Genomic DNA, 57,250 nt, shown 5'->3' with positions numbered 1-57,250 from the left:
CGGCCTCCCGCCGCGCTAGACTGTGCGCCTGGCCACACGGGCCATCGGACAGAAGCCATGTTCGCGCGACTGGGCAAGTTGGGCACGCAGGGAGTTGTGACGGCCACCGTCGGTCTCGTCGCCATCCTGCTTGCGATCGGCTGGGTCACCCGCGAAACCGATGCGGACCGTCCCTACCTGACGATCGCCGGCTCGAGTTTCATCTTCAATTATCGCGAAGCCGAGGCCTTCTATGGCTTCACCGCGGTCGTGCAGCGCCCGGTGAAGACCTATTCGCGCATCGAGGCGGTGTTCGAGGATCCTGGCGGCGGTCCGCCGATCCGGGTCAGCGCGAAGCTGACCGCGCGCACGACCCGCTACGGCCTGCGCACGCCTCCCTTGCGGGGGATCGTCAAGGGTCGCCCCTACCGCGTCGACGTGCGCCTGGTGCAGAACGGCGACGGGGCCGTGCTGTTCGAGGACAGCTTCACGGTCACCTCGCAGATGTCCGACGCGGTGATGCCGCCCGCGCCACTCACCGTCGGGCCGGGCTATACGCGCAATCCTGATCTGCCGGATGGGTGGAAAGCATCCCAAGCCGACAAGACTGACGCGGCCCGCCGTTAGGCCCGCCATTCACGGCGCTGCCTTGTCCATCCGCGCGCCTTGGGGTATAGGCACGGCGTCCGCGCAGACACCCTTGGAGGCAGCGCGGAGTTGAGCGGTCCCTCGCAGGTCCGCTTTTCGTCGTTTCAGGCACACCGTCTGATCGACCACCTCACAGCACGAAGGACAAAGCCATGAGCGAGACCTTTACGGTCAAGGCCGAGGCGCGCGAGAAGGTCGGCAAGGGGGCCGCCAGACATCTTCGCCGCAACGGTATGATCCCCGCAGTCATCTACGGCGACAAGCAGGACCCGCTGCCGATCGCCATCCCCTACAAGGAAACCTTCCTGGCGCTTCACGCCGGCGGTTTCATGACCCATGTTGCGACCATCGAGGTCGACGGCCAGAAGATTTCGGTCCTGCCGAAGGACTATCAGCTGGAGCCGGTCCGCGACTTCCTGATGCATGTCGACTTCCTGCGCGTCTCCGAGAAGACCCGCGTGACGGTCAACATCCCCGTGCATTTCGAGAACGAGGAAGCATCCCCGGGTCTCAAGCGCGGCGGTGTCATCAACGTCGTCCGCCACGAGGTCGAGGTCCATGCCCCGGCCAGCGCGATTCCGGAGTACTTCACGCTCGACCTGACCGGTCTGGAAATCGGCGACTCGATCCACGCCTCGGCACTCACCCTGCCGAAGAACGTCGAAGTGACGATCACCGACCGCGACTTCACCATCGCGACGATCGCCGCCCCGGCCGCCCTGCGGTCCGAGGATGACGAGGCCACCGAGGTCGAGGCCGATGCGGTCGAGGCCACCGAGGTCAGCGAAGACGGGTCCGGCGAGGACAAGTAAGTCCCAGCCTCGGCTCAACGCCGAACGAAACAGAAAGGAGCCGGGCGATGTTGCTGATCGCAGGATTGGGCAATCCCGGCTCCCGTTATGCCGGCAATCGCCACAATATCGGGTTCATGGCGCTCGACGAGATCGCCCGCGACCCTGCCTTCTCCCCCTGGTCGAAGAAGTTCTCGGCGGAGATTTCCGAGGGCCAGATCGGCGGTGAGAAGGTCGTCCTGATCAAACCCCAGACCTTCATGAACGAATCCGGCCGCTCGGTCGGCGACGCCGCACGCTTCTTCAAGCTGGAGCCGTCGCAGATCGTCGTCATCCACGACGAACTCGACCTGCCGCCCGGCAAGCTGCGGGTGAAGACGGGCGGCGGCAATGGCGGCCATAACGGCCTGCGCTCCATTGACGCCCATCTCGGCACCAAGGACTACCGCCGCGTGCGCATGGGCATCGGCCATCCGGGCAACAAGGACGCCGTCTCCCCTTATGTCCTCGGCGATTTCGCCAAGGTCGACCGCGAATGGCTGGAGCCGTTCATCGAAGCCGTCGCACGCCATGTCGACAGTCTCGCCAAGGGCGAGGACGCGGTCTTCATGAACAAGGTCAGCCTTTCCACGAGCTCGAACGAGCCATCGGGCGCCAAGGGTGCGGCCAGCGCGAGCAAGCCGGCGGGCCCGCCCAAGGGGCGCAGCCATATTCGTCAGGCGCGCGGCGCGCCGCCGCAAGTGAAGGTGCCGGACAAGGGCCCAATGGCCGACATGCTGAAGCGGCTCTTCGGCAAGGACTGACCGTCGCCGCCTTCCTGGATGGCGCCAGAGTTGACCCCTCGCCGCGAAGGCTGCAAACAGCCCCCAAGATCGGCGCGATACGCGTCAGACACGACCATCTTCGAAGGACCACCCCATGGGTTTCAGATGCGGGATCGTCGGCCTGCCGAATGTCGGCAAGTCGACGCTGTTCAACGCTCTCACCAAGACTGCCGCCGCGGCCGCAGCCAATTATCCGTTCTGCACGACCGAGCCGAACACCGGCGACGTGCCGGTTCCCGATCCGCGGCTGAAGGACATCGCCGGCATCGCCAAGTCGGCGAACATCCTGCCGACGCGGATTACCTTCGTCGACATCGCCGGACTGGTGCGTGGCGCCTCCAAGGGCGAAGGCCTCGGCAACCAGTTCCTCGCCAACATCCGCGAAGTAGACGCCATCGTTCACGTGCTGCGCTGCTTCGAGGATGACGACGTCGTCCATGTCGAGGGTCGTGTCGATCCCGTCGCCGATGCCGAGACGGTCGAGACCGAGTTGATGCTCTCCGACCTCGAGAGCCTGGAGCGCCGCATCGTAGCGACCCGCAAGAAGGCGACCGGCAAGGACAAGGAAGCGATCCAGGCCCTCCCCGTGATGGAAGCGGCGCTGGCGAAGCTGCAGAACGGCGAGCCGGTCCGCGTCCTCCTGGCCGGGATGGATGCCGAGGAGCGCAGCGAACTGAAGACGCTGAACCTCCTGACCTCCAAGCCCGTCCTCTATGTCTGCAACGTCGCCGAAGACGATGCGGCGAGCGGCAACGCCCATTCGGAAGCCGTCGCGGCGATGGCGCAGAAGCAGGGCGCCAAGAGCGTCGTCATCTCGGCCGCCATCGAGGCGGAGATCGCGCAGTTGCCCGCCGAGGAAGTCGGCGACTATCTGGAGGCGATGGGCCTGACCGAGCCCGGCCTCGACCGGCTGATCCAGGCCGGCTACTCGCTGCTCGACCTGATCACCTACTTCACGGCAGGCCCGAAGGAGACCCGCGCCTGGACGGTGCGGCGTGGCGCCAAGGCACCGCAGGCTGCCGGCGTGATCCACACCGATTTCGAGAAGGGCTTCATCCGGGCCCAGACCATCGCCTTCGACGACTTCGTCTCGCTCGGCGGCGAGGTCGCGGCCAAGGAAGCGGGCAAGGCCCGCGACGAAGGCAAGGAATACGTCGTCCAGGACGGCGACATCCTGATGTTCAAGTTCAACAACTGAGCTTGCGGGGGCCGGCGCAGATCTGCGTCGCCCCCGCGAAATTCGGCGAAAGGAGGGAGAGCCTTTTCGCCGCTGGGGAGGCCTGATGCGCACATACGAGGACTTCACGGAAGGGCTCGAGATCGATCTCGGCCCCTACCCCGTGACCCGGGACGAGGTGATCGAGTTCGCCCGCGAATTCGACCCGCAGCCCTTCCATCTCGATGAAGAGGCGGCGAAGGACACGCTTCTCGGCGGTCTGTCTGCTTCAGGCTGGCATAGCTGCGCCATGATGATGCGCATGATGGCTGACGCCTACATTCTCGATTCCTCGTCGCAGGGCTCGCCCGGCGTCGATTACGTCCGCTGGAAGCGGCCGGTCCGGCCGGGCGACGTTCTTCACGGTACCGCCCGCGTCCTGTCGCGCCGCCTGTCCTCCAAGCGTCCGACCCTCGGCATCCTCAAGATCACGACGGATCTGCGCAACCAGACCGGCGAGACGGTTCTGGAAAGCGCCTACACCCTGCTCGTTCTGACGCGGGAAGGCCTTGCCGCATGACCTTCTGGGACAGTCTGATCGTCGGCGAAGCCCGTGAGATGGGCGCGCACATCTTCCTCGCCGAAGACATCAAGCGCTTTGCGGCCAAATACGACCCGCAGGCCTTCCACCTCGATGAACACGCAGCGAAGGCTTCCGTTCTCGGCGGCCTGTGCGCATCCGGCTGGCACACCGCTGGCGTCTGCATGCGCCTGAACGTCGAAAGCCAGGTTGCGCTCGCCCGAGCATGGGTCGCCGCCGGCAACCAGCCGCCGCGCATGGGCCCCTCCCCCGGTGTGAAGAACCTTGCCTGGCCGAAGCCGGTCTATGCTGGAGATACGGTGACCTTCACCCAGACGCTGACGGGCAAGCGGGCATCTGCCAGCCGCAAGGGCTGGGGCGTCCTCGAGTTCACGACGCAAGGCGTCAATCAGCACGGCGACACCGTGTTCTCGTTCGACGGCGCTGCCTTCTGCGGAACCGACTGAGCGTCGTCGCCCGTCGCGATCCGGCGCAGAGCCTCGATCATCGCGCCTAACCGGGGCTACGGGCGGCAGCCTCAGCCGCTTCGTTCCGGTTGCCGGAGCGTGGCCCCTGCCCCCATACTTTCGACCTAAACCAATCAAAAATCTGCGATTACGCGCGCCGCTTTACGTTATGTTAGATGGCAACGGACATTGATGGGTGGATCAGTTCGTCAGCGGCACCCATCCATCATGTTCGACGCATCATCCGCCAAGCCTGCCCGGGAAGAGCCGCAAGGCCACGCCGCCGATCGTCTGCGCGGCGTGCAGCTGACGAGCATCCTCAAGACCACCCCGGTCATGATGTTCGGCAATGTGATGAACGCGATCATCATTCTCGGCATGTCATCCGGCGAGGCGTTTTCTCCCTGGGCGCTGATCTGGCTCCTAGGGCTGTCCTACATCGTTCTGGTCTCGATCCGTGCCTGGTCGCGCTTCCAGCGGCGTGCACCACTGGTCTCGGCGTCGAGCCGCGCCACCGCGCATGCTGTGCGGAACGCTTTCATCCTCGGCGCCTGGTGGGGTCTGGCGATCCTGACCTTCTACCCCTCCTCCGATGGTGATGCGAAGAGCGTCATCGCCGTGATCGCCATGGGAATGATATGCGGCGGCGGCTTTGCGCTGTCCGCGCTGAAGCGAGCCTTACAGGCCTTCATCGTCCCGCTGTTCGTCGGATCGGCGGTCGCACTCGGCGTCTCGCAAGGGACGAACGACTATTTCCTCCTGGCTCTGCTCCTGGGTTTCACCTTCATCGTCTATCGCGCGAGTTGCGCGCGCGGCGAGCTGTTGCAGGAGAATTTCGAAGGCCATCAGAAGCTCGCCGAACAATCCTCGATCATCGAGCTCCTCCTGCGCGAATTCGAGGAAGGCACCAGCGACTGGATCTGGCAGACGGATCACGCCGGACAATTGGTGCGCGGCGGCGACCGGTTCTCGCAGATCTTCGGTCGGGGGACAGACCGTCTGATATCGAACAGCGACCAGACATTCGCAGGACAAAGCCTCGATCTGTCGCCCATCGCCCAGCCGATGCTCGAACGCACCCCGTTCCGCGAGGCGATCATCGAGGTGCCCGGCCCGCAGGGGTCGGCCTGGATCGCCATGACGGGCAAGCCGATCTTCGGCCATGATGGCGCGTTCACCGGCTATCGCGGGGTGGCGTCGGATATCACCGCGACCACGCATGCCGAGCGCCGGATCGCCTATCTCGCCCATCACGACAGCCTGACCGGCCTGGCCAACCGCAGCCGGTTTGCCGAAGAGATCGACCGCATCTGCGCGTCCCCGCCGCCACACGGCCCGACCTCCAGCCTGCTCTATCTCGACCTCGACAATTTCAAGCTGATCAACGATCGCAACGGTCACCTCACCGGCGACCAGCTCCTGCGGCAGGTCGCGGCCCGTCTGCTGCGTATCGTGGAGCCGGGCGACATGGTTGCGCGGATCGGCGGCGACGAGTTCGCCATCGTCGCCCATTCGGCGCCCAATATGGCCTCGGCCGACCGTCTGGCGGCAGCCATTCTGGCGTGCTTCGCGACGCCCTTCAGCCTGGGCGCCGAATTGGCCAATGTGGGCTGCTCGGTCGGCATCGCCTTTCCGGGGCTCGATGGCGCCAATCCCGACGACCTCCTGCGCAATGCCGACCTGGCACTCTACGAGGCCAAGGCAGCCGGCAAGAACACGTTTTGCTTCTTCGAAAGCGAGATGGCACAGCGCCTGCGGGATCGGCACCGCCTCGAATACGATCTTCGATGCGCCGTCGAACGCAACGAACTGGTTCTCAACTATCAGCCGATCGTCGACAGCCGCACCCGCCAGACGCTCGGCTTCGAGGCTCTTGTCCGGTGGGAGCATCCCCTGCACGGGCGCGTCCAGCCCGACCATTTCATCCCGCTCGCCGAACAGACCGGCGCGATCTGCGGGATCGGCGCCTGGGTCCTGCGCGAAGCATGCCGCAACGCGGTCTCATGGGGCGATCATCTGACCGTGGCGGTCAATGTCTCGGTCGACCAGTTCCGGCACGGCACGATCATGGCGGATGTGGAAGACGCGCTCGCCAGTTCCGGACTTGCCGCCCAGCGGCTCGAACTGGAGATCACCGAGAGCCTGTTCATCGACGATCCCGAGACGGTCGTGGCCGTGCTGCATCGGCTGCGGGCGCTCGGCGTAAGGATCGCGCTCGACGATTTCGGAACCGGCTATTCCAGCCTCTCCTATCTGCGCAAATTCCCATTCGACAAGCTGAAGATCGACCGGTCCTTCGTCAACGCGATCAAGGACGATCGGATTGCCCACGGAATCCTGGAAACGATCCTGGCGCTCGGCCGCGTGCTCGATCTCAGCGTGACGGCGGAAGGTGTCGAAGATGCCGAACAGATCGACATCCTCACCCGGATGACCTGCAACCAGTTCCAGGGCTATTATTTCAGCCGTCCGATGGAGGCCGCCGATCTCGGCGCCTACCTCCTGCGCGATTTCTGCGCCACGGCCGAGGCGAGCCGGGCATCCTGCGCGGCTCTGGCGACCGCCTGACCGTCAAATCAGCCTGCCATCGCCGTCCGCGCCGTCAGTCGCCTTCGAATGCGATCAGCGTGCGCACTTCCACGCCGAGCGCTTCGAGCCGCTTGCGTCCGCCCAGATCGGGCAGATCGATGACGAAGCAGGCCGCGACGATCTCGGCGCCCAGTTCCCGCAGCAGCTTGACCGCGCCTTCCGCCGTCCCTCCCGTCGCGATCAGATCGTCGGTGAGCAGCACGCGCTGGCCCGGACGGACTGCGTCGCGATGCATCTCCATTTCGTCCACGCCGTATTCCAGGCTGTAAGCCACGCGGATCGTGTCGTGCGGCAGCTTGCCCTTCTTCCGGATCGGCACAAAGCCGGCGGAGAGCTGGTGGGCGAGCGCACCGCCGAGGATGAAGCCACGCGCTTCGATGCCGGCCACCAGATCGACCTGCTCGTCCCGATGACCATCGACCAGCGCATCGACGGCGCCGCGGAATGCATCCGCGTCGGCCAGAAGCGTCGTGATGTCGCGGAACTGGATGCCGGGCTTGGGATAGTCCGGGATGGTCCGGATCGCCGCGGTGAAGTCGAAGCCCTTGGCCATCGAAGCTGCCTTGCTCGTGCTCACGCGCCGTCCTCTCGTCCAATAGTCTGGATCACGTCGAATCCCTCAAACTGCGGATGCCCGTCATAGAGCGGGCGCGTACCGCCGGCCTTGCCGTGGGCGGCACGGAACGCCTCGGATCGCGTCCAGGCTTCGAACGCAGCATGATCGCGCCAGACGGTGTGCGAGGCATAGAGCGTGTGCTCTTCGCCGGCCGGCCCCTTCAGCATATGGAACTCGACGAAGCCCGGCACGTCCTGCAGCCGGGATTCCCGGTTGAGCCAGAGTGCCTCGAACTCCTGTTCGGCGCCCGGCAGCACCCTGAAGCGGTTCATCGCGATATACATGCAACGCGTCTCCTCGGCTGAAGTGGATCATGCGAACGGGTCGGCAGGCCATATGCTGCCCTTGCACCGGCGCAGGAAAAAGGGGGCCGTAGCCCCCTCGATTCCGTCATCGTTCACGTCGTCGTCGACGACGATCAGTGCGGCGTACCCGCCCATACCCGGCGCTTCACCAGGAACAGCATCGCGGCGAAGATGATCAGGAAGACCATCACGATGAGGCCGGTTGCCTTGCGCTCGACCATGTGCGGCTCGGCGGCCCACATCATGAAGGCGGTCACGTCGCGCGAATACTGATCGACGGTCTGGGGCGCCCCATCCGGATACTCGATCAGGTCGTCCGACAGCGGCGGCGGCATCGCCAGAGCGGGGCCCGAGATGAAGTACGGGTTGTAGTAGGTCCCCGGCTGGATCGTGATATCGGCCGGCGCCTCTTCGCCGTATCCGGTCAGGAGGGCATGGATGTAATCCGGGCCGCCTTCGGCATACTGGGTGAAGATGTCGAAGACGAAGGTCGGGAAACCCCGCTCGACGGCGCGCGCCTTGGCGAGCAGCGAGAAGTCTGGCGGATGCGCACCGCCATTGGCCGCGGCGGCGGCTGCCGGGTTAGGGAACGGCGCCGGGAAGTAATCCGACGGGATACCGGGCCGCTCGAACATCTCGCCGGAATCATCCGGGCCGTCCTGGACGGTGTATTCGGCGGCGAAGGCCTTCACCTGGGCTTCGCTGTAGCCGAGATCGGTCAGCGTGCGCATCGCCACGAGGTTCATCCCGTGACAGGAAGCGCAGACTTCCTTGTACACCTTCAGACCGCGCTGCAACTGGCCGAGGTCGTAATGACCGAACGGGCCGGCAAAGCTCCAGCTCATCTCTTCCGGCTTGCGAAGCGGGTAATGCGGCGTTTCGCCGTGCCCCTCTTCGGCTGCCGCACCCTCGGCTGCCGTGCCTTCGACCTCGGCCTGGGCCTCGACCGCTTCCGGCTGTGCGTCCTGAGCCATCGCCACCGACATCGGAGCGGTGAAGACGCCGGCCGCGAGCAGGGCTGACAATAGTCTAATCATGGAATGTTCTCTCCGAAGCCGTCCGAGCTCAGCCTTTGGTCTCTGGTGAAGCAGTCGCGCCGGCCGGCCGACCGCTGCCGCCATGCTTGGCCAGCACGGCCTCCGTGATCGAGTTCGGCAGCTTCTTCGGCTTCTCCACGAGACCGAGGATCGGCAGGATGATCAGGAAGTGCGCGAAGTAGTAGATCGTGCCGATGAGGGCGAGCGTCGGGTAGATGCCCTCCGCCGGCTTCGCACCGAGCCAGCCCAGGAATACGCAGTCGAAGGCGAAGACCCAGAACAGCACCCGGTAGATCGGACGATAGGCAGCCGAGCGCACACGCGAGGTATCGAGCCACGGCAGGAAGAACAGGACGATGATCGATCCGAACATCACCAGCACGCCGCCGAGTTTGGAGTCGATCGGGCCGATGTTGAAGGTGATGGCGCGCAGCATCGCGTAGAACGGCAGGAAGTACCATTCCGGAACGATGTGAGCCGGCGTCTGAAGCGGGTTCGCCTCGATGTAGTTGTCGGGATGGCCGAGGAAGTTCGGCAGGTAGAAGACGAAATAGGCGAAGATCGCGAGGAACACGACCATCGCGAAGCCGTCCTTGACCGTAGCGTGCGGCGTGAACGGAACCGTGTCCTTCGACGACTTGACCTCGACGCCGGTCGGGTTGGTCTGGCCGGTCACATGCAGCGCCCAGACGTGCAGGATGACGACGCCGGCGATCATGAAGGGCAGCAGGTAATGCAGCGAAAAGAAGCGGTTCAGCGTGGCGTTGTCCACCGAGAAACCGCCAAGCAGCAGCTGCTGGATCGGCTCGCCGATCAGCGGGAAGGCGGTGAAGAAGCCGGTGATCACCGTGGCGCCCCAGAAGGACATCTGGCCCCAGGGCAGGACGTAACCCATGAAGGCGGTCGCCATCATCAGGAGGAAGATGATCACGCCGAGGATCCAGAGCACCTCGCGCGGCTGCTTGTACGAGCCGTAATAGAGGCCGCGGAAGATGTGCAGATACACCGCGATGAAGAAGAACGACGCGCCGGTGGCGTGCATGTAGCGCAGCAGCCAGCCCCAGTTGACGTCACGCATGATCTTCTCGACCGACTCGAAGGCGATGCCCGAGGAGGCCGCATAGTGCATGGCCAGCACGACGCCGGTGAGGATCTGCGAGACCAGGAAGATCGCGAGGATGCCGCCGAAGGTGTAGGCGTAGTTCAGATTGCGCGGCGTCGGATATGCCACGAAGGAATCGTAGACGAGGCGCGACAGCGGCAGACGGGCGTCCAGCCACTGCATGACACCGCTCGACGGCACGTAGGAAGAATGACTGCTCATTATGGGTAACCTTCTCCCGGATCAGCCGATGCGGACAGTGGTGTCGGACGTGAACGTATAGGGCGGGATGTCCATGTTCGTCGGCGCCGGCCCCTGCCGGATGCGGCCGGCGGTGTCGTAGGACGATCCGTGGCACGGGCAGAACCAGCCGTCGAACGGGCCGGAATTGCCGAGCGGGATGCAGCCCAGATGCGTGCAGACACCGACCATCACCAGCCAGGCTTCCTTGCCCTCGGTCGCACGGTTCTCGTCGGTCGCCGGCGCGTCACCCGAAAGGTTCGCGTTCCGGGCGATCGGATCCTTCAGCTCTTCGAGCGGAACCGCGCGGGCTTCCTCGATCTCGGCTTCCGTGCGCTGACGGATAAAGATCGGCTTGCCGCGCCACTTGGCGGTGATCGACTGGCCCACCTCGACCTGGCTGACATCGACGTCGATCTCAGCGAGAGCGAGCGTCGCGGCATCGGGGTTCATCTGGTCGATGAACGGCCAGGCCAACGCCGCCGCGCCGACTGCGCCGACCGCACCAGTGGCGATGTAGAGGAAATCCCGACGGCTGGGTTCGGTGGTTTCGTTGAGGCTCACGGCGGCTGCCACTCCTTGACTGATCGTGCGCGGATCGCCCCGCTTGTTGCGGATTCGACCCCGTGCGGCAAGAGGAGACATGACGCAATATCGCCACGCTCCTGACAGGATTACGATTTCGGGCGTTTCTATGCGCGAACCTTGGCGCTTGTCCAGACTGGAAGGGCTCCAAGGTCCAAGTGTCGCTGTGCGATCACAAGCCTCAGGGCAGCCGGGTGGGTGCCGGCGGACCAGTCATGGCCCTCATGCGGGGGCGCGATCGGGCTCCTGGGGAACCGGTTCGGTCCTCGTGGCGTCGCCCGCATAGAGGAAGCCGCCGGACTGGCGTGCCCACAGGCTGGCATACAGTCCCCCGCCGGCGATCAGCTCGGCATGGGTCCCCTCCTCCACGATCCGCCCTTCGTCGAGCACGATCAGCCGGTCCATGGCAGCCAGCGTCGACAGGCGGTGGGCAATGGCGATCACGGTCTTGCCCTGCATCATGGCGGACAGATTGTCCTGGATGGCAGCCTCCACCTCCGAATCGAGCGCCGAGGTCGCCTCGTCGAGAACGAGGATCGGGGCGTCCTTCAGGAGGACGCGGGCAATGGCGATCCGCTGGCGCTGACCACCCGACAGCTTGATGCCCCGCTCGCCCACATGGGCATCGTAGCCGCTGCGGCCCTTCGGGTCGCGCAGGCCGGGAATGAACTCCTCGGCGCTGGCGCGCTCGGCCGCGGACAGGATGTCGCCATCGTCGGCGCCGGGCCGGCCATAGGCGATGTTGTCGCGGATCGAGCGGTGCAGCAGCGACGTGTCCTGCGTCACTACGCCGACCGCACCGCGCAGCGAGGCCTGGGTCACGGCGGCGATGTCCTGCCCGTCGACCAGAATGCGGCCGCCCTCGAGGTCGTAGAGCCGCAGCAGCAGGTTGACGAGCGTCGTCTTGCCGGCCCCGGAGCGGCCGACGAGCCCGACCTTCTCGCCGGCCCGGATCGTGAGCGACAGATCCTCGATGATCCCGCCACCCCTGCCATAGTGGAAGGTCACGTCTTCGTAGCGGATCTCGCCGCGCGTCGCGGTCAGCGGCTGTGCGTCCGCCCGGTCGACCAGCGCAGGCTGCGCGGTCACGGTGGCGACGGCGTCCTGGATCGTGCCGTAATTGCGCACCAGACCGTTGATGTTGAACATCATCCAGCCCGACATCTGGTTGAGGCGCAGAACCAGGCCGAGTGCGATCGCAACTCCGCCGGTGGTGACGCTCCCCGCCTGCCAGCCGAGGATAGCGACGGCGCCGACCCCGGTCATCATCAGGCCGTTGAGGACGGCGACCGCGGTGCGCACGCCGGTCAGCGCCCGGGTCATGCGCCGCACAGCCTCGACGAGATAGCCGAAGCCGTCCTTCACGAAGGCATCCTCGCGCCGGGACGAGTCGAACAGCTTCACCGAGAGAATATTGGTGAAGCTGTCGACGACGCGGCCGGAAACGACGGAGCGAGCCTCGGCCGCCGCCCGGCCGTTCTCGCGGATCTTCGGCAGGAGATTGCGGATGATCCAGACATAGCCGAGCGTCCACAGGCCCAGCACCATCGCCATCCGCCAGTCGATGGCGCCGAGGATGCTGACGGTCAGGATGATGAAGGTGACGAAGGACCAGAAGGTCTGGAGGATCGTCGTGATGAAGTCGCCCGTGGCCTGCCCGACCTGCTGGACCTTCTGCGACAGCCGGCCGGCGAAGTCGTTCTGGAAGAAGGTGTAGGTCTGCTCCATCAGCCGGCGATAGCTCTGCCAGCGGATGCGATTGTAGAAGCTCGGCGAGATCACCTGCTCTTCCAGCACCGAGGAGGCGAACAGCACCAGCGCGCGGCCGATCAGCGTCAGGAAGGTGAGGATCGCGACCAGCCAGAAATTCTCCGCCAGGAACGTCGCCGGCGTGGACCGCTCCATGGCGTCGATCAACCAGCCGACGCCGGTATAGAGCGCTGCTTCGATGCCCCCGGTCAGCCCGCCCGTGATCAGCAGGGCTCCAAGCGGCCATTTCGCCTGACGGGCGAAGTGCCAGATGAAGCGGTTGGTCTCCGACGGCAGCGGGGCGAGATGGCCGGTGCGATTGAGCCGCGCATCCTCGCGGTCCTCGCCCTGATCCTCGAAGGGATCGAGCAGCGTCTCGAAACGCCGGAGAAAGCGGTCCATCATTCGGCGGCCCTTATGGTCGAGGCCGCATCCGCGTCGGGATCACCGAGCAGGAAGCCGCCCGTCTGGCGGGTCCACAATTGCGCATAGAGGCCGCCCCGGTCGAGCAGTTCGGAATGGGTGCCCTCATCCACGATGCGGCCCTGGTCGAGGACGATCAGCCGGTCGAGGGCCGCGATGGTCGAGAGGCGATGGGCGACAGCGATGACGGTCTTGCCTTCCATCAAACGGTAGAGATTGCCGGCAATCGCCGCCTCGACCTCGGAGTCCAGCGCCGAGGTGGCTTCGTCGAGCAGCAGGATCGGCGCGTCCTTCAGCATGACGCGGGCAATGGCGATGCGCTGGCGCTGCCCGCCCGAAAGCTTGACGCCCCGCTCGCCGACCTCCGCGTCGAGCCCGCTGCGTCCCTCGATGTCCCGCAGCTCGGCGATGAAGTCGGCCGCCTCGGCGCGTTCGATGGCGCGCAGAAGATCGGCCTCGCTGGCGTCGGGCCGTCCGTAGAGGATGTTGTCGCGGATCGAACGGTGCAGCAGCGAGGTGTCCTGCGTGACCATGCCGATCTGGCTGCGCAGCGATTCCTGCTTCACCGTCGCGATATCCTGCCCGTCGATCAGAACGCGGCCGGATTCCACGTCGTGAAAGCGCAGGAGAAGATTGAGGATGGTGGACTTGCCCGCCCCCGAACGCCCGACAAGGCCGACCTTCTCGCCCGGCCGCACGGTCAGCTCGAAATCCTGCAACACGCCGTCGCCGCGGCCATAGTGGAAGGCGACGTTCTCGAAGGCGATCTCGCCGCGGTCGACGACCAGCGCGGGCGCAGTCTTGCGGTCGGTAATGGCGTGCGGGATCGTGAAGGTAGACATGCCGTCGCGGATCGTGCCGATGTTCTCGAACAGCGCCGAAACCTCCCACATGATCCATTGCGACATGCCGTTGATCCGCAGAACGAGGCCGATCGCCGCAGCGATGGCGCCGACGCTGACCAGTTCGCCGAGCCACAGCCAGATCGACAGGGCGCCGACGGCGAAGAGCAGCAGCGAGTTCAGCGCGTAGAGCGAGACATAGAAGAGGTTCACCAGCCGCATCTGACCGTAGACCGTGCCGAGAAAGCCGCGCATGGAGCGCTGTGCGTAGTCGGCTTCGCGCCGGGTGTGGGCGAACAGCTTGACGGTCGCGACATTGGCATAGGCGTCGACCACGCGGCCGGTCATCTCGGCGCGGGCATCGGCCTGGCTCTGCGAGACCCGGTCGAGGCGCGGGATGAAGTACCACAGGATCAGCGCGTAGATCGCGACCCAGGCGGCGAAGGGCAAAGCCAGCTTCCAGTCGGCCGCCGCCACGAGGACGACGATGCCGGTGAAATAGACGACCACATAGAGGAAGACGTCGATCGACTTCATCACCGTCTCGCGCACGGCGAGCGCGGTCTGCATCAGCTTGGTGGAGATCCGTCCGGCGAATTCGTCCTGATAGAAGCCCATGGAATGGCCGAGCATCCAGCGATGCACCATCCAGCGGAAACGCATGGGAAAATTGCCGGCGAGGCCCTGAAAGGTGACGAGCCCTTCGAGAAAGACGAGGCCCGGCAGCAGCACCAGCACCACGGCCGCCATCAGCGCCAGGGTCAGGCCGTTCTCGGCCATGAAGGTTTCGCGCGAGACGCCCGAGAACCAGTCGACGATCTGGCCGAGGAAACCGAACAGCGAGACCTCGACGATCGAGATCAGTGAGGTCAGGATCGCGGTCGCGACGAGCAGCGGCCAGACGGGCTTGGCGTAGAACCAGACGAAACGGAACAGGCCGCCCTGCGGCGGCGTGGTCAGATCTCGCGGCGGGAACGGCTCCACCATCCTCTCGAACAACGAGAACATCAAAAAGGCTTTCCAATCGGTGTGTCGGGGCGGTTCCGGCCGCTCCGGAAACACCCGAACGGCGGCGGAGCAGCGCTCCCGGATCCCGCCGACCGTGCCGCGGGACATATGACTGCATACTGTGTCGTCGTTGCGAAGGATGGCGCGCTCGCCCCTGTCAGGAGCATCGCCGACATATTCGGGATATAGGAAGCCTGGCTGCGGAATCACGGGGCCGGACAGCGCAGGCGAGTGACAGCATCGTGAAACCAGACAGCACCGACAAGCCATCCTTGAGCGAGCCGCAGATCTCGCTGGCGCTGTACCAGCCCGACATCGCCGGGAACACCGGCACGATCCTGCGGCTGGGCGCCTGTCTGGGACTGCCGGTGGAGATCATCGAACCGGCCGGCTTCGACCTGTCGGACCGGGCGCTGAAGCGTGCGGGGATGGACTACCTCGCCATGTCGCAGTTGATCCGGCACGTCGATTTCGCCGCGTTCGACGCGGCGCGCCGCGAGGCCGGACGGCGGATCGTGCTGTTCACGACCCGCAGTTCCAAAATCTATACGGACTTCGTCTTCGCGCCGGGCGACGTCGTGATGTTCGGTCGCGAGAGTGCCGGTGTCCCTGACGCCATCCATGCGGTGGCCGACGCGCGAGTGACGATCCCGATGGATGGCGGCGGACGGTCGCTCAATCTGGCCGTCGCCGCCGGAATGGCGGCCGGTGAAGTTCTCCGACAGTTACGCTGGCAACAATAACTCAAGTCGGAATCGTCATCGTTAGCGTCCGATTAAGCAAATCCAAGCAATATGAGGAACCGACCTGCGAAAGGCACGTTGCCTGTCCAACGTTGGAAATTTGCTCTCTTCTACCTGAAAGGCCAATGAAATGAGTGAACTGGCCAGAACGCTTTCGAACAGACGGCGCCAGTCGGAGATCGCGCGTTTTCTTCAGAACACGCCGAGCTTCTCGGCGCCGACAGGGCTGCCACAGTCGATCCGCGAACAACTCGAGCGTCTGCAGGTTGCCGAAGCCAAGATGCCGCAGCCGGGCAGCAATCCGCGCTGATCGCGAAGCCGCGCCGTTCCAGGCGCGGCACTGTCGCTGATTCCTGATCGGCGAAGATAAACCGGCCTGCGTCGACGATGTTCCGCGGCCTTTCATCGCTCAACTCGCGCGATTTTTTCCCTCCCCCTTTTTCCGATGCCCCCATTCGTCCGCAGCGTCGTGTCGCCGGCTTGCAGGATGCGGTTTCTGCCGGATCTCTCGCCCGCAACGCTTGGCGGAACGACGATGGCTACCCACATCGCCGATGTCGGACAGGCAGTACGCCTGAACCATCACCGGGCTTGCTGCCCTCGAATTTCGGGTTGAGACCGCATTGCCGATCGTCTGGGATATTGCCTACCTCGTTGCCGGTGCCGTCCTGCTGTTCGGTGGCGGTGAATTCCTGGTTCGCGGCAGCGTCGCCATCGCCACCCGTTACGGAATCTCGAAACTCGTCGTCGGCCTGGTCATCGTGGGCTTCGGCACGTCGGCGCCGGAACTGCTGGTTTCCGTGCAGGCAGCGCTCGCCGGTTCGCCGGACATCTCGGTCGGCAACGTCGTCGGCTCCAACATCGCCAATGTCCTGCTGATCGTCGGCGCCGCCGGTCTCATTGCGCCCGTGGCCAACAGCGATCCGGCGATCCGGCGCGACCTGATCATGATGGTTGCGGCCTCGCTCATCGCCGTGGCACTGTTCCTGACCGGCAATATCGGCCGACTGGCCGGCGCCGGCCTCCTCGCCGCTCTCGCCGTCTACCTCTTCACCACCTATGCGCTGGAGCAAAGGCGGCGGCGGCTTGCGAAAGGATCGGACCGCGACAACGCAGACAGGGATGACGACGAAAAGGGTCTGGCGCTCCTGCCGGCGCTGCTCCGCGTGGTCGCCGGCATCGTGATGCTGGTGGTCGGGGCCCGGCTGATGGTCACGGGCGCGGTCGGCATCGCGCGCGACTTCGGCGTATCGGAAGCGGTGATCGGCGTGACGGTCGTCGCCATCGGAACGTCCCTGCCCGAACTGGCGACGGCGCTGATCGCCGGATGGAAGCGGCAGTCGCAGGTGGTTCTCGCCAACGTCGTCGGCTCGAACATCTTCAACATCCTGAGTATTCTCGGCGCAACCGCAGTGATTGCACCCATCGCGGTGTCCGGCCGCTTTGCCATCTGGGACGGGCCGATCATGGCCGCGATCGCGGTGGCCATGCTGGCCTATCTCTTCGCATTCCGCACCATCGGACGGCCGATGGCGGCGGTCATGCTCGTCGCCTATGCCGGCTACATCGCGGTTCAGGCCGGGCTCTGAAACGCCGCAGCCTGAGACGGCGCTGCGATCGGCCGTGCTTTCGCGGTCAGTCGGCGCTGGGCAAGCGGCGCATGGTGAATTCGATGTCGCCCTCCGGCAGGGCGCGCCAGCTTTCCACCGACGTCCAATAGGCCGCCTTGGGGTAACGATCGAGCCATTCGCGCGCCTTGGTGCGCGCGGCATCGCGCGGCAGGATGAAGGTCTCGCGCACGAAGCTGTCGCCTGCCGATCCCGCCATTCTGCTGGCGTCGCGGCCGACGCCGCGGGAGCCGCGCGTCCGTTTGAGCTGGCGGGAAAGACCGCCAAGTGGCGGCGGTGTCAACCGGGACATGCTGGTCGTCTCTCGAACTTCCGATCGTCAGGACCCACAAGATAGCGGGCAGCGAACGCTTTTGCGAATCGCGCGATACCGGCACAACGGAGATCATCCGCCTCGTCACGAGGTTGGCATTTTGCGGTTCGGCTCCAGATGTCGTGCCTGTAAGACCGGCGGCGCAACGGTCCGAGAGACCGGTGCAAGCGCCAGACAGTCAGTGCGGGACGTCCCGCCAGCATCGAAAAGAGTGCGTCGCATGGAACGGCCGAATTTGCCCGAGGGGCTTCCCGAAGACATCGAAACCAAGAAGGCGACCGCCCAGGCCTGGTTCGAGGCCCTGCGCGACCGCATCTGCAAGGTATTCGAGGAGATCGAGGACGGTTTCGGCGAGGAGACCGGACTGGAGCCCGGCCGGTTCGAACAGACCGAATGGTCGCGCGAGAACGAAGGCGGTGGCGGCCTGATGTCGATGATGCACGGCCGCGTCTTCGAGAAGGTCGGCGTCCATACCTCGACGGTGCATGGCGAGTTCTCGCCCGAGTTCCGCAAGCAGATCCCCGGTGCCGAGGAGGATCCGACCTTCTGGGCCTCCGGCATCTCGCTGATCGCCCATATGCGCAATCCCAACGTCCCCGCCGTCCACATGAACACCCGCATGGTGGTGACGACCCGGCAGTGGTTCGGCGGCGGCGCCGACCTCACCCCGACGCTCGACCGGCGCAGGACCGACGACGACCGCGACACGCTCGCCTTCCACAAGGCCCTGCAGTTCGTGTGCGACCGCCATTCGGGCGTCGCCGACTACGCCAAGTTCAAGGAATGGTGCGACACCTATTTCTATCTGCCACATCGCAACGAGGCGCGCGGCGTCGGCGGCATCTTCTATGACTGGCTGCACTCGTCGGACGAGGCCGGCGGCTGGGACGCCGATTTCGCCTTCACCCGCGATGTCGGCAAGGCGTTTCTCGTCGTCTATCCGCACATCGTCCGGCAGAACGTCGTGCAGCCGTTCACCGAGGCCGATCGTGAGGAGCAGCTCATTCGCCGCGGCCGCTACGTGGAGTACAATCTGCTCTACGACCGGGGCACGCTGTTCGGCCTGAAGACCGGCGGCAACGTCAATTCGATCCTGTCGTCGATGCCGCCGGTGGTGAAATGGCCCTGAGGGGCGGCGAAACTTTCCGTCGACCTTGAACCATTTAAAAGATCGGACGTTTTTCCTGCTCTAGTCGTGACGGATCAGGGAGGATCCCATGTATGAGCTGGATTGTTCAGGCGTAATTCCCGGGTGCCGGCGCGTCATCCGCGCCGAATCCGAGGCGGAAGTCATCCGCAGGGCCATCGTTCAGGCCCGCCAGTTCGGCCTCGAGCACATCTCGCCGGCAATGCTGGATGCGATGCGGACCCGCACCCGCGAAGAGGCGAGTATCCGTCGATCGACGATCGCGGCATAGAAAAAGCAGGCGCGAGGCCCGCTTTTTTTGTGTCGGTACGACGTCGCGGACCGTGTCAGACCCGTTCGAGCAGGCTCTCGCGCCCGAGGACGAAGCCGCTGCTCGCCCACAGCTTGCGCAGCCGGTCGAGGGTCTTGCCCATCTCCGGCCCCGGCGCGATGCCGGCCGATTTCAGATCCTCGCCGCTGACCGGAAAGGCTGGTGGCGCGAAAGTGGCGACGATTTCCAGCTGGCTGGTTAGCCTGGCGATGGCGTCGAGCGTCTCGCGCGAGGATTCCGCCTTGCCGCGCGCCGATGCGACGGCCAGCCGCAGCCGGTCGGCGATGGCGGCCCGATCACCGAAATACAGCCGTGTGCGAAAGGCGGAGTCGCTCTCTTCCGGCTTTGCCGGTTCGGCAATGGCGAAGCCGACGATGCGATCGCGGTCGGCGTTGGACAGCTTCAACCGTTCCGCCATCTGGGTCAGGCGCGCCGGGTCCGGCGGCACGATGGCCGCGAGCCGCAGCATCGGATCTGGTGCCCAGCCGAAGGCTCCCTCGCTCTCCACCAGCGAATGGATCGCGTCGATCCCCCAACGCTCGCTCTCCGGCAGAATGCGGGTCAGGACGCCTGTCTGGCGCATCCACAGCAGCGCGCGCGACGGGTCCGGTGCCGCGAGAAGCTTCTTCAGCTCGGTCCAGACCCGCTCGACCGACAGTCCGTCGAGCCCCTCCTTCAGGCGCGTCGCAGCCCGAATGCCGGCGGCATCCGGCCGGCCCTTCCCGTACCAGGCGAAGAAGCGGAAGAAGCGCAGGATGCGCAGATAATCCTCGCGGATGCGGGTCTCCGAATCGCCGATGAAGCGCAGCGTCTGGCTGCCGAGATCCTCGATGCCGCCGACGAGGTCGACGATGCTGCCGTCGGCACGCGCATAGAGCGCGTTGATCGTGAAGTCGCGGCGCTCGGCATCGGCTTTCCAGTCGCGACCGAAATGCACGACTGCGTGGCGACCGTCGGTCTCGATGTCGCGGCGAAGGGTCGTGACCTCGTAGGCATGGTCGGGCGTCACGACGGTCACGGTGCCGTGCTCGATCCCCGTCGGCACCGCGCGGAAGCCGGCCGCCTCCACGCGCCGGACCGTCTCGTCGGGCAGCGTCGTGGTGGCGATGTCGATGTCGCTCACCGGATGGCCGAGCACGGAGTTGCGGACGGCGCCGCCGACGATCCGCGCCTCCTCGCCATCGGCCGACAGGGTTGCCAGCAGCGTCTGCAGCGCCGGCGTCGTCAGCCAGTCTGCGTCGATCGTCGTGGCGGTCATGCGTAAAGTCCTTCGTACAATGTGCGGATGATGCCCGCGGTGACGCCCCAGATGAAGCGTTCGCCGAAGGGCATCACATAGTAACGCCGCTCGATGCCCTGCCAGATGCGGCTTTCCTCGCGGTGGTTCGCTTCGCTCATCAGGAAGCCGAGCGGCACCTCGAAAACGTCCTGCACCTCGTCGGGATTGGCGACGAGGCTGAAACCCGGCCGCACGATCGCGACGACGGGGGTGATGCGGAAGCCTGTCGTGGTCAGGTAGCGCGGCAGCCGGCCAACCGGTTCCACATGGTGCGGATCGAGCGCGATCTCCTCGACGCTTTCCCGGATCGCCGCGGCTTCCGGCGATGCGTCCTCCGGATCGACGGAGCCTCCCGGAAAGGCGATCTGGCCCGAATGCTTGCGCAGATGCGCGGTGCGGGTGGTCAGGATCACCGTCGCCCCCTCGCCCCGGTCGACGATCGGCACCAGCACGGCGGCGTCCCGCGCCCGGTCGCGCTCCATCAGCTGCACGAGATCGGGGTTCAGCAGATGATCGCCATATTCGCGCGTCGGCGCGGCATCGCCTGCCCAGCCCCGCGCGGCGATCCGCGCCCGCAGATCGGTTGCGGTGAAGTCGGTATAGCGCTCGGCAGGCGCGTCATCGGCGACGCCCCGTCCGTTCGGGTCTGCGGCCAGCACGGTCAGGACCCGGCCTGCGAAGCGGCTATGTCGAAGGTCGCGCCGCCGGAGCGGACGAACTGGCGTTCGCCATCGGTCTCGACATGGTCGGCCAGATCGAAGGCCAGCGCCCGGGTCAGTCGCGCCTCCAGCCGGCCGCGCACCGTGACATAGGGGCGAAACTCACCATTCGGGCCGGTGCTCAGGCGCAGGGGATTCTCCGGCCCTGCGGCGCAGACGTCGCCGACATCCGTGCGGAACGTCAGAAGCGGTTCACCGTCATGGATCTCGCGATTCATCTCCACGGCCTGGAAATGCGCGTCCTCGACGGTGATGCCGAGCTTTTCCACAGGGGTAACGAGATAGGTGCGCCCGTCGGCATCCTTGCGCAGAACGGTGGAGAACAGCCGCACCAGGGCCGGGCGGCCGATCGGCGAGCCATTGTAGCTCCAGTGGCCATCGGCGTGGATCACCATGTCGATGTCGCCGCAGAACTCCGGCTCCCAGCGTTCCACCGGCGGGGCGCCCTTGCCTGCACGCTCGGCACGGGCGACAAGAGCCGCGAGGCTGGCGCCGGCATCGCTCGGCACGGTTCCTGTTGCGTCGTCCTGCATGTCGCTGGGCTGGTGCGGCAATGGGTCCTCCGATCGGGATTCGTCTTATTTTGGCCGGCCTTCGCAGTCACGAAATAGTTGCTCCTCGCCAGCTTGCCAGGAGTCCCGGTGGCCGATTTGATGAGTGAAAGCGGCCGTGCGACGGCCATCGCACATCGACGCTGATCTGGCCATTTCCCTTCGATACCTGACGGAGACCGTCCCGATGACGATGATGAAGCCCGAGGAGGAGACCCTCAGCGAGGACGCCATCGTGGGGCTGGCGGAGACGGCACTGACCGACATTGCACGGGTTCGCGAATCCGTCGGACGGGTCATCTTCGGCCAGGAAAGCGTCGTCGAGCAAAGCCTCATCGCGATCCTCTCCGGCGGGCATGCCCTCCTCGTCGGCGTTCCGGGCCTTGCCAAGACCAAGCTGGTCGACACGCTCGGGCTGTCGCTGGGCCTCGATGCCCGCCGCATCCAGTTCACCCCCGACCTGATGCCGTCCGACATCGTCGGCACCGAGGTGATGGACCAGGACGAAACCGGCCGCCGGTCGTTCCGCTATGTGAAGGGCCCGGTCTTCGCCCAGCTTCTGATGGCCGACGAGATCAACCGCGCCTCGCCGCGCACCCAGTCCGCGCTGCTGCAGTCGATGCAGGAATACCACGTGACCGTTGCCGGCGAGCGGCACGATCTGCCCAAGCCCTTCCATGTGCTGGCGACCCAGAACCCGCTGGAGCAGGAAGGCACCTATCCACTGCCCGAAGCCCAGCTCGACCGCTTCCTGATGCAGGTCGACGTGTTCTATCCCGATCTGGAATCGGAGCGCCGGATCCTGCTGGAGACCACGGGGGGCGCCGATCAGGTCGCCGAGCCGGTGATGACGTCGGACCGCCTGCGCGAGATCCAGACGCTGGTGCGGCGCATGCCGGTCGCCGAGAACGTCGTCGACGCGATCCTCCGGCTGGTACGATCAGCCCGGCCGGGCAATGGCCACAAGGAGGCCGACGCCCATATCGCATGGGGCCCCGGCCCGCGTGCCAGCCAGGCGCTGATGACCTGCGTGCGCGCCCGCGCCCTCTATGATGGGCGCTTCGCGCCGTCGGTGGACGACGTGATGGCGCTGGCCGAGCCGATCCTGCAGCATCGTATGGCGCTGAACTTCTCGGCCCGCGCCGAAGGCATGAATGTCCGCGACGTCATCGGCGCGCTGAAGCGCGACGCGGCGTAGGGGCAGGGTCCAGCATGCCGATCGGCACCACCGTCGACCTCACCGCCGCTCCGGACGCGCTGGCCCGTTCGCGGCAGCGCGCCGCCCTGATGCCCGACCTTCTGGTCGAGGCGCGGCGCGTGGTATCGACGGTCATCGCCGGCTGGCACGGCCGGCGGCGGCGCGGCGTCGGCGAAAATTTCTGGCAGTTCCGGCCCTTCGTCGAGGGCGAGCCGGTCTCGCGCATCGACTGGCGCCGCTCGGCCCGCGACGATCATGTCTATCTGCGCGACCGCGAGTGGGAAGCCGCTCAGACCGTCTGGCTGTGGGCCGACCCGTCGCCGTCCATGCGCTTCATGTCGAGTGCCGCCCAGGTCTCGAAGGAATCGCGCGCGCTGGTCATCGTCCTGGCCCTCGCCGAGATCCTGTCGCGCTCGGGCGAGCGCATCGGCTATCCGGGCGTCGTCGATCCGATCTCGGCGCGCAATGCCGCCGAGCGCATCGCCGGCGCGCTGTTGTCCCGGCGGCCCGACGATCCCTTCCCGCCGGACGACCGCCTCAAGCGCTTCACCGAACTGGTCATCGTCAGCGATCTCCTCGATCCGGTCGACGAGGTGGTGGCGCGCATCGACCAGCTCGGCCGGCGCGGTATTCGCGGCCACATCGTGATGATCTCCGATCCGGCGGAGGAGATGTTTCCCTATGCCGGCCGGACCGAATTCCGCGATCCCGAGACCGGCGCGACGCTGACGGCCGGACGTGCCGAGACCCTGCGCGAGGAATACGCCACCGTCTACCGGGCGCGCCGCGAGCACATCGCCGAGCATTGCCGCCGGCTGGGCTGGAGCTTCATCCCCCACCGCAACGACCATCTGGCCTCCGAAGCGCTGGTCGCCGTCCACGGACGGCTGAGCGGCGCACCGCAGGCCGTCGCCCCGCGCGCAGCGGGAGCCTCGGCATGATCGGCGGGCTCGCCCTTTCCTTCGGCGCGCCGCTGGTGCTGTTCGGGCTTCTGGCCCTGCCGGCGATCTGGTGGCTTCTCAAGCTGACGCCGCCGCGGCCGCAGATGGAGACCTTTCCGCCGCTGCGCATCCTGGAACGGGTGCTGAAGCGCGAGGAGACGCCGTCGAAGAGTCCGTGGTGGCTGACGCTGCTGCGCCTGCTGCTTGCCGCGCTGATCATCTTCGCCCTCGCCGCCCCGACCCTCAATCCGCGCGAGGGCCAGTTGACCGGCACCGGACCGCTGGCGCTGCTCGTCGACAATGGCTGGGCCAGCGGTGGCGATTTCGACCTGCGGCGGACGGCTGCCGAAGGGCTGATCCGTGAAGCTGGCGAGGCCGGGCGCCCGGTCTCCCTCGCCTTCACGGCCGAGGGGCAGTCCGACGACGCGACGCCCGTCGAAGCCAACGCTGCGCTGGAGCGCCTCGCCGCCGCAGCGCCGCGCCCCATTCCCACCGACCGGGCAGCCGCAGCCGAGCGCATCGCGACCGCGCTTGCGGGCAACCGCGTCGGCTCGCTGGCCTTCGTCGCCGACGGTCTCGATGCGGAGGGAACCGACGCCGCCAGCCGCAGCCTTGCCGCCCTAGCCCCGTCGCAGGCCATCGTCTATGCGCCGGACGTCGGAGGCCTCGTCGGGCTCACTGGTGCCGACAATTCGACGGAAGCGCTGGTCGTGCAGGCCGTCCGTCCCGGCGCGGCAGCCGAACCGCGCAGCTTTGCCGTTCGCGCGATCGACGCGCAGGAGCGCGAGATCGGTCGCACGTCCCTCGATTTCGCCGCCGGATCGGCCAGTGCCGAAGCCCGCTTCGCGATCCCCGTGGAACTGCGCAACGACATCGCCCGGCTCGAGGTCGAAGGCGCCGAGACCGCCGGCGCCGTCCGGCTGGTCGACGACAGCTTCCGGCGCCGCCGCGTCGCGCTGGTGTCGGGCGAATCCTCCGACCTCGCCCAGCCGCTGCTGTCGCCGCTCTACTACATCACCCGGGCGCTCGAGCCTTTCGCCGATCTCGTGCGACCGCAGAGCGCCAATCTCTCCGAGTCCATCCCTGCGCTGATCGCCCGGCGGCCTTCGGTCATCGTCCTCGCCGATATCGGCATCCTGCCCGACAATGCCCGCGAGGCGCTGCAGGGCTTCGTCGAGGGTGGCGGCTATCTCCTGCGCTTTGCCGGCCCACGCCTCGCCGCCGCGCCGGGCGACGACACCTTGGTACCGGTGCGCCTGCGCACCGGCGAACGCCAGCTCGGCGGCGCCATGTCCTGGTCCGAGCCTCAGAAGATCGCGCCGATGCCCGACGGCGAACCCTTTGCCGGGATCGCCGTCCCGGAAGACGTCACCGTGACCCGCCAGATCCTCGCAGAACCGGCAGCGGACCTGTCCGAACGGACATGGGCGAGCCTTGCCGACGGCACGCCGCTCGTCACCGCCGAGACGGTGGGTGCCGGCACCATCGTCCTCTTCCACGTCACCGCCGAGGCGACCTGGTCGAACCTGCCGATCTCCGGTGCCTTCGTGGAAATGCTGCGGCGGATCGTGACGCTGTCGCGGGCCGGCGCCGGCCCCAGCGAGGACCGCACCGCCGCCGACAGCCTGCCGCCCTATCGCGTGCTCGACGGTCAGGGTCGCCTCACCAGCCCCGGCGCCGACGTCCAGCCGCTGCAGCCCGTCGCCGATGGCGACCAGCCGGTGACACGCGAAAATCCGCCGGGCCTCTATGGTAGCGAGGAAGGCTATCTCGCCCACAACCTCCTGCCGGCCGACGCCGAATTGCAGCCCCTGCCTGCGCTGGATCTCGGTGTGCCGGTCGAGGCGCGCGGCTATGGCGGCGAGAATGCCGTCGATCTGGCGCCCTGGTTGTTTGCCGCCGCCCTCGTGCTCTTCGCGCTCGACGCGCTGGCCCTGCTATGGCTGAACGGTGCCGCGACGCGCATCGGAAGCAGCTTTTCGCGCGGCCGTGCCGGCGCGCTCCCGGCGATCCTCGCGATTGCCGCGATCGGACTTGTCGTCACGGTCCCGGACGCCCACGCACAGGAGCCGGCACCGACGCCATCCGCCGAGCAGGTCGCGGACGACGACGTCGATGTCGAGCGGGCGATCCGGGCGACGGAAACGACGCATCTCGCCTATGTGCTCACCGGCGACGAAGCGACCGACGAGATTTCGCGCCAGGGTCTGTCCGGCCTGTCGCAGTTCATCACCGCCAAGACGGCGCTGGAGCCGGGCGAGCCGATGGGCGTCGACATCGCCACCGACGAACTCGCCTTCTTCCCGATCATCTACTGGCCGATCGACGCCGGCGCGCCGATGCCGAGCGAAACCGCGATCGGCCGCATGGATGCCTACATGAAGCAGGGCGGCACGGTGCTGTTCGATGTGGCCGACGATCCGATCTCCGGCCTGTCCGGTGGCAATGTCTCGGCCGGCCAGCGCCGGCTGCGCGAGATCCTCGCCGATCTCGACGTGCCGCCGCTCGATCCGGTGCCGACCGACCACGTCCTGACCAAGGCGTTCTACATGCTGGACGACTTTCCCGGCCGCCACACCGGCTCGCAGCTCTGGGTGGAATCGCTGGTGCGCGACGGCGAAGGCGGCGCGCGGCCGGCGCGCGGCGGTGACGGCGTCTCCTCGATCATGATCACGTCGAACGATTTCGCCAGCGCCTGGGCGGTGGACAGCCAGGGCCTGTTCCTGTTTCCGACGGATTCCGCCGATCCCGCCCAGCGCGAATATGCCTATCGGGCGGGCGTGAACATCGTGATGTACGTGCTGACCGGCAACTACAAGGCCGATCAGGTGCATGTGCCGGCGCTCCTGGAAAGGCTGGGCCAATGAACTGGTCGGTCGATTTCGCGCCGTTCTTTTCCTGGACGGTGATCGCCCTCCTCGCGGTTCCGGCGGTGCTGCTCGCGCTGGCGCTCGTGGTCGCGCGCATCCGCGGCGCACTGGTGCGCATCCTCGCCATTGCGGCGCTGCTCCTGGCGATCATGAACCCCGTGGTGCTGCAGGAAGAGCGCGACCCGCTGAAAAGCGTCGTCGCCCTCGTGGTCGACCGCAGCCAGAGCCAGACCATCGGCGAGCGCAACGCCCAGGCCGACGCCACGGAAGCGGCGCTGAAGGAGAGCCTCGCCCGCTATCCCGAATTCGAGGTGCGCACCGTCGAGGCCCGCTCCGGCGCCTCGCCCACCGACGGCGCCACCACGGCCCTGTTCGGCGCTCTCTCCGGCGCACTCAAGGATGTCGCGCCGGCCCGCGTCGCCGGCGCCATCATGGTGACGGACGGCCAGATCCACGACATTCCGGCCGAAGCCCAGGCGCTCGGCTTCGACGCGCCGGTGCATGGTCTGATCACCGGTCAGCCGGACGAATTCGACCGCCGGATCGAGATCACCACCAGCCCGCGCTTCGGTCTGGTCGACGAGGACCAGAGGCTGCGCTACCGCGTCCTCGAAGACGGCCCGGCCGCTTCGGACCGGCCGGTCGAGGTGCAGGTCTTCCTGAATGGCGACCTGATCTCCCGCGAGAGCGTGCGCCCCGGCGGCGATGGGGAGTTCGTCTTCCAGCTGCCGCGCGCCGGCAAGAACATCCTCGAACTCGTCGCGGCGCGGGACCCGAACGAGATCACCCCGGTCAACAACCGGGCGATCGCTGTGGTCGACGGCATTCGCGAGAATCTGCGCGTGCTGCTCGTCTCTGGCGAACCCCATGCCGGCGAACGGACCTGGCGCAATCTCCTGAAATCCGACGCCGCCGTCGATCTGGTGCATTTCACCATCCTGCGGCCGCCGGAAAAGCAGGACGGCACGCCGATCGACCAGCTGTCGCTGATCGCCTTCCCGACGCGCGAGCTCTTCGTCGAGAAGATCGACGATTTCGACCTGATCATCTTCGACCGCTATCAGGAGCGCGGCGTGCTGCCGTCGCTCTATTTCGACTACATCGCCCAGTATGTGCAGAATGGCGGCGCAATGCTGATCGCTTCCGGCCCGGAATATGCCAGCCAGGAGAGCGTCGCCCGCACCCCGCTGCAATCGATCCTGCCGGCCCTGCCCACGGGCGACATCGAACAGAGCGCCTTCCGGCCGCAGATCTCCGAGATCGGCCGCAAGCATCCGGTCACACGCAACCTGCCCGGCTCGGCCAGCGAGCCGCCGGATTGGAGCCGCTGGTTCCGGTCGATCGACGTCAGCGAGCCCGAGGGCGAAACCGTGATGGACGGGCCGGACGGCAAGCCACTTCTGGTGCTGGACCGGGTCGGCGAAGGTCGCATCGCGCTTCTCCTGTCCGACCAGGAATGGCTTTGGTCGCGCGGCTTCGAAGGCGGCGGCCCGCATGTCGCGCTGTTCCGCCGTCTTGCCCATTGGCTGATGAAGGAACCGGAACTGGAGGAAGAGGCACTGGACGCCGAGGCCCGCGGTTCCGACCTCGTCGTGACGCGCCAGACCATCGGCGACGCCCCCGGCCCGGCGACCGTCCTGACGCCATCGGGCGAAGCGGTCACCCTGCCGCTGAACGAGGTGGGCGCCGGCCGCTACGAAGGCGTGCTGGAGACCGAAGAACTCGGCCTGTTCCAGGCGGCCAATGACGATCTGCGGGCGCTGGCCAATGTCGGTCCGGTCAATCCGCGAGAATATCGCGAAGCCATCTCCACCGGCGACAAGCTGCAGCCGCTTTCGGACGCCACCCGCGGCAGCGTGCGCCGGGTGGCCGACGATGACGGCGGATTGTCCGTCCCGCGGGTCGTGCCGGTCAGCGGCCGCGCAAATGCCGACGGCCGCGACTGGATCGGCCTGAAGACCACCGACGAGACGGTGCTGCGCGGCGTCGACCGCACGCCCCTCTTCGCCGGCTTCCTCGGCCTTGCCGTGCTGCTCATGGCGCTGTCGGCCACCTGGTATCGCGAGGGCCGGTAGCCCCGCGCCTCTGTCGAGAGCCTTGCCTAACGCATCGGCACCTCTAGTGTGAGGAACACGTCAACACGCCGAACATGCTGGAGCCGCCATGTGGTCTCGCCTGCTTGCCACGGTCTTCGCGGTGCTTCTGCTGCAAGCCCCGGCCACCGCTGACGTCAAGGACCGGGTCGCGGCCCTCGCGCCATCCGGGCTGGTGTTCGTGCTGGACGAAGACGGCAACGAGCTGCTCGCCCAGAACGCCGACAAGCCCTTCGTCCCTGCGTCGGTCGCCAAACTCGTCACGGCGTGGCTGGCGATGGAGGTGCTCGGCGGCGACTACCGCTTCAAGACGCAGTTCTATCTCGGCGACAACAGGGTCCTGTATGTGCGCGGCGGCGGCGACCCGTTCCTGGTCTCCGAGGAACTCGCCGTGCTCGCGCCGAAGCTCCTCGAGGAAACCGGCACGGAGCCCTTCACCGGTATCGTCGTCGATGCGAGCTACTATCCCGCTGAGCTTAGCATTCCGGGGATCGTGGCCACCGACGAAGCCTACGACGCGCTGAATTCGGCCCTCGCCGTCAACTTCAACACGATCAACGCCCGTCGCAACGGCCAGACTGTCCGGTCCGCCGAGGAGCAGACGCCGATCACGCCGCTCGCCATCAGCCAGTTCCGCGCGCGCGGCCCCAACGGCCGCAGCCGGATCAGCCTGACCCAGGAAGATCCGAGCATCGGCATCCGCTATGCCGGGGAGCTGCTCGCCGCCTTCATCGACCGGTCCGGTGGCAGTGTCGAGGGCGAGATATCGCTCGGACCGGTCCCCGCCGCGCTGACACCGGTCTATGTGCACGAGCAGTCGCGCGATCTTGCGGAAATCCTGCGGCAGATGCTGATCGGCTCGAACAACTACATCGCCAACCAGGTCTTTCTGGAGATCGGCGCGCAGCGCGAGGGCGGCCCGGTCAGCCTCGAGAAATCGATCCGTGTCGCGCGTGAGATCTTCGCCGCGCATGACGTGCCCGACGCGATGCAGCTGGTGGAGGGCTCGGGCATCAGCCGCGACAATAGCTTCACCGCGCGCGGCCTTGCCCGCGTGCTGGGCCATTTCGCGCCCCACGCCGAGCTTCTGCGCAAGACCCGCGCCGGTTCCCGCTACAAGACCGGCACCTTCTCCGGCGTCAGCACCCTAGCGGGCTTCGCCAGAACTGCAGAGCACGGCGACGTGCGGTTCGTGATCTCGCTGAACGGCGGCGGCAAGCTGCGCTTCCGCCTGCTCACCGCCATCGAACGCGGCTTCTGACGAGAGCGCGGTGCACCGAACGGTGCGGTCGTACGACGGGCTGCATTCGCGTGGGTAATGGACCGATCGGCCCCGACCGGAGGACCAAAACTGACCGGTCGGGGCGATCGCTGATGGCTAGACAGTCGATTGAAATCGAACCGGTCAGAAGCCTTCGAGGACGATCTTGCCCTTGACCCGGCCGGCTTCGGACTTGCGATGTGCTTCCTTCAGGGTCTCGGCATTGATCGGCGTCATCACCTCGCCGAGCGTCGTGCGGATCTTGCCGGTGTCGATCAGCTCGGCGACCTTGTCGAGCAGCTTGCCCTGCTCGTCCATGTCGGCGGTCTCGAACATCGATCGCGTGAACATGAACTCCCAGTGGGTGGACACGGATTTCTGCTTGAAGGCCGAGACATTCAGGGCATCGGGGTCGTCGATCAGGCCGAAATGACCCTGCGGCGCGATCAGTTCGACGATGGCGTCCAGATTGTCGGCGGTCCCGTTGGTCGAGAAGACGAAGCCGGGCGCGCCAATGCCGAGGGCCTTGATCTCTTCGGCCAGCGGCTTGCTGTGATCGATCACATGGTGCGCGCCGAGATCCATGACCCAGTCGCGGGTTTCGGGACGCGAGGCCGTGGCGATGACCGTCAAGTCGGTCAGGGCCCGAACCAGCTGGATGGCGATCGAGGCGACCCCGCCGGCCCCGCCGATGATCAGGATGGCGTTCGCCGAGCCCGGCACCGGCCGCGTCAGGTCGAACCGGTCGAACAGCATTTCCCAGGCTGTGATCGCGGTCAGCGGCAACGCCGCCGCTTCGGCGTCGGAGAGCGAGGCCGGCTTGTGTCCGACGATGCGCTCGTCGACGAGATGGAACTGGCTGTTGGCCCCAGGACGCACCAGCGATCCGGCATAGTAGACGTCGTCGCCGACCTTGAAGCCCTCGACGGATTCGCTGGCCTCGACGACACGGCCAACGGCATCCCAGCCCAGCACCTTCCACGCGCCGTCCGGATCGACATTTGCCCGGATCTTGTAGTCCACCGGATTGACCGAGATCGCACGCACCTCGACGAGAAGATCGCGGCCGGCCGGAACGGGGCGGTCGAGTTCCACATCCACCAGCGCGTCCGGCCGATCGATCGTCCCGGCATTCCTGTACGCAATCGCTTTCATCATCCTGCTCCGTCACGCGATCCGATTGAACAGGGCCGAAGATGTTCCTATGCTTGCATGAGAGCAATACGCACAAATGACGCCACTAGTATCAAGAAGGATACCACCATGGCGAAAATCCGGCATTCCCGGTTCGACTGCACCCCCGGCTGTTCTGTCGAGGCGGCCATCGGGCTGATCGACGGCAAGTGGAAGTCGGTGATCCTGTTCCATCTGCTGGACGGGACGTTGCGGTTCGGCGAACTGAAGCGGCATCTGGTCAGCATCACGCCGCGGACGCTGACGAACCAGCTGCGGGAGATGGAGGAAGATGGCCTCATCGACCGCAAGGTCTATGCGCAGGTTCCGCCGAAGGTCGAATACAGCCTGACGCCGCTCGGCCGCAGCATGGAGCCGATCCTGCGGTCGCTGAAGCAGTGGGGCGACGCCAATATCGGCCTTTACGGCAAACCTCAGAAACCGGAACCGCGCGCCGAACACGCGGCTGCGTGAACCGAAGCCGGCGGTACGCCGGATCACGCGGCGGGCGGCGCAGTTGTGGTGTCGGACGATGCCTGCCACGAGGCAGCAACCGGACATTTCAGAGGCTCACGCCGATAGTCAACCGCCGTCCTCGGCTTGGGAGACGAACGTACGCGGCGATCCCCTTTCGCGGTCTCTCACCTCTTCGAGGCGGCAGACGGGGTCACGATCTTCACCCCTTGCATCGAGTCCGCCTCGACGTCGACGCTTCCGCTGACAACGCTCCCGTCTGGGCCCAGGGTCTCGAGGATGTAGGTCCCCGGCGGAACGTCATCGAACTGGAAGTAGCCGGAATCGTTCGTCACGGCCTGCATGCAGGAGTCCGGCTCCGAACAGAGGCTGATGAGCTGATCGGCCAGCGCCTTCTCCATGCCTGCGCGGCTTCGCGGCGCCCTGGGGGATGCGTCGTCGCCGGTATTGGCGGCTTCGCTCGCCACCAGATCGCCGAACAGGCCACCGGCATGAACGGGTTTCATCGCGAACGCCATCGCCAGGGCGGGAAGCGCCAGCCACAGCGCAATCGCTGATCGAGAGGTCCTTCTCGTCTCAATCACCTGCGCGGCCTCCCGCTTCGCTGAGGATGATCTCCGACGCCCTTCCCCGGCGCACGGGCTCGAGGACCTGCTTGCCGTAGTCGATGGTGTCGATCCCGCTCAGCAGGGTCCCGCCATTGACCGGAATCATCTTGCTCTGGTGCCCATCGTAGGACACGACGAAATAGTCGAAGAACCAGGGGGATTTGCCGTCGGGATTGATCTTCCTGGGCACCGACGCCGTCCACCGCACCAACTGAGGCCCGACCGTTCCTTCCTGCCCCCATTGCCGCGGGCTGATGCTCATCCGGAAGGATCGCATGTCGAGCTCGTTCTCGGCGACGCCGCCGATCTCGACCGTGCCCTGCATCTTGACGATCTCGTAGCGCGGCGAGCTGATCGTCATGGGTTTCAGGAACAGGATCGCGATGAGGAAGATCACGACATAGCCGGCGACCGCGCCGCCGAGCTTGAAATTCACGCCGGCCAGCGCGCCACTCGCCTGTCCGGTGGACGGGACGGACCTGTAGAGCAGGATCGCCGGCACCAGCGGTGCCAGGATCGTCACCAATATCGCGACTATGTCGATCATGGCGGGCATTGCGTCGAACCTTCCGCATTCCCCTGCGGAATTTTAGGCCGGATTGCCGCTCGGTGCAATCCGCGCTTGCCCGTGGTTCATCAAGTCTGTGGGACAGCGCTCAGAGGCGCCGCGCGCCGACATGTCCCGTCACCCCGCCGAGCGCACCGTCGACGAGCTCCAGGCCCAGGAGCCGGGCCAGATCGACGGGCCCCGGCATGATCACCGAGCCGCGGGGCAAAGGACGATAGCCGAGCGGCGCGTAATAGGGCGGATCGCCGACGAGGATGATCGAGCTCTCGCCCGCCTCGCGGGCAGCCGTAGCGGCGCGCTGCATCAGCGCCTTGCCGACGCCACGGTTCTTGAAGGCCGGCCGGACCGCGAGCGGCCCCAGCATCAGCGACGGGGCCTCGCCGATCGCGATCGGGGTCAGCCGAACCGAACCGATGATCGCCCCGTCATGTTCGGCGACGAAGGAGAGCGCCGGCGCATGGCGGGCCATCTCGCGAACACGCTCGGCGGCGCGGGTGAAGCGACCGGGGCCGAACGCCTCGGCGGCAATGGCATCGATGGCGGCATGGTGGTCAGGATCTTCCGGAAGATACCGGACGTCGGAAAGGGCAAGCATGACGGGCATTCCAGGTCGGGCGGGCGTCAGCGCCGCTCGCTGGGCTCCCATCGGCTGATCGGGATACCGGCAAACGACGACGGTCAGTGCGCGTGCGCGCAGATCCTGTGTCGTCGTCGGCGGATGATCATCGGAGCACTCCTCAAGTCCGGCAATCCGGTTAGCACTGCGATCAGGGAAGGTCCAGCCGGAGCCCATCCGGCCGGTTGGTGCCCGAGCGTTGACGCTGCGTCGCGGCTGCTACCGGAACGCGCGGGTGCCACTTCGGTTAGTCTAACGAACCCGAACCGAAGGAGATCGCCAATGGGACTGCTCGTAGACGGCCAGTGGCAGGACAAATGGTACGATACGAAATCGACCGGCGGCAGCTTCCAGCGCTCGACCACGAGCTTTCGCGACTGGATCACCGCCGACGGATCGCCCGGCCCGGACGGCCAGACCGGCTACAAGGCCGAGCCCGGCCGCTACCATCTCTACGTCTCCCTCGCCTGCCCCTGGGCCCACCGCACGCTGATCGCCCGCAAGCTGAAGAAGCTGGAGGACGTCATCTCCCTGTCGGTGGTCGACTACCACATGGGCGAGGAAGGCTGGGTCTTCTCCGACCGTCCCGGGGCAATTCCCGATCCGATCTTCGGCAAGAAGCGGCTCTATGAAATCTACCTGGAAGCCGACCCGCACTACACCGGGCGGGTCACCGTGCCGGTCCTCTGGGACAAGCAGACCGGGACCATCGTCAACAATGAATCCTCGGAAATCCTGCGCATCCTGAACCGCGGCTTCGACGCCTATGGCGATGCCTCGGTCGACCTGTCACCGGACGATCTGCGCGACGACATCGATGCGATCAACGCGGACGTCTACGACCACGTCAACAACGGCGTCTACAAATGCGGCTTTGCGACGACGCAGCAGGCTTACGAGAAGCCCTTCGGACAGTTGTTCAACGCGCTCGACCGGCTCGAGGCGTTGCTGTCGAAGCAGCGCTACCTCGTCGCCAGCGCCGCGCCGACCGAGGCGGACTGGCGGTTGTTCACCACGCTGATCCGCTTCGACCCGGTCTATTTCGGGCACTTCAAATGCAATCTGCAGCAGATCAGGGACTACCCGAACCTCTTCAAATACATGCTTGAACTCTATCAGGTTCCGGGCGTGGCCGAGACGGTCGACTTCGACCATATCAAGGGTCACTACTATTCCAGCCACGCGACGATCAATCCGACCGGCATCATCCCCGTCGGTCCGAAGCAGGATCTCACCGTGCCGCACGGGCGCGAGCGGCTGGCCGTTCACCAATAGGGGTCGCGCACCGTCTCGCCGGTCAGTTCGGCGAGACGGCGCCGGGTTGCGTTGGTGGTGCCATCCGGCAGCTCGCCAGGCGCGAAGAACCCCATCTCGGCGATCTCGGCGCCCGGCTTGTGGTTCGTCTCGCGCCGGAACGCGCCGCAGCGATAGAGCAGCACGTGATCGCGGTTGGAGGCGTTGCGGTTGAAATGGGCCGAGACCAGCTCCGGCTCGCCCAGAAGCACGATCCCTGCCTCCTCTCGCACCTCGCGCGTCATCGCCTCGGCCGCCGTCTCGCCGGGATCGACACCGCCGCCGGGCAGGTACCAGCCCGAGACATAGGTGTGCCGCACCAGGCAGATCCGCCCCGCGTCATCAAAGACGAAACCGCGAACGCCGAGGGTCATGGGCCGTGCCACCACATGCACGCCATGCAGGATGCGCACCATCAGTTTCTCGAAACGCATCGCCGTCCTTCGTTCGCCAACCCTAGCAATCCGTCGCTCCTCACCTAGGATGACAGGCATGTTTCGTCTCGCCCATCTCTCCGATATCCATCTTGGTCCATTGCCTGAATTGTCGATCCGCGAACTCGCGTCGAAGCGGGTGACCGGTTACGTCAACTGGCATCGCAATCGCCGCAGGGTGATGTTCGGCGACACGCTCGCCAACCTCATTCAGGACCTGCAGCAGGAAGCGCCGGACCACATCGCGGTCACCGGCGACCTCGTCAATCTTGCGACCAAGGTCGAGACCATGGCGGCCCGCATCTGGCTCGAGGAACTCGGCAAGCCGCACGACGTCTCCGTGGTGCCAGGCAATCACGACGCCTATGTCCCCGGCGCGCTGAAGCGATCCTACCGGGAATGGTACGAGTACATGATCGGCGACAATCCGCTGAACGCCATCGGCAACTCGTTCCCCTATGTGCGGGTCCGCGGGCCCGTCGCGATCTTCGGTGTCTCCACCGCGGAAGCGACGGCGCCGTTCTTCGCCACCGGCACGTTCCGCCGGCGCCAGGCGATGGCGCTCGCCAAGCAGCTCGAACACGCCGGCGCGCATGGCCAGTTTCGCGTGGTGCTGATCCACCATCCGCCGATCTCCGGCTCGACGGCTTGGCACAAGCGGCTGATCGGCAAACAGTTCTTTTCGAAGGTGATCCACGAGATGGGCGCCGAGCTCGTGCTGCACGGCCATACGCATCTCGATACCCTGCATTGGCTCAAAGGGCCGCAGGGCATGGTGCCGGTGGTCGGCGTGCCGTCGGCGAGCCAGGCGCCCGGCAGCTCGCATCCGGCCTCGCGCTACAATCTGTTCGAGATCGACGGCGAGCCGGGAAAATGGTCGCTGATCCAGCGCGAACGCGGCGCCCGCGAGGAGCGTCCGGGCATCGGCTGGGTGCGCCAGCGCGAACTCCTGAGCGACGGGCGCGCCGTCAACACGACCTCGCGCGAGGATTCGCGGCCGGCGGCCTGATCAGCCGACGGAAACGCCGAGATAGGACGAGATCGCCAGCAGCAGGCCGGCGCCGACGACGACGCCGATCATCAGCCAGACGGCGGCGATGACGAAGTCGGTCGAACGCGAGCGCTGCGGCTCCGGCTGGCGCAGCGGCGCCTCGTTGGTACGGCGAACCGGATGCGCCGGCTTGGCGATCCGCTCGTTCAGCTCGTCATTGACCGCGAAAGCCTTGTCGCGCTCCACGATCCGTTCGGCGACGTAGTCCGTCACCCGATCGGCGATGATCCGTGCTTCGGTGGATTCGACCAGCGTGACCCGGCCGAGGCGCGTTTCGCGGACGAGGCGATAGGTGCGCCGGTCGCGGGCCATGACGACGTTGGCGGTGCCGTCGATCCACAGGCGCGCATGGGCGCCGCCCGACAGGGTGAAGTCGAACATGTCCTCGCCCGCCGGCAGTTCGTCGATCAGCGGCTGCAGCTCTTCCTGCAGGATTTCGAGCCGCGCGCGATCGGCCTCGCGGATATCGACGACGACGTCCGAGCGCTGCGCGGCAGCGATCTTGGCCTGTCGCACGGCATCGGCCAGTCGCTTCGTCCCCATCAGGGTCGCGACATTGTCCTTGCCTTCGCCCATCGATCGTCGCCTCGAATCCAATTCGTTAACCGGGGGTTTATCATATTCGGAATCGCGATTGGAAGAAACTGCGTGACGCTCCGGCTCAGACGCCATCGACCTGCTCGATCGACGCCAGAATCGCGCTCTCGCAGGCGTCTTCCGCCTCCAGCATCAGCATGTGGCCGTGCCCGGCCAGCGCGGTCAGGGCGAAGCCCGGCGGCGCCCCGGCGCCCTGCGCGAACGGTGTGACCGGATCCTCCGTGCCCCATACGAGCGAGATCGGCACGCCGCTCGCCGCGATGGTCTCGAGCGGCAGAACGCCCTGCGTCCCGCCTCCGCCGCCATCCTCGGCCATGAACAGGAGATCGAACATCTGCGCGACCGCGGCGCGGTCCTCCGGCGTCCGGGCGGCGGCGATCGCGGCGGCCATCTCGCTGTCCGGCTGCCAGCCCGGGGCGCCCATCGCGCCAAGCGACGTGCGGACCGCCTCGGCGCCCTCGGCCGTCATCACCGCTGCGATCAGGTCGCTGCCGATCTCCGGACCAAATCCGCCCGGGGCGAGCAGCGTCAGCGAGGCTACCCGGTCCGGTGCGAACAGGCTGACGAGGCAGGCAATGGCGCCGCCCATCGAGTGGCCGACGAGGTGGGCGGAGGCGATGCCCCGCGCCTCCATCTCGGCGATCACCGCCCGCGCCGCCACCTTGGGCGGACCGAAGCCGGGATAGTCCCGCGACCGGCCATGGCCCGGCAGGTCGAAGGCGAGAACCAGCCGCTGCGGGGTGGCGAGGCGCCGTTGTAGCGCCTCCCACACGGCCGCCCGGCCGTCGAAGCCGTGCAGCAGCACGACGGGCCGCGCCGTACCGCCGGCTTCGCCGCCCTGTTCGATGGCAAACAGGCGCGGTGCTTCGGCGTCGCTCATCAGCGCGACGCCAGGAGGCGGTTCGCCGCGGCGACCAGCGCTTCGAGCGAAGCGGTGACGATGTTCTTGTTCATGCCGACGCCGAACAGCCGTCCGCCCTCGTGCTGCACTTCCATGTAGCAGATGGCGCCCGCGTCGGAGCCCGCGCCCAGCGAGTGTTCTGAATAGTCGAACACCGAGAACTCCAGCCCCAGATGGCGGCAGAGGGCGTTGACGAACCCGTCGATCGGCCCGGTTCCGATCCCCTCGATCGTGGTCTCCACGCCATTGTCGAGGATGGTCGCCTCGACGATCCGTTCGCCCTTCACATTCGCGCTCGGCCGGGTGGTGTGCTCGACGAACCGGATGCGGCCGTCGGGCTGCTCGACATAACGCTCGATGAAGCGCTCGTAGATGCGCTTGACCGGCAGCTCTCGGCCTTCCTCGTCGGTGATGTGCTGGATGTCCTCGCGGAACTCCACCTGCAGGTTGCGCGGCAGGTTCAGGCCGTAATCGGCCTGCAGCACATAGGCGATGCCACCCTTGCCCGACTGCGAATTGATGCGGATGATCGCCTCGTAGGATCGGCCGACATCCTTCGGATCGATCGGCAGATACGGGACTTCCCACAATTCCTTGTTGGCGACCTTGCGGGCCTTCATGCCCTTGTTGATCGCGTCCTGATGCGACCCGGAAAAGGCCGTGTAGACCAGCTCGCCCACATAGGGATGACGCTCGTGGATCGTCATCTGGTTGCAGTACTCGAAGATCTCCTTGATGTGGTTGATGTCCGAGACGTCGAGACCCGGATCCACCCCTTGCGTGAACATGTTCAGCGCCAGGGTGACGAGATCGACATTGCCGGTGCGCTCGCCATTGCCGAACAGCGTGCCCTCGACCCGGTCCGCCCCGGCCATCAGGCCCAGTTCGGTCGCCGCGACCGCGGTGCCGCGGTCGTTGTGGGGATGCAGCGAGACGATCAGGCTGTCACGATTGTCGAGATTGCGGCACATCCATTCCATCTGGTCGGCATGGATGTTCGGCGTCGACATCTCGACCGTCGCCGGCAGGTTGAGGATCAGCTTGTTCTCGGGCGTCGGCTGGACGATCTCGGCGACTGCGTTGCAGATCTCGACGGCGAAATCGAGTTCGGTCCCGGTGAAGCTTTCCGGCGAATACTGGAAGCGGTAACCGCCGCCGGCCTTGGCCGCCATGTCGACGACCATCTTGGCGGCGTCGGTGGCGATCTCGCGAATGCCGGCGCGATCCTTCTGGAACACCACGCGGCGCTGCAATTCGCTGGTGGAATTGTAGAAATGCACGATCGGCCGGTGCGAACCCTCCAGCGACTCGAAGGTGCGCGAGATCAGCTCAGGCCGGCACTGCACCAGCACCTGCAGCGACACGTCGTCCGGTGTCTCGCCCTCCTCGATGCACCAGCGCACGAAATCGAAATCGGTCTGCGAGGCGGACGGGAAACCGATCTCGATCTCCTTGAAGTTCATCGCCTTCAGGAGTGCAAAGAACCGGGCCTTGCGGTCCTGCCCCATCGGATCGACCAGCGCCTGGTTGCCGTCGCGCAGATCCACCGAACACCAGATCGGCGGCTCGGTGATGGTCTTGGACGGCCATGTCCGGTCGGGCAGATCGACCTGGCCATAGGGCTGGTATTTGCGGGAGGCCGACGGCATTGTGCCGCGGCGCTCGGCCGTTTCAGGCGGCGCCTGCCGGACGTCTGCGGCCGGATGGGTGGCGGGTGTAACGGACATGGTCTTCGCACCTTGATCGCTGGGCGGATGACGGCTGCGGCGGCTTCGCGCGCATCTGGCCGGTCATCGGCAATTGGAACCGTCTTGTAAAGCGAGAGGGGCTGAGCGCGCGGGCCGGGTCGGACCACAGTGCCGGCTCGACCGCCGGACGCCCCCTTCAGGTCAACGGGTCCGACGGCCGCAGCTAAGAAGGAGAAGGCGTAGAAGCGAGAGCGGACGCACGGCGTCGCCGGCCCGGCTCGGGGCCGCGATCATGCCGAAGATGGATGGCGTCGCGTTCATGCGGCGAAGACTAGCCGCAAATCCGTCGATGGCAAGCCGAAAATGCAACAGTCGCGGCCGGCCCGGTCAGTCCGCCGGCGACGCCCCGAAGGCCGGCCGGGCCTCGAAGACGAGCGTCGCCACCGCGCCGCCGTCGTTCGACGTCTCGAAGCGCCCGCCGATCTGCTGGGTGAGAGAGGCGACGATGCGCATGCCGAGATTGCGGGACGCGGCAATGGAAAAGCCGTCCGGCCAGCCCGGTCCGTCGTCGGCGACCTGCAGCCGCTGGGTCCAGCCCTCGCCCGCAGTGCCCGCCATGTCCTCGGGGCGAAGCGAGACCCGGATGGTGCCCGGCCGGCCGTCGGCGCAGCCATGCTCGATCGCGTTGGAGATCAGTTCGGTCACGATCAGCGCCAGCGGCACGGCTGTCTCGGCATCCACCTCGGTGGGTGCGACATCGGTCAGATAGGTCACATTGGTCACCCCCGATGCCGCCAGGAGATCCGGGCCGAGCTGCGCCAGATAGGGCGCCATGTCGAGGCTCTGGCGGCTCGGATCGTGGAGCTGGCGCTGGATCTTGGACACGAGGCCGATGCGGGCGGAGGCCTGCTGCAGGGCGGCGGTCGCCTCGGCGGAAGAGGACACGCGCGCCTGGGTGTTCAGGAGCGCCGACACGACGGCGAGATTGTTGGAGACCCGGTGCTGCAACTCGCGGAACAGAAGGTCGCGCTCGTTGGCGTAGCGCGCGGTCGCCTCCTTCTCGACGGTCAGCCGGTCGAGCGCGACGTGCATCCAGTGGATCAGCACGATGTCGACCGTCACGATGAAGACGTAGAAGACCAGCGCCAGCAGCGAACCGCCCGTGAGCAGGAAGGAATCGAAGGGCGGAATGAAGAAGTACCAGGCCGACAGGCCGCCGAGGATACCGACCAACGCTCCCGGCGCCGTGCCGGCGAGGAACGTCGTGATGATGACCGCCGGGAAGAACGACAGATACGGGAAGCCGGCCGGCAATTGCTCGTCCAGCCCGTAGCGGACCCAGAAGGCGAGCCCGATCGCCACGATGGCGAAGACCCAGCGAAGCACCGGCCTCTCGCGCCAGGAAATGGCGGCGAGAAACGCCTGCACGCCGTTCAGGCCGGCGAGATTGGCCCTGCCGCTCGGCGCGCCGATGTCGACCCCCATGGTGATCCCCGTCCAGTTGCAGTGCGCCGCAAGCCCGTCGCGACTCCAGCGTCCCCTCCGCCGCCAGCTATTGCCGCTGCGGCGGCAAATGGCAAGCAATCGTCGTTTGATTTCAAGGGGCTGCCCCTGATCTCAGAGCCTTGGCGAGCCGGCGGGGTCAGAGAACCGGCACGCCCGTCTGCTTGGCCTCGCCTTCCGGCTCGACATGGATCGACACCCGGGCCCCGTCGAAGGCCACCTGCAGCGCATCCTCGATGCGATCGCAGATTTCATGGGCAATGCCGACGGTCATGGTTTCCGGCACGACCATGTGAAACTCGATGAAGATTGCCCGGCCAGCCAGCCGGGTCTTCAGATCGTGAACCTCGAGCGCTCCATCCGCATGCGAGGAGATGATGTCGCGGACGGTGGCTTCCTCCTCCGGGTCGATTGCACGGTCCATCAGCCCGGACAGCGAGCTCATGACGACGAGATACCCTTCGCGCAGGATATTCAGGGCGACGAGGGCCGCCATCAGCGGATCGAGGATCGTCCAGCCGGTGCTGGTGGCGATCAGCAATCCGCCGATGACGCCGACGGAGGTCACCACGTCCGCCATGATGTGGCGTCCGTCCGCCGCGAGCGCGGGCGAGCGCCGAGCGGCGCCCTGGCGGATCAGATAGGTCGCCCAGACGGCATTGATGGTCGTTGCCGCGGCATTGATGGCGATGCCGATCAGCGGCTCCTCCATCGCCCGCGGCACCAGATAGGCCTGCCATGCCTCGCGCAGGATGAGCAGCGCCGCCAGAACGATCAGCACGCCCTCGATCACCGCGGACAGATATTCCGCCTTGGTGTGGCCGAAGGGGTGGTCGCTGTCGGCCGGCTTGTAGCTGAGCGTGACGGCCCAGAGCGCGATCAGGCCGGCGACGACGTTGACGATGGATTCCAGCGCGTCGGAGAACAGCGCGACCGACCCGGTCATCCGGTAAGCGGCGTATTTGATCGCGAGCACGATCACCGCCACGGCGACCGACGCCATGGCGATGCGCTTCACCAGCGGGGCACCAGCACCCGCCGCCATCTCCGACCCGCCGCTCACCGTGTCAGGCCGCCTGTTCGCGGGCCCGGCGCGGCAGTGCCGCGACGATGTTCTCGATCATCCGCATGCCGGCGTCGCCACCGAGGCTCATGATGCTCTCCGGATGAAACTGCACGGCCGATACCGGTTCGGTCCGGTGCTCGAAGGCCATGACGATGCCGTCCTCGGTCTCGGCCGTCACGTTGAAATCCTTGGGCAGGCGCACGGGATCGGCGAAGATCGAGTGGTAGCGCCCGACGGTGACCTCCGCCGGCAGGCCGGCGAAGATGATGCCGGGATCGGAAATGCGGATGCGCGACGGCTTGCCGTGCACCGGCATGTGCAGCGTCCGCAGCGTGCCGCCATAGGCTTCGGCAAGGGCCTGCAGACCGAGACAGACGCCGAAGATCGCCGCGCCGTGCTCGCGCGCCCGGGCAATGGTGCCCTTGCAGTCGAAGTCGGACGGATTGCCCGGTCCCGGCGACAGCACCACCAGATCCGGCGCGATCCGCTCGAAGATCTCCGCCGGCACCGGCGTGCGGACCGTCGAGACCTCGGCGCCGGTCTGGCGGAAATAGTTCGCCAGCGTATGGACGAAGGAATCCTCGTGATCGACGAGGAGAATGCGCAGCCCCTCCCCCACCTTGGCGGAATCGCGCTTGGCGGCGGCCGGATCGGGCGCGCCCGCCTCGCGGATGGCGCCGATCAGCGCCGAGGCCTTCAGTTCGGTCTCGGCCTCTTCGTCCTCGGGGTTCGAATCGTAGAGCAGCGTCGCGCCGGCCCGCACTTCGGCGATGCCGTCCTTCAGACGGATCGTGCGCAGGGTCAGGCCGGTATTCATGTCGCCGTTGAAATGCACCATGCCGACGGCGCCGCCATACCAGGCGCGCGGGCTCTTCTCGTTGTTCTCAATGAAGCGCATGGCCCACAGCTTGGGCGCGCCGGTCACGGTCACGGCCCAGGCATGGGAGAGGAAGGCGTCGAAGGCGTCCATGCCGTCGCGCAGCCGGCCCTCGATGTGATCGACCGTATGGATCAGGCGCGAATACATCTCGATCTGGCGCCGCCCGATCACCCGGACCGAGCCCGGATCGCAGACCCGGCTCTTGTCGTTGCGGTCGACGTCGGAACACATGGTCAGTTCCGACTCGTCCTTCTTGGAGTTCAGGAGCTTCAGGATCTGCTCGGAATCGGCGATGGCGTCGTCGCCGCGCTTGATCGTGCCGGAGATCGGGCAGGTCTCGACCCGGCGACCGTTGACCCGCACGAACATCTCCGGCGAGGCGCCGATCAGGAACTCGTTCGACCCGAGATTGACGAAGAACGAATAGGGCGACGGGTTCACCGCCTTGAGCCGGCGCGAGATCTCCGACGGCCGGTGCTCGGCACGCTCGTAGAAGACCTGCCCGGGCACGACCTCGAAGAGATCGCCGCGCATGAACTTCTCCTTGGCGGAGCGCACGAGGTCGGCATATTCGCCCGGCTTGTGGTCGCCGCGTGGCGGGATCCGGTCCGAGGGCGCGAAGGGCGCATTCGGCCCGCCGCCTTCCAGCCCTTCCGTCGAGGCGCCGTCCATGGCGAAGTCGTAGCGGGTCCGGAACGCCGAGGCCGAATAATGATCGACCTCGAGCAGTTCGTCGGGCAGGTACAGCACCAGGTCGCGGCGCTCGGCATCGCGCTCCAGCACTTCCGGCACCGGCTCGAACTGATAGGCGAGATCGTAGCCGAAGGCGCCGTAGAGGCCGAGTTCGCGCCCCTCCTCGGAGCGGAACAGCGACACGATGGTCCGCAGCACCGAGAAGACGCTCGGCATGCGCGAACGCTCTTCCTCGGTCACCGCCGCGGCCGGCTCGACGATGGTCAGGTCGATGATGTCGTCGCTACGCGTGCGGCTCGCGATGTCGTCATTGCCGGCCAGCGCCGCCTCGATGAAGCCGAGCAGCACACGGCCGCGCGGGTTCAGCGCCTCGATGCGCATGTCGCGCCTGTCCGACGAGATGACCAGCGGCGGATCGACGAAGGCGACGTCCTGGCGCGTATAGCGGCCGGGATATTCGTAGTTGGAGAACAGGACCGCCCCGCGGCGCGTGTCGAGCCAGTCGAAATAGGGCTCGATCGCGCCTTCATACGCCACGGCCTGCCGGCTGCGGGTGATGACGATGCCTCCGGCGGTTACATACCGTTCCCGTCCGTCTTCGGTCTGTTCGGTCACCATGAATCTTCTCCGGGTCTTGCGACAAGCTCGTTGCGGGTCTCGTGCCCGGACCCCCGGCGACATAGCAAAAAGGCCGCCGGATGATCCGAGGCGGCCTTGAGGTACTGATCACATGCGTGATGGTCCGGCCGCTATCAGCGAGCCCACCACCAGTTCTTTGCAGAGATCATCGTGTCCATGGAAATCGGATAGACGACCCGGCCCCAAAGGGCAATGGGAAAGGCTGCTAGCCGGCGGCGCGATCGGTTCCAGCGATCTTCCGGAACCCTATGCGGCCTTGGCGATGAGCTGATCCGGACGGCTTGCGTCGGCAAGGAATCCCGCGAAGGGCTCGATCCCGAGGGGCCGCGAGATGTGGTAACCCTGCACGAAGTCGATCGCCGGGCGGAAGGCGCGCAGTTCCTCGAGGCGTTCGGCCGTCTCGATTCCCTCGACCACCATCATTCGGCCGGAGGAATGGATCATCTCCACGGCGTGATACAGCATCCGGGCCATCATGCTGTCGGCCGGCGCCATGGCAAAGGCACGGTCCAGCTTGACCCCGTCCACCGACAGCGCCGCGAGGTTCTGGATGTTCGAGTAGCCGCTGCCGAAGTCGTCGATGTAGGTGCGGATGCCGGTGTCGCGCAGCCGCTCGATCTCGCGGGGCGCCGTCTCCATGTCGATGGCGTCGCTTTCGACGAGTTCGATGATCACCCGGAAGCGCTCGGGCTCGGCGAGGAACGGCCCGAAGATGTCGCAGAGCACGGCACTGTCGAGATCGCGGGGGAAGACGTTGAACGTGACCTTCAGCAACAACCCCGCCGGCATCGCGGCGGAGAGTTCGCGGTGCGCCTTCTCGACCACCATCCGGGTGAACTGCCGGGTCAGGCCGTAACGCTCGACCAGCGGAATGAAGCGGTCCGGATAGACGATCGTGTCGTCGATGTCGCGCCAGCGCGCCAGCACCTCGCAGCCGGCGATGCGGCCGGTCGCGAGCTCCATGATCGGCTGGTAGGCGCACACCACGGTCTCTGCGTCGAGATAGCGGCGGAAGCGGGCGTCGAAGGCCCAGCGCCGGACGATCAGCGCGCGCGCCTGGATGGCAAGGACAGCCGACAGCAACGCGGCGAACAGCAGCGCCACGACGGCATAGGGCGCTCCGCGTGCGAGCAGGGAGGTCAGCGAGGCCTGGGTGGCCACGCAGATCATTCCGTCGTCGCCGCAATCGATGCTGCGAACGGTGCCGGACAGCGGCGCGGTGCCGTCGATGTCAGCCTGGCGGTTGGCGTCGAAGACGCCCTCGACGCCGTCGAGGTGCCATCGACGACCGCTCGAAGCCGTTGCAACGGTCTCGAACTCCATCCATTGCGGGACCGCGTGCGGCACTTCGTCCTGACGCACGACAATGGCGAAGTCGCCTTCCTGAACGATGCTCCCGAAGAGACCTTCGAATCCCGAGAAGGACAGGTCGCGCTGCATCCAGACGACGGTCTCCGCCCCGACCCGGATGTCCGGCTCGCCGAACTGCAGGGGTGTCTCGAACACCCCGATGCTGGCCGAGCAAAGCGCCGCGCCATCAACAACGTAGAGGAACTCGTGAAAGCCGTCCGGAAGGAAGGCCACGCGGCGAAGCTGTTCCCGGAATTCAGCGCTGCAGGGCGCGGCCGTGACCTGCTTTTCCAGCTCGGCAAAGGTCGAGTCGAGATTCCGACGGATCTGGGCGTAGGGCGCCAGCGCCACGCGGCTCTCGGCCCGCATCGACTGACGCGCCTCGTACAGCGCGAACACACCGGCCGCCCCGGTCAGGACAACAAAGATCAAGCTCCCCACGACGATCGCGATGATCGTCTGCTGGCGACGGGAGATGAACAGACTGACAAGCTTCGCCATGGCGTTACGGCCTATTTTTCGGTCATCTCAGTGAATTGGAAAACCCTCTATGAGTGCTTAAGAAGCAGGCAGATGCCGCCGGTATCGCCAAGCTTTCGCGCGACGGCGGCCTCACGACTTCCGCAACGGCTACGCGCAATCGACCGCACCGGCCGACATTCCCCAAGCCGAAAGTTTCGGCTAGAGCGAGGTCATGGAAGAATTCGACTATATCGTCGCCGGGGCCGGTTCGGCCGGTTGCGTCCTCGCCAACCGGCTTTCCGCCAATCCGCGCAATCGCGTGTTGCTTCTGGAGGGAGGCGGCAAGGACAACTGGATCTGGTTCCACATCCCGGTCGGCTATCTCTTCGCCATCGGCAATCCGCGCTCGGACTGGATGTTCAAGACGTCGGCCCAGGCCGGGCTGAACGGGCGGGCCCTCTCCTATCCGCGCGGCAAGACCCTTGGCGGATCGTCCGCGATCAACGCCATGATCTACATGCGCGGCCAGGCGGCAGACTACGACCATTGGCGCCAGCTCGGCCTCGAAGGCTGGGGTTGGGACGACGTCCTGCCGCTGTTCAAGGCGATCGAGGACCATGCCGACGGTCCGAGCGAGTATCACGGCGCGGGCGGCGAATGGCGGGTCGAGCATCCGCGCATTCGCTGGGATATCCTCGACCGGGTCCGGGACGCGGCGCATGCGGCCGGCGTGCCCAAGATCGATGACTTCAACACCGGCGACAACGAGGGCTCGGCCTATTTCCAGGTCAACCAGAAGGGCGGGCGACGCTGGAGCGCGGCGCGCGGCTTCCTCAAGCCGGTCCTGAAGCGGCCCAATCTGAAGATCGTGACCGGGATGATGATCGACCGGGTCACGGTCAAGGACGGGCGCGCCGTCTCGCTGCAATACCGCCGCGACGGCCAGACCTTCGAGGCGAAGGCGGCCGGCGAGATCGTGCTGTCGGCCGGCGCGGTCGGCACGCCGCTGATCCTCGAGCGGTCCGGCATCGGCGACACCGACCGCCTGCGGCCGCACGGCATCGCCCCGGTCCGGCATCTGCCCGGGGTCGGCGAGAATCTGCAGGACCATCTGCAGATCCGGCCGATCTACAAGGTCGACGGCATCAAGACGCTGAACAGCGAATACAAGAACCTCTTCCGCCGGGCGATGATGGGCGCGGACTACGCGCTGCGCCGCCGCGGGCCGATGACCATGGCGCCCAGCCAGGTCGGGGCCTTCGTCAAGTCGCGCCCGGACCGGGCCACCGCCGATCTGGAATTCCACTTCCAGCCGCTCTCCCTCGACGACTGGGGCAAGGGCCTGCACCCGTTCTCGGCCTTCACCGCCAGCGTCTGCAATCTGCGGCCGACGAGCCGCGGCAGCGTCCACCTGACAGGCTCTCTGGTCGAGGACACGCCGGACATCTCGCCCAACTATCTCTCCACGGACGAGGACAGGCAGGTCGCGGTGGACAGCCTGAAATGGGCACGCCGGATCGTCGCCCAGTCGCCGCTCGCGCCCTACAAGCCGGAAGAATACAAGCCGGGGGCCCATGTCGTGTCGGACGATGACATGCTGGTGGCGGCAGGCGACCTCGGCACGACCATCTTCCATCCGGTCGGGACCGCGAAGATGGGCCCGGACGGCGATACCGGCGCGGTGGTCGACGAACGGCTGCGGGTGCGCGGCATCGAAGGGCTGCGGGTCGCCGACGCCTCGGTGATGCCGACCATTACCTCCGGCAACACCAACTCGCCGACGATCATGATCGCCGAAAAGGCCGCCCGGATGATCGTCGAGGATTCCCGCAGCTGATTGCCGCAACACCGTCCGCTGGACCGCCCGTCATCTTCCTGTCACGGGTGGCGCTGTAGTCGCCCTGCCCGTGGGGCGCCGACCTTTCCGCGAACCCCGAACACGATCTGAGGAGACCGCCATGATCCGCAGCCTCGGCTTCGCCGCCGCCACTCTCGCCGCCATTCTCCTCTCCGGCACGGCCTTCGCCCAGTCCGGCAAGCTGGTGCTCTATACGAGCCAGCCGAACGAGGACGCCCAGGCGACCGTCGACGCCTTCAAGGCGAAGCATCCCGATGTGGACGTGGAATGGGTCCGCGACGGCACGACCAAGGTCATGGCCAAGCTGCAGGCCGAGTTTGCCGCCGGCAACCCGCAGCCGGACGTGCTGCTCATCGCCGACAGCGTGACCATGGAAGGCCTGAAGCGCGACGACCGGCTGATGCCCCATGCCGATGCCGACACGACCGGCTTCGCGGACGGCCTGTTCGACACCGACAAGACCTATTTCTCGACCAAGCTGATCACCACCGGCATCGTCAACAACACCCGCGCCGAGACCACGCCGTCCTCGTGGAAGGACCTGGCGGACCCGGCGCTTCAGGGCCAGACGACCATGCCGAGCCCGCTGACCTCGGGCGCTGCGCTGGTGCATCTGGCCACGCTCACCCAGAACCCCGATCTCGGCTGGGACTATGTCGCGGCGCTCGCCGAAAACGGCGCCACGGCGTCTGGCGGCAATGGCGGCGTCCTGAAGGCGGTGGCCGGCGGCGAGAAGCCCTATGGCGTGATCGTCGACTTCCTGCCGATCCGGGAAGCTGCGAACGGTTCGCCGGTCAACTTCGTCTTCCCCGAGGAAGGCGTTTCCGCCGTCACCGAACCGGTCGCGATCCTGAAGACCGCGCAGAACCCGGAGGCCGCCAAGGCCTTCGTCGATTTCGTCCTCAGCGAGGACGGCCAGAAGCTGGCGGCGAGCCAAGGCTACCTGCCGGCCCGCGACGGCGTCGAGGCGCCTGCCGGCTTCCCGGCCCGCGACGCGATCAAGCTGATGCCCTTCGATGCGGCCAAGGCGCTCGCCGACGAGGAGGCGAACAAGAAGCGCTTCGCCGAACTCTTCGGCGGCTGACCTCTGCCCGCCATCACTTCCATTGCCAGACGCTGGAACGGCGAGAGCATCACTCTCGCCGTTCTCGTCGTTTTCGTCGGCCTCGTCAGCGTCCTGCCGGTCACGCGGCTCGTCGTCGAGGCCTTCGCGCCCGGCGGCACGCCCGACCTTGCCAATATCCGTACCGTGCTCACCGCCGGTTCCACCTGGACGGCGGCCTGGCATTCGCTGGTCACGGCCACGCTCGGCACGGCGATTTCGCTCGTCCTCGGCACGCTCTTCGCGCTGATCGTCGCCCTCACAGATATCCGCGCCAAGGCGGCGCTGGTGTTCTGCTTCCTGCTGCCGCTGATGATCCCGCCGCAGGTGACGGCGCTGTCCTGGGCGCAATTGTTCGGGCCGGCGAGCCCGCTCCTGATCACGCTGGGCCTGGCGCCGCCGCTCGGCTCGCCAAACCCGATCTACAGCCCCGGCGGCATCGTCCTGCTACTCGGCATCCAGCATGCGCCACTGGTGTTTCTCGCCGTGCGCGCCGGCCTGCGCGGCCTGCCGCGCGAGATGATCGAGGCAGCACGCGCCTGCGGCGCCGGCCGGCTGCGGGTGATGGCGACCATCGTCCTGCCGATGATGACCCCGCCGCTGGTCGCCGGCGGCGCCCTCGCCTTCGTCTCGGCGGTCGGCAATTTCGGCATTCCGGCGCTGCTCGGCATTCCGGCCGGCTACACCGTTCTGCCGACCCTGATCTATCAGCGGCTGGCGAGCTTCGGCCCGTCGATCATCTCGCAGGTCGCGGTGCTGTCGATCGTCGTCGGCGCCCTCGCCTTCGTGGGCTTCGCGGTGCAGGCGCTGGTCATCGGCAAGCGCGACTATCGCACCGTCGGCGCGCCCGCGCAGGCCCTGCGCTATGCCCTCGGCCGCTGGCGCGGACCGACCGAGGCGCTCGCCTGGGCGATCATCGTCGCCATTCTGGTGGTGCCGCTGATCGCGCTCCTCGCGACCTCGCTGGTCACCGCCTATGGCGTGCCGCTGACCGGCCAGACGGTGACTTTGTCCAACTACGCCGAGGTGCTGTTCCGGCAGGATTCCACCGTGCGCGCCTTCCGCAACTCGTTCCTTCTGGCGGCCGGCACCTCGCTGTTCCTCGTCGCGGTCTGCGTGCCCTTCGCGGCCTTCGTCGTGTGGCGCAAGAGCCGGCTTCTGGATGCCCTGGCGATGATGGCGGAACTGCCCTACGCCCTGCCCGGCATCGTGCTCGGCATCGCCGCGATCCTGATCTTCATCATGCCGCTGCCGGTGCTCGGCATCAGCCTCTACAACACGATCTGGATCATCTTCTTCGCCTATCTGGCGCGCTTCCTGACCCTGTCGCTGCGCCCCGTCGTGGGGGCGGTGCAGCAGGTGGACCGGGCATTGGAGGAAGCTGCGCGCATGACCGGCGCACGCTATCTGTTCCGGCTGCGCACGGTGGTCTTCCCGCTGCTCGCGCCGGCCGCGGCGGCGGGCGCGATCCTCACCTTCATGACCAGCTTCAACGAACTGACCGTCTCGGCGCTGTTGTGGTCGGCGGGCAACGAGACGCTCGGCGTCGTGGTCTTCAATCTCGACGATTCCGGCGCAACGGTGCTGGCCTCGGCAGTGGCGGTGGTCACGGTGGTGGCCATTGTCGCGATCATGGGCGTGACGGCGCTGTTTGCGCGGCGCCTGCCGCGCGGCGTCCTGCCCTGGACCGACTGACCAGCCGACCGCCGGGTCAGGCCGCGCGTGCCGGCTTCACCGCAGACTTGTGACCGGACGGCAGCAGCCAGCCATCCTTCGCCCTGACCCGGATCGTGCTGCCGATGGCCGCCAGATGCGGAGCCCAGACCGGCAGCACGGTCTCGGGCGCTGCCTCCGGCGACACGTCGAGGATCACATGCGAGCCCTTGAAGGTTGCCTTGCGGACGGTCGCGGCAAAGCCGGCGCCCTCGGTCGGCTCCAGATGTTCGGGCCGCAGGCACAGACGTGCAGTGGTGCCGGTCGCCGGCATGGCGTCCGGCTGGCACCGCACCGCCACCTCGCTGCCGAACAGCTGGACGGCGATGCGGTCCGGCCCGAGCCCGCGCAGGATGCGGCCATCGACGATCTGGCCGTTGCCGACGAACCGGGCCACCTGCTGCGAGCCCGGCTCGGCATACAGCGTCACCGGGTCCGCGACCTGCAGGATCCTACCCGCCTCCATCACCGCCACACGGTCGGCCATGGCCATCGCCTCGGCCTGGTCGTGGGTGACATAGACCATGGTCGCGCCAGTGCGCTGGTGGAATTCGCGGAAAGTGTCTTCCATCGAGGCGCGCAGATTGACGTCGAGATTGGCCAGCGGCTCGTCGAGCAGCACCACTGCCGGGTCCATGGCAAGGCACCGCGCCAACGCCACACGCTGACGCTGCCCACCGGACAGATCGGCCGGACGCCGCGCCTCGAAACCGGTCAGGTCGACCGCCGCCAGAGCCTCGGCGACCTTTCCGGCCCGCGCCGTTCCCTTCAGGCCCCGCACCCGCAGCGGATAGCCGACATTCTCGGCCACGCTCATATGCGGCCAGAGCGCATAGGACTGGAAGACGATACCGACATTGCGGTCCTCCGGCGGCACATGCCGGCCGTCGCCCGCCACCAGCGCCCCATCGAAGCGGATCGCACCACCGGACAGCGTGTCGAAGCCGGCGATCAGGCGAAGCAGGGTCGTCTTGCCGCAGCCCGACGCACCGAGCAGCGCGACGAACTCGCCCGCCCGGATCTCGAGGGAGACGTCGTCGACGGCCGCGGTCTCGCCGAAACGTTTGGTGACGGCGGCGAGCGAGATGGCGGACATGCAAGGCTCATGGCTGGACTGCGGACGGCCGGAGAATAGTGCGGGCGTGCGCAAAGGGCGAGCCGCCTACGTTCCCACTCATGGGGCTACCGTCCTATGCGAAGGACGGCAACGCTGTCGTGACGGACGATCGCGAAACCGGCCGGTCCCTGTCGGCGATCAGAACAGCCCTTCGACCTCGCCGTCGGCATTCAGGCGGATCGTCTCGGCAGCCGGTTTCGAGGGCAGCCCGGGCATGGTCATGATCTCCCCGCAGATGGCGACGACGAAGCCGGCCCCGGCGGACAGGCGCACTTCGCGGATATGAACGGTGTGGCCGTCCGGGGCGCCGCGCAGGGTCGGGTCGGTGGAGAAGGAATATTGCGTCTTGGCCATGCAGACCGGCAGGTCGCCATAGCCGGCCTCCTCCCAGGCGGTGAGCTGGTCGCGGACGCTCTTGTCGGCAGTCGCCTCGGCGCCGCGATAGATGCGCTTGACCACGGTCTCGATCTTGTCGAACAGGCTCATCTTGTCGGGATAGAGTGGCGCGAATTGCGACGCACCGCTGTCGGCGAGCGCGACGACCCGGTGCGCCAGCTCCTCGATACCGGCCGAGCCGTCGGCCCAGTGGCGACAGACGATGGCCTCCTCCCCAAGTTCCGCGACATAGGCCTTGATGGCCTCGATCTCGGCATCCGTGTCGGTGACGAAATGATTGATCGCCACGGTGGCGGGCACGCCGAACTGACGGATGTTCTCGATATGCCGGCCGAGATTGGCGCAGCCGCGCATCACCGCTTCGACATCCTCGGTCCCGAGCGCGTCCTTGGCGACGCCGCCATTCATCTTCAGCGCCCGGACGGTGGCAACGATCACGGTCGCCGCCGGTTTCAGCCCGGCCTTGCGGCACTTGATGTCGAAGAACTTCTCGGCACCGAGATCGGCGCCGAAGCCGGCTTCGGTCACCACATAGTCGGCGAGTTTCAGCGCCGTCGTCGTGGCGACCACCGAATTGCAGCCATGGGCGATGTTGGCGAAAGGGCCGCCATGGACGAAGGCCGGGTTGTTCTCCAGCGTCTGGACGAGGTTGGGCTGCATGGCGTCCTTGAGGAGGACCGCCATGGCGCCGTCCGCCTTCAGGTCGCGCGCATAGACCGCGCTCTTGTCGCGGCGGTAGCCGACGATGATCGCGCCCAGGCGTTTTTCCAGATCGGCAAGGTCCTTGGACAGGCACAGGATCGCCATGACCTCCGAGGCGACGGTGATGTCGAAGCCGGTCTCGCGCGGGTACCCGTTGGCGACACCGCCGAGGGAGGCGACGATGCCGCGCAGCGCCCGGTCGTTCATGTCCATCACCCGGCGCCAGGTCACGCGGCGGGTGTCGATCTCCAGGGCGTTGCCCCAGTAGATGTGGTTGTCGATCATCGCAGACAGGAGATTGTGGGCGGTGGTGATGGCGTGGAAGTCGCCGGTGAAGTGGAGGTTCATGTCCTCCATCGGCACGATCTGCGCGTAGCCGCCGCCGGCCGCACCGCCTTTCATGCCGAAATTGGGGCCGAGGGAGGCTTCGCGGATGCAGATCGCAGCGCGTTTGCCGATCCGGTTGAGGCCGTCGCCAAGCCCGACCGTGGTGGTGGTCTTGCCCTCGCCGGCCGGCGTCGGATTGATCGCGGTGACGAGGATCAGCTTGCCGTCCGGCCGATCCTGCAGCGACTTGATGAACGGGGCGGAGATCTTCGCCTTGTCGTGGCCGTAGGGGACGATGTCCTCTTCCGCGATGCCCAGCTTGGCTGCGATCTCGCGGATCGGCTTCTTCGCCGCGGCACGCGCAATGGCGATGTCGGTTTTGATCTCGGCCAAGCCCGGTTCTCCCTGTCTGGTCTGCCTCGCAGGCGACCATAGGCAGCCCGACGCGCCAATGCCAATGCCTGTCCGCGTCAGGATTTCCTATCCCGCGATAAGCCGCACTTGATGCAGCGGCCGGACAGGAAGCCGGCTGGCCATGGCGGATGCCGGAAGGCTGAAACGGAAAGAGCCCGGGCGCAGGCGCACCGGGCTCTTCATTCCATGATCACGATGGGCGGCGTTGGGAGGAGGAACACCGCACTCGGATCGGTATCGCGGCTGTGGTGTCGAACGAGCCCGTCAACAGGGAGGATGAAGTCGGGCTCCCCGTCCGTCCAATACCGCAATATCCAGACTGTAACCCAAGTCGCCGCAAGACGCTGTCACTATTTTGCTACGGACCGTGCCAAATTCGCACAGTTGATGCTGCGAGGAGACATGCCCGCCATTGCGGAAAATGCCCGAACGGCGTGTGAAGGACGATCCCGCATCCAGACCCAAAAGCCCGGGATTCCCGGCTGTTCGGGGCCGCGCGAGGCGTCGCCCTGGTCGACAATAAGTCCTGCGAACTGTTGCGTTCACGGGCTACCGCGGCAATAACAATCGCCATCACATTCATGCAGCAGCGGGGCGTGCCCAGCGTCCCCGGCCTGCCGACCAGGAGACGATTCCCATGAAGCTTTCCCGAATGTTCGCAGCCGCCATGCTCGGCACCGCTTTCATCGGCACCCCGGCGCTCGCCCAGGAAGCGGAGTCCTGTTCGACGGTTCGCTTCTCCGATGTCGGCTGGACGGACATCACGGCGACGACCGCCGTCACGACGGAAATCCTCAAGGGCCTCGGCTATGACACCGACACCAAGGTCCTGTCGGTGCCGGTCACCTTCGCCTCCATGAAGAACGAGGACATCGACGTCTTCCTCGGCAACTGGATGCCCTCCATGCAGGCCGACATCGCACCCTATCTCGAGGACGGGTCGGTCGAGGACGTGAAGACCAACCTGACTGGCGCCAAGTACACGCTGGCGGTGCCGCAGTACCTGTTCGACGAGGGGCTCAAGAGCTTCGCCGACATCGCCAAGTTCTCCGACCAGCTGGACGGCAAGATCTACGGCATCGAGCCGGGCAATGACGGCAACCGCCTGATCCTCGACATGATCGAGAAGGACGCCTTCGATCTCGGCGACTTCGACATCGTGGAATCCTCCGAGCAGGGCATGCTCAGCCAGGTCGCCCGCGCCACCCGCTCCGAGGACCCGATCGTCTTCCTCGGCTGGGCGCCGCATCCGATGAACAAGAACTTCGACCTGCAGTATCTGGCCGGCGGCGACGATTTCTTCGGCCCCGACTTCGGCGGCGCCACGGTCCACACCACTGTGCGCAAGGGCTATCTCGAAGAGTGCCCGAATGTCGGGGCGCTGCTCTCCGACCTCACCTTCTCGCTGGAGATGGAGAATGCCGTGATGGGCGCGATCCTCGACGATGGCGAGAAGCCGGAAGCGGCGGCCCAGGAATGGCTGAAGGCCAATCCCGAGCAGATCGCAACCTGGCTCGGGGGCGTGAAGACCAAGGATGGCGAAGATGGCCTGCCGGCGGTCAAGGCCTATCTCGGCCTGTCGTAAGCCGCAGAACGCCTGACGAAGGCCGGCCGGCGCCGGCCTTCCCTGGCATTGGCAGGCCGGGCCGCTCGTGGTCCGGACTGCCTCCCGCATTAGGCGTCCGATCTGATCCCGGACGCCCGGCCGAAACGGCCAGTCTCGCGCCGACATCCTGCCGTCACGGCGCCTCATCCGCCGTGACGCGACCCTGAAGGACCCTATTGCCCGTGCAGTGGCTCGTAGATCACCCGCTCCCCATCGGCGATTACGCCGAAGCCTTCGTCGATTGGCTGACCGCCAATTTCACGTTCTTCTTCGACGCGATCCGCGACGGGCTGGGCGCCTTCATCGATGCCATCCTGTACATCCTGCAATGGCCGCATCCGCTGATCGTCGTCGCGGTCTTCGCCGCCATCGCCTATGCCGCACGGCGCTCGATCCCGATCGTCATCTTCACGGTGGCCGGCCTGCTGCTGATCATCAATCTCGGCTTCTGGGAGGAGACGACGGAGACGCTGGCGCTGGTGCTGGCCTCGACCGCCGTCTGCATGCTCATCGGCGTACCGGTGGGCGTGGCGGCGGCCCGGCGCGAATGGCTCTACGCCATCCTGCGGCCGATCCTCGACCTGATGCAGACGATCCCGACCTTCGTCTATCTGATCCCGGCGCTGATCCTGTTCGGCCTCGGCCTGGTGCCGGGCCTGGTGGCGACGGTGATCTTCGCCCTGCCCTCACCGATCCGGCTGACGCGCCTCGGCATCGCCTCGACGCCGCGCCAGCTTCTCGAAGCGGGTGACGCCTTCGGCGCCACGCCGATGCAGCGCCTGATGACCATCGAGATCCCCTATGCCCTGCCGCAGATCATGGCCGGGCTGACCCAGACCATCATGCTGTCCCTGTCGATGGTGGTGATCGCCGCCCTCGTCGGCGCACCGGGCCTCGGCGTGCCGGTGCTGCGGGCCCTGAACACGATCAATATCGGCCAGGGCTTCGAGGCCGGGCTGGCGATCGTGCTCCTGGCGATCATCCTCGATCGCTTTTTCCGCATCGACGAGGAAGGCCGTTCATGAGCCCGATCGTATCCTTCCAGAACGTCTCGATCGTCTTCGGTCGCAATCCCGAGCAGGCGCTGCCGCTGGTCGATGCCGGCAAGAGCCGGGCCGAGATCCGCGACGAGACCGGCGTGACCCTCGGCGTTGCCGATGCCTCCCTCGACATCCAGGAGGGCGAGATCGCCGTGCTGATGGGCCTGTCGGGATCCGGCAAGTCGACACTTCTGCGGGCGGTCAACGGCCTCGCCCCGATCACCCGCGGCAAGGTGCTGATCGATACGGGCAAGGGCATCGTCGACCCCAAGGATTGCGGCGCCAAGCGGCTACGGGATCTGCGCCGCCACGAAGTGGCGATGGTGTTCCAGCAATTCGCCCTGCTGCCCTGGCGCACGGTGGCCGACAATGTCGGCCTCGGGCTGGAGTTTTCCGGCGTGCCGCGCAGCCAGCGCCGCGAGCGCGTCGTCGAGCAGCTCGAGCTCGTCGGCCTCGGCGACTGGGTGGACAGCCGCGTTGGCGAACTGTCCGGCGGCATGCAGCAACGCGTCGGCCTTGCCCGCGCCTTCGCCACCAACGCGCCGATCCTCCTGATGGACGAGCCGTTCTCGGCCCTCGATCCGCTGATCCGTTCGCGGCTTCAGGACGAGCTTCTGGAAATCCAGCAGCGGTTGAAGAAGACCATCATCTTCGTCAGCCACGATCTCGACGAGGCGTTCAAGATCGGCAATCGGATCGCGATCATGGAAGGCGGCCGCATCGTCCAGGTCGGCACCGCGCAGGACATCGTGCTGCGCCCGGCCGACGACTATGTCGCCGACTTCGTCGCCCACATGAACCCGCTCAACGTCCTGACGGCGGCCGACGTGATGAAGCCCTACGACCGCACGGGCGAGGCCAGCCCCGCCAATGTCGCGCAGATGGCCGAACCCGGCACGCCGCTGCAGAAGGTCATGTCCGCCGTGAGCCAGGGCAAGGGCACCGTGGTGGTCGCGCGCAAGGGCGAAATCCTCGGCCAGATCGG

The 57,250-nt window shown here is 66.5% G+C and carries 51 protein-coding genes (1 of these 51 only partly in view); 26 read left to right on the top strand and 25 right to left on the bottom strand.

The annotated features are described in order from the left end of the window. The first annotated feature begins 57 nt into the window (after positions 1-57). The 7 genes from ACEQX1_RS11560 (at position 58) to ACEQX1_RS11530 (ending at position 7,013) form a co-directional block, all read left to right on the top strand. Positions 58-606 (top strand): hypothetical protein, encoded by a 549-nt coding sequence (locus ACEQX1_RS11560; protein ID WP_370194566.1) that lies wholly within the window; start codon positions 58-60, stop codon positions 604-606. Between the two features lie 173 nt (positions 607-779). Further along, positions 780-1,439, top strand: a complete 660-nt coding sequence (locus ACEQX1_RS11555; RefSeq protein ID WP_230784606.1) for a 50S ribosomal protein L25/general stress protein Ctc — start codon at positions 780-782, stop codon at positions 1,437-1,439. Positions 1,440-1,486: 47 nt separating this feature from the next. Then, positions 1,487-2,221, top strand: coding sequence for an aminoacyl-tRNA hydrolase (gene pth / locus ACEQX1_RS11550; RefSeq protein WP_370194565.1), 735 nt, complete (start codon positions 1,487-1,489; stop codon positions 2,219-2,221). Between the two features lie 115 nt (positions 2,222-2,336). Beyond that, positions 2,337-3,440, top strand: a complete 1,104-nt coding sequence (gene ychF / locus ACEQX1_RS11545) for a redox-regulated ATPase YchF (protein ID WP_370196844.1) — start codon at positions 2,337-2,339, stop codon at positions 3,438-3,440. Positions 3,441-3,525: 85 nt separating this feature from the next. Beyond that, complete coding sequence (locus ACEQX1_RS11540; protein WP_370193707.1) at positions 3,526-3,978, top strand: MaoC family dehydratase; 453 nt, start codon at positions 3,526-3,528, stop codon at positions 3,976-3,978. Beyond that, a complete protein-coding gene (locus ACEQX1_RS11535) occupies positions 3,975-4,445 on the top strand; it encodes a MaoC family dehydratase (RefSeq protein WP_370193706.1) in 471 nt (156 codons plus the stop codon). The genes ACEQX1_RS11540 and ACEQX1_RS11535 overlap by 4 nt, the downstream gene beginning before the upstream one ends. Before the next feature lie 228 nt (positions 4,446-4,673). Beyond that, entirely contained in the window at positions 4,674-7,013 is a 2,340-nt protein-coding gene (locus ACEQX1_RS11530; RefSeq protein ID WP_370196843.1) for a putative bifunctional diguanylate cyclase/phosphodiesterase, read from the top strand. A 34-nt stretch (positions 7,014-7,047) separates the two neighbouring features. Here ACEQX1_RS11530 and ACEQX1_RS11525 read toward each other — a convergent pair whose 3' ends face one another. The 7 genes from ACEQX1_RS11525 to ACEQX1_RS11495 all read right to left on the bottom strand — a co-directional run bounded on the left by ACEQX1_RS11525 (position 7,048) and on the right by ACEQX1_RS11495 (position 14,941). Beyond that, complete coding sequence (locus tag ACEQX1_RS11525; RefSeq protein WP_188075853.1) at positions 7,048-7,587, bottom strand: adenine phosphoribosyltransferase; 540 nt, start codon at positions 7,585-7,587, stop codon at positions 7,048-7,050. A 20-nt stretch (positions 7,588-7,607) separates the two neighbouring features. Next, entirely contained in the window at positions 7,608-7,934 is a 327-nt protein-coding gene (locus ACEQX1_RS11520) for an antibiotic biosynthesis monooxygenase (protein WP_370193704.1), read from the bottom strand. A gap of 134 nt (positions 7,935-8,068) precedes the next feature. After that, complete coding sequence (locus ACEQX1_RS11515; RefSeq protein ID WP_370196861.1) at positions 8,069-8,941, bottom strand: cytochrome c1; 873 nt, start codon at positions 8,939-8,941, stop codon at positions 8,069-8,071. 79 nt (positions 8,942-9,020) lie between these two features. After that, positions 9,021-10,319 (bottom strand): cytochrome bc complex cytochrome b subunit, encoded by a 1,299-nt coding sequence (locus ACEQX1_RS11510; protein WP_370196860.1) that lies wholly within the window; start codon positions 10,317-10,319, stop codon positions 9,021-9,023. Between the two features lie 18 nt (positions 10,320-10,337). Then, positions 10,338-10,898, bottom strand: a complete 561-nt coding sequence (petA, locus tag ACEQX1_RS11505; RefSeq protein ID WP_024350418.1) for a ubiquinol-cytochrome c reductase iron-sulfur subunit — start codon at positions 10,896-10,898, stop codon at positions 10,338-10,340. A gap of 243 nt (positions 10,899-11,141) precedes the next feature. Beyond that, positions 11,142-13,073, bottom strand: coding sequence for an ABC transporter ATP-binding protein (locus ACEQX1_RS11500; RefSeq protein ID WP_370193077.1), 1,932 nt, complete (start codon positions 13,071-13,073; stop codon positions 11,142-11,144). Continuing rightward, complete coding sequence (locus tag ACEQX1_RS11495; protein ID WP_370193079.1) at positions 13,070-14,941, bottom strand: ABC transporter ATP-binding protein; 1,872 nt, start codon at positions 14,939-14,941, stop codon at positions 13,070-13,072. The genes ACEQX1_RS11500 and ACEQX1_RS11495 overlap by 4 nt, the downstream gene beginning before the upstream one ends. 242 nt (positions 14,942-15,183) lie before the next feature. On the opposite strand from ACEQX1_RS11495, the gene ACEQX1_RS11490 reads away from it, so the two are divergent. The 3 genes from ACEQX1_RS11490 (at position 15,184) to ACEQX1_RS11480 (ending at position 17,273) form a co-directional block, all read left to right on the top strand. Beyond that, the gene (locus ACEQX1_RS11490) at positions 15,184-15,684 is read left to right on the top strand and encodes a tRNA (cytidine(34)-2'-O)-methyltransferase (RefSeq protein WP_370193081.1); all 501 of its coding nucleotides are present in this window, start codon (positions 15,184-15,186) and stop codon (positions 15,682-15,684) included. A gap of 130 nt (positions 15,685-15,814) precedes the next feature. Further along, positions 15,815-15,994 (top strand): hypothetical protein, encoded by a 180-nt coding sequence (locus ACEQX1_RS11485; RefSeq protein ID WP_024350414.1) that lies wholly within the window; start codon positions 15,815-15,817, stop codon positions 15,992-15,994. A gap of 313 nt (positions 15,995-16,307) precedes the next feature. Next, positions 16,308-17,273, top strand: coding sequence for a calcium/sodium antiporter (locus ACEQX1_RS11480; protein WP_370193083.1), 966 nt, complete (start codon positions 16,308-16,310; stop codon positions 17,271-17,273). A gap of 46 nt (positions 17,274-17,319) precedes the next feature. Here ACEQX1_RS11480 and ACEQX1_RS11475 read toward each other — a convergent pair whose 3' ends face one another. Continuing rightward, entirely contained in the window at positions 17,320-17,604 is a 285-nt protein-coding gene (locus tag ACEQX1_RS11475; protein ID WP_024350412.1) for a hypothetical protein, read from the bottom strand. 241 nt (positions 17,605-17,845) lie between these two features. On the opposite strand from ACEQX1_RS11475, the gene hemF reads away from it, so the two are divergent. Both hemF and ACEQX1_RS11465 read left to right on the top strand, forming a co-directional pair. Beyond that, positions 17,846-18,754: an oxygen-dependent coproporphyrinogen oxidase gene (gene hemF / locus ACEQX1_RS11470; protein WP_024350411.1), complete on the top strand. Its 909-nt coding sequence runs from the start codon at positions 17,846-17,848 to the stop codon at positions 18,752-18,754. 88 nt (positions 18,755-18,842) lie between these two features. Then, positions 18,843-19,043, top strand: coding sequence for a DUF1059 domain-containing protein (locus ACEQX1_RS11465; RefSeq protein ID WP_370193086.1), 201 nt, complete (start codon positions 18,843-18,845; stop codon positions 19,041-19,043). A gap of 55 nt (positions 19,044-19,098) precedes the next feature. On the opposite strand, the gene ACEQX1_RS11460 is transcribed toward ACEQX1_RS11465, so the two are convergent. From ACEQX1_RS11460 to ACEQX1_RS11450, 3 genes are read right to left on the bottom strand one after another with little or no spacing between them, the layout of a single operon-like run. After that, positions 19,099-20,340: a CCA tRNA nucleotidyltransferase gene (locus ACEQX1_RS11460; RefSeq protein ID WP_370193088.1), complete on the bottom strand. Its 1,242-nt coding sequence runs from the start codon at positions 20,338-20,340 to the stop codon at positions 19,099-19,101. After that, positions 20,337-21,020, bottom strand: a complete 684-nt coding sequence (locus ACEQX1_RS11455) for a CoA pyrophosphatase (protein ID WP_370193090.1) — start codon at positions 21,018-21,020, stop codon at positions 20,337-20,339. Before ACEQX1_RS11455 ends, ACEQX1_RS11460 begins: the two co-directional genes overlap by 4 nt. 2 nt (positions 21,021-21,022) lie before the next feature. Beyond that, complete coding sequence (locus tag ACEQX1_RS11450; protein ID WP_370193096.1) at positions 21,023-21,613, bottom strand: DUF1285 domain-containing protein; 591 nt, start codon at positions 21,611-21,613, stop codon at positions 21,023-21,025. 205 nt (positions 21,614-21,818) lie between these two features. Here ACEQX1_RS11450 and ACEQX1_RS11445 point away from each other — a divergent pair, with 205 nt between their 5' ends. The 5 genes from ACEQX1_RS11445 (at position 21,819) to ACEQX1_RS11425 (ending at position 29,994) form a co-directional block, all read left to right on the top strand. Next, the gene (locus ACEQX1_RS11445; RefSeq protein ID WP_024350406.1) at positions 21,819-22,829 is read left to right on the top strand and encodes a MoxR family ATPase; all 1,011 of its coding nucleotides are present in this window, start codon (positions 21,819-21,821) and stop codon (positions 22,827-22,829) included. Between the two features lie 14 nt (positions 22,830-22,843). Further along, positions 22,844-23,770 (top strand): DUF58 domain-containing protein, encoded by a 927-nt coding sequence (locus ACEQX1_RS11440; protein WP_370193092.1) that lies wholly within the window; start codon positions 22,844-22,846, stop codon positions 23,768-23,770. Next, the gene (locus tag ACEQX1_RS11435; RefSeq protein ID WP_370196859.1) at positions 23,770-26,637 is read left to right on the top strand and encodes a DUF4159 domain-containing protein; all 2,868 of its coding nucleotides are present in this window, start codon (positions 23,770-23,772) and stop codon (positions 26,635-26,637) included. The genes ACEQX1_RS11440 and ACEQX1_RS11435 overlap by 1 nt, the downstream gene beginning before the upstream one ends. After that, positions 26,634-28,715: a hypothetical protein gene (locus ACEQX1_RS11430; protein WP_370196842.1), complete on the top strand. Its 2,082-nt coding sequence runs from the start codon at positions 26,634-26,636 to the stop codon at positions 28,713-28,715. Before ACEQX1_RS11435 ends, ACEQX1_RS11430 begins: the two co-directional genes overlap by 4 nt. 88 nt (positions 28,716-28,803) lie before the next feature. Then, positions 28,804-29,994: a D-alanyl-D-alanine carboxypeptidase/D-alanyl-D-alanine-endopeptidase gene (locus tag ACEQX1_RS11425; RefSeq protein WP_370194742.1), complete on the top strand. Its 1,191-nt coding sequence runs from the start codon at positions 28,804-28,806 to the stop codon at positions 29,992-29,994. A 144-nt stretch (positions 29,995-30,138) separates the two neighbouring features. Here the strand turns inward: ACEQX1_RS11425 and ACEQX1_RS11420 are convergent, their stop codons facing one another. After that, positions 30,139-31,149: a zinc-binding alcohol dehydrogenase family protein gene (locus ACEQX1_RS11420; RefSeq protein WP_370194743.1), complete on the bottom strand. Its 1,011-nt coding sequence runs from the start codon at positions 31,147-31,149 to the stop codon at positions 30,139-30,141. A gap of 108 nt (positions 31,150-31,257) precedes the next feature. Between ACEQX1_RS11420 and ACEQX1_RS11415 the strand changes: the two genes are divergently transcribed. Then, positions 31,258-31,641 (top strand): helix-turn-helix domain-containing protein, encoded by a 384-nt coding sequence (locus ACEQX1_RS11415; RefSeq protein WP_230784624.1) that lies wholly within the window; start codon positions 31,258-31,260, stop codon positions 31,639-31,641. A 167-nt stretch (positions 31,642-31,808) separates the two neighbouring features. Here the strand turns inward: ACEQX1_RS11415 and ACEQX1_RS11410 are convergent, their stop codons facing one another. From ACEQX1_RS11410 to ACEQX1_RS11400, 3 genes are all read right to left on the bottom strand, one after another. Continuing rightward, a complete protein-coding gene (locus tag ACEQX1_RS11410) occupies positions 31,809-32,225 on the bottom strand; it encodes a hypothetical protein (protein WP_370194746.1) in 417 nt (138 codons plus the stop codon). Further along, positions 32,218-32,796: a hypothetical protein gene (locus ACEQX1_RS11405; RefSeq protein WP_228239782.1), complete on the bottom strand. Its 579-nt coding sequence runs from the start codon at positions 32,794-32,796 to the stop codon at positions 32,218-32,220. Before ACEQX1_RS11405 ends, ACEQX1_RS11410 begins: the two co-directional genes overlap by 8 nt. Before the next feature lie 109 nt (positions 32,797-32,905). After that, the gene (locus tag ACEQX1_RS11400) at positions 32,906-33,412 is read right to left on the bottom strand and encodes a GNAT family N-acetyltransferase (protein ID WP_370194748.1); all 507 of its coding nucleotides are present in this window, start codon (positions 33,410-33,412) and stop codon (positions 32,906-32,908) included. A gap of 303 nt (positions 33,413-33,715) precedes the next feature. Here ACEQX1_RS11400 and ACEQX1_RS11395 point away from each other — a divergent pair, with 303 nt between their 5' ends. Further along, entirely contained in the window at positions 33,716-34,708 is a 993-nt protein-coding gene (locus ACEQX1_RS11395) for a glutathione S-transferase family protein (protein WP_370194749.1), read from the top strand. Here ACEQX1_RS11395 and ACEQX1_RS11390 read toward each other — a convergent pair. Next, a complete protein-coding gene (locus ACEQX1_RS11390) occupies positions 34,699-35,160 on the bottom strand; it encodes an NUDIX domain-containing protein (RefSeq protein ID WP_370194751.1) in 462 nt (153 codons plus the stop codon). The two genes, ACEQX1_RS11395 and ACEQX1_RS11390, sit on opposite strands and share 10 nt — an antisense overlap. A 58-nt stretch (positions 35,161-35,218) precedes the next feature. On the opposite strand from ACEQX1_RS11390, the gene ACEQX1_RS11385 reads away from it, so the two are divergent. Beyond that, positions 35,219-36,169 carry a metallophosphoesterase gene (locus ACEQX1_RS11385; RefSeq protein ID WP_370194752.1) on the top strand — a complete coding sequence of 317 codons (951 nt, stop codon included), beginning with the start codon at positions 35,219-35,221 and terminating at the stop codon, positions 36,167-36,169. Here ACEQX1_RS11385 and ACEQX1_RS11380 read toward each other — a convergent pair whose 3' ends face one another. From ACEQX1_RS11380 to ACEQX1_RS11350, 7 genes are all read right to left on the bottom strand, one after another. Beyond that, complete coding sequence (locus tag ACEQX1_RS11380; protein ID WP_024350393.1) at positions 36,170-36,787, bottom strand: hypothetical protein; 618 nt, start codon at positions 36,785-36,787, stop codon at positions 36,170-36,172. Between the two features lie 85 nt (positions 36,788-36,872). Continuing rightward, positions 36,873-37,688, bottom strand: coding sequence for an alpha/beta fold hydrolase (locus tag ACEQX1_RS11375; protein ID WP_370196841.1), 816 nt, complete (start codon positions 37,686-37,688; stop codon positions 36,873-36,875). After that, entirely contained in the window at positions 37,688-39,358 is a 1,671-nt protein-coding gene (gene leuA / locus ACEQX1_RS11370) for a 2-isopropylmalate synthase (RefSeq protein ID WP_228239870.1), read from the bottom strand. The genes ACEQX1_RS11375 and leuA overlap by 1 nt, the downstream gene beginning before the upstream one ends. A gap of 426 nt (positions 39,359-39,784) precedes the next feature. Then, positions 39,785-40,882, bottom strand: coding sequence for a sensor histidine kinase (locus ACEQX1_RS11365; protein ID WP_370194755.1), 1,098 nt, complete (start codon positions 40,880-40,882; stop codon positions 39,785-39,787). A 157-nt stretch (positions 40,883-41,039) separates the two neighbouring features. After that, complete coding sequence (locus ACEQX1_RS11360) at positions 41,040-41,945, bottom strand: cation diffusion facilitator family transporter (RefSeq protein WP_024350389.1); 906 nt, start codon at positions 41,943-41,945, stop codon at positions 41,040-41,042. A 22-nt stretch (positions 41,946-41,967) separates the two neighbouring features. Then, positions 41,968-44,157, bottom strand: a complete 2,190-nt coding sequence (locus ACEQX1_RS11355; RefSeq protein WP_370196840.1) for an anthranilate synthase — start codon at positions 44,155-44,157, stop codon at positions 41,968-41,970. A gap of 267 nt (positions 44,158-44,424) precedes the next feature. After that, entirely contained in the window at positions 44,425-46,029 is a 1,605-nt protein-coding gene (locus ACEQX1_RS11350) for an EAL domain-containing protein (RefSeq protein ID WP_370196839.1), read from the bottom strand. A gap of 193 nt (positions 46,030-46,222) precedes the next feature. Between ACEQX1_RS11350 and ACEQX1_RS11345 the strand changes: the two genes are divergently transcribed. The 3 genes from ACEQX1_RS11345 (at position 46,223) to ACEQX1_RS11335 (ending at position 50,645) form a co-directional block, all read left to right on the top strand. Continuing rightward, a complete protein-coding gene (locus tag ACEQX1_RS11345; RefSeq protein WP_370194060.1) occupies positions 46,223-47,827 on the top strand; it encodes a GMC family oxidoreductase in 1,605 nt (534 codons plus the stop codon). A 121-nt stretch (positions 47,828-47,948) separates the two neighbouring features. After that, positions 47,949-48,932, top strand: a complete 984-nt coding sequence (locus ACEQX1_RS11340; RefSeq protein WP_370196838.1) for an ABC transporter substrate-binding protein — start codon at positions 47,949-47,951, stop codon at positions 48,930-48,932. A 12-nt stretch (positions 48,933-48,944) separates the two neighbouring features. Further along, positions 48,945-50,645 carry an ABC transporter permease gene (locus ACEQX1_RS11335; protein WP_370193364.1) on the top strand — a complete coding sequence of 567 codons (1,701 nt, stop codon included), beginning with the start codon at positions 48,945-48,947 and terminating at the stop codon, positions 50,643-50,645. 16 nt (positions 50,646-50,661) lie between these two features. Here the strand turns inward: ACEQX1_RS11335 and ACEQX1_RS11330 are convergent, their stop codons facing one another. Together ACEQX1_RS11330 and ACEQX1_RS11325 are read right to left on the bottom strand one after the other, a co-directional pair. Further along, complete coding sequence (locus ACEQX1_RS11330; RefSeq protein ID WP_370193362.1) at positions 50,662-51,759, bottom strand: ABC transporter ATP-binding protein; 1,098 nt, start codon at positions 51,757-51,759, stop codon at positions 50,662-50,664. Between the two features lie 159 nt (positions 51,760-51,918). Then, a complete protein-coding gene (locus tag ACEQX1_RS11325; RefSeq protein ID WP_370196837.1) occupies positions 51,919-53,598 on the bottom strand; it encodes a formate--tetrahydrofolate ligase in 1,680 nt (559 codons plus the stop codon). Between the two features lie 658 nt (positions 53,599-54,256). Here ACEQX1_RS11325 and ACEQX1_RS11320 point away from each other — a divergent pair. The 3 genes from ACEQX1_RS11320 to choV form a co-directional block, all read left to right on the top strand. Next, positions 54,257-55,204 carry a choline ABC transporter substrate-binding protein gene (locus ACEQX1_RS11320; protein WP_370196836.1) on the top strand — a complete coding sequence of 316 codons (948 nt, stop codon included), beginning with the start codon at positions 54,257-54,259 and terminating at the stop codon, positions 55,202-55,204. 203 nt (positions 55,205-55,407) lie between these two features. Then, positions 55,408-56,250, top strand: a complete 843-nt coding sequence (gene choW / locus ACEQX1_RS11315; protein WP_370193677.1) for a choline ABC transporter permease subunit — start codon at positions 55,408-55,410, stop codon at positions 56,248-56,250. Further along, a protein-coding gene (choV, locus tag ACEQX1_RS11310) for a choline ABC transporter ATP-binding protein (RefSeq protein WP_230784639.1) crosses the window boundary here: on the top strand, positions 56,247-57,250 show its 5' portion. 46 nt of this gene lie beyond the right edge of the window; 1,004 of the gene's 1,050 nt are visible here — the first part of the coding sequence; it begins with the start codon at positions 56,247-56,249; its stop codon lies off the right edge, out of view. The genes choW and choV overlap by 4 nt, the downstream gene beginning before the upstream one ends.

It is taken from the genome of Aurantimonas sp. (genome assembly GCF_964217435.1).
Classification (GTDB): domain Bacteria; phylum Pseudomonadota; class Alphaproteobacteria; order Rhizobiales; family Rhizobiaceae; genus Aurantimonas; species Aurantimonas coralicida.
Note: the sequence above shows the minus strand (reverse complement) of the source record. Positions and strands in the feature narration are given on the sequence as shown.

Coding starts and splice junctions, on each gene's coding strand:
- ACEQX1_RS11560 (WP_370194566.1), top strand. CDS start 58: ATGTTCGCGCGACTGGGCAAGTTGGGCACGCAGGGAGTTGTGACGGCC.
- ACEQX1_RS11555 (WP_230784606.1), top strand. CDS start 780: ATGAGCGAGACCTTTACGGTCAAGGCCGAGGCGCGCGAGAAGGTCGGC.
- pth (WP_370194565.1), top strand. CDS start 1,487: ATGTTGCTGATCGCAGGATTGGGCAATCCCGGCTCCCGTTATGCCGGC.
- ychF (WP_370196844.1), top strand. CDS start 2,337: ATGGGTTTCAGATGCGGGATCGTCGGCCTGCCGAATGTCGGCAAGTCG.
- ACEQX1_RS11540 (WP_370193707.1), top strand. CDS start 3,526: ATGCGCACATACGAGGACTTCACGGAAGGGCTCGAGATCGATCTCGGC.
- ACEQX1_RS11535 (WP_370193706.1), top strand. CDS start 3,975: ATGACCTTCTGGGACAGTCTGATCGTCGGCGAAGCCCGTGAGATGGGC.
- ACEQX1_RS11530 (WP_370196843.1), top strand. CDS start 4,674: ATGTTCGACGCATCATCCGCCAAGCCTGCCCGGGAAGAGCCGCAAGGC.
- ACEQX1_RS11525 (WP_188075853.1), bottom strand. CDS start 7,587: ATGGCCAAGGGCTTCGACTTCACCGCGGCGATCCGGACCATCCCGGAC.
- ACEQX1_RS11520 (WP_370193704.1), bottom strand. CDS start 7,934: ATGTATATCGCGATGAACCGCTTCAGGGTGCTGCCGGGCGCCGAACAG.
- ACEQX1_RS11515 (WP_370196861.1), bottom strand. CDS start 8,941: ATGTCGGTGGCGATGGCTCAGGACGCACAGCCGGAAGCGGTCGAGGCC.
- ACEQX1_RS11500 (WP_370193077.1), bottom strand. CDS start 13,073: ATGATGGACCGCTTTCTCCGGCGTTTCGAGACGCTGCTCGATCCCTTC.
- ACEQX1_RS11495 (WP_370193079.1), bottom strand. CDS start 14,941: ATGTTCTCGTTGTTCGAGAGGATGGTGGAGCCGTTCCCGCCGCGAGAT.
- ACEQX1_RS11485 (WP_024350414.1), top strand. CDS start 15,815: ATGAGTGAACTGGCCAGAACGCTTTCGAACAGACGGCGCCAGTCGGAG.
- ACEQX1_RS11475 (WP_024350412.1), bottom strand. CDS start 17,604: ATGTCCCGGTTGACACCGCCGCCACTTGGCGGTCTTTCCCGCCAGCTC.
- hemF (WP_024350411.1), top strand. CDS start 17,846: ATGGAACGGCCGAATTTGCCCGAGGGGCTTCCCGAAGACATCGAAACC.
- ACEQX1_RS11465 (WP_370193086.1), top strand. CDS start 18,843: ATGTATGAGCTGGATTGTTCAGGCGTAATTCCCGGGTGCCGGCGCGTC.
- ACEQX1_RS11460 (WP_370193088.1), bottom strand. CDS start 20,340: ATGACCGCCACGACGATCGACGCAGACTGGCTGACGACGCCGGCGCTG.
- ACEQX1_RS11450 (WP_370193096.1), bottom strand. CDS start 21,613: ATGCAGGACGACGCAACAGGAACCGTGCCGAGCGATGCCGGCGCCAGC.
- ACEQX1_RS11445 (WP_024350406.1), top strand. CDS start 21,819: ATGACGATGATGAAGCCCGAGGAGGAGACCCTCAGCGAGGACGCCATC.
- ACEQX1_RS11440 (WP_370193092.1), top strand. CDS start 22,844: ATGCCGATCGGCACCACCGTCGACCTCACCGCCGCTCCGGACGCGCTG.
- ACEQX1_RS11430 (WP_370196842.1), top strand. CDS start 26,634: ATGAACTGGTCGGTCGATTTCGCGCCGTTCTTTTCCTGGACGGTGATC.
- ACEQX1_RS11425 (WP_370194742.1), top strand. CDS start 28,804: ATGTGGTCTCGCCTGCTTGCCACGGTCTTCGCGGTGCTTCTGCTGCAA.
- ACEQX1_RS11420 (WP_370194743.1), bottom strand. CDS start 31,149: ATGAAAGCGATTGCGTACAGGAATGCCGGGACGATCGATCGGCCGGAC.
- ACEQX1_RS11415 (WP_230784624.1), top strand. CDS start 31,258: ATGGCGAAAATCCGGCATTCCCGGTTCGACTGCACCCCCGGCTGTTCT.
- ACEQX1_RS11405 (WP_228239782.1), bottom strand. CDS start 32,796: ATGATCGACATAGTCGCGATATTGGTGACGATCCTGGCACCGCTGGTG.
- ACEQX1_RS11400 (WP_370194748.1), bottom strand. CDS start 33,412: ATGCTTGCCCTTTCCGACGTCCGGTATCTTCCGGAAGATCCTGACCAC.
- ACEQX1_RS11395 (WP_370194749.1), top strand. CDS start 33,716: ATGGGACTGCTCGTAGACGGCCAGTGGCAGGACAAATGGTACGATACG.
- ACEQX1_RS11390 (WP_370194751.1), bottom strand. CDS start 35,160: ATGCGTTTCGAGAAACTGATGGTGCGCATCCTGCATGGCGTGCATGTG.
- ACEQX1_RS11385 (WP_370194752.1), top strand. CDS start 35,219: ATGTTTCGTCTCGCCCATCTCTCCGATATCCATCTTGGTCCATTGCCT.
- ACEQX1_RS11380 (WP_024350393.1), bottom strand. CDS start 36,787: ATGGGCGAAGGCAAGGACAATGTCGCGACCCTGATGGGGACGAAGCGA.
- ACEQX1_RS11375 (WP_370196841.1), bottom strand. CDS start 37,688: ATGAGCGACGCCGAAGCACCGCGCCTGTTTGCCATCGAACAGGGCGGC.
- leuA (WP_228239870.1), bottom strand. CDS start 39,358: ATGCCGTCGGCCTCCCGCAAATACCAGCCCTATGGCCAGGTCGATCTG.
- ACEQX1_RS11365 (WP_370194755.1), bottom strand. CDS start 40,882: ATGGGGGTCGACATCGGCGCGCCGAGCGGCAGGGCCAATCTCGCCGGC.
- ACEQX1_RS11360 (WP_024350389.1), bottom strand. CDS start 41,945: ATGGCGGCGGGTGCTGGTGCCCCGCTGGTGAAGCGCATCGCCATGGCG.
- ACEQX1_RS11355 (WP_370196840.1), bottom strand. CDS start 44,157: ATGGTGACCGAACAGACCGAAGACGGACGGGAACGGTATGTAACCGCC.
- ACEQX1_RS11350 (WP_370196839.1), bottom strand. CDS start 46,029: ATGGCGAAGCTTGTCAGTCTGTTCATCTCCCGTCGCCAGCAGACGATC.
- ACEQX1_RS11345 (WP_370194060.1), top strand. CDS start 46,223: ATGGAAGAATTCGACTATATCGTCGCCGGGGCCGGTTCGGCCGGTTGC.
- ACEQX1_RS11340 (WP_370196838.1), top strand. CDS start 47,949: ATGATCCGCAGCCTCGGCTTCGCCGCCGCCACTCTCGCCGCCATTCTC.
- ACEQX1_RS11330 (WP_370193362.1), bottom strand. CDS start 51,759: ATGTCCGCCATCTCGCTCGCCGCCGTCACCAAACGTTTCGGCGAGACC.
- ACEQX1_RS11320 (WP_370196836.1), top strand. CDS start 54,257: ATGAAGCTTTCCCGAATGTTCGCAGCCGCCATGCTCGGCACCGCTTTC.